47 protein-coding genes, 1 tRNA gene and 1 pseudogene are annotated in these 46,169 nt (G+C 64.8%); 19 read left to right on the top strand and 30 right to left on the bottom strand.

The annotated features are described in order from the left end of the window. The first annotated feature begins 568 nt into the window (after positions 1-568). Entirely contained in the window at positions 569-1,510 is a 942-nt protein-coding gene (locus tag AAC014_RS17665; protein ID WP_339711246.1) for an NAD(P)/FAD-dependent oxidoreductase, read from the top strand. Between the two features lie 134 nt (positions 1,511-1,644). Here AAC014_RS17665 and AAC014_RS17660 read toward each other — a convergent pair whose 3' ends face one another. Next, complete coding sequence (locus AAC014_RS17660; RefSeq protein ID WP_339711243.1) at positions 1,645-2,424, bottom strand: transglutaminase family protein; 780 nt, start codon at positions 2,422-2,424, stop codon at positions 1,645-1,647. Between the two features lie 182 nt (positions 2,425-2,606). Here AAC014_RS17660 and AAC014_RS17655 point away from each other — a divergent pair, with 182 nt between their 5' ends. Beyond that, positions 2,607-3,278 carry a DUF4197 domain-containing protein gene (locus tag AAC014_RS17655; protein WP_339711240.1) on the top strand — a complete coding sequence of 224 codons (672 nt, stop codon included), beginning with the start codon at positions 2,607-2,609 and terminating at the stop codon, positions 3,276-3,278. 3 nt (positions 3,279-3,281) lie between these two features. Here AAC014_RS17655 and AAC014_RS17650 read toward each other — a convergent pair whose 3' ends face one another. The 3 genes from AAC014_RS17650 to AAC014_RS17640 are packed head-to-tail and all read right to left on the bottom strand — an operon-like array spanning position 3,282 to position 5,656. Then, positions 3,282-4,667, bottom strand: coding sequence for a HAMP domain-containing sensor histidine kinase (locus AAC014_RS17650; RefSeq protein WP_339711237.1), 1,386 nt, complete (start codon positions 4,665-4,667; stop codon positions 3,282-3,284). Position 4,668: 1 nt separating this feature from the next. Then, the gene (locus AAC014_RS17645; protein ID WP_339711234.1) at positions 4,669-5,337 is read right to left on the bottom strand and encodes a response regulator transcription factor; all 669 of its coding nucleotides are present in this window, start codon (positions 5,335-5,337) and stop codon (positions 4,669-4,671) included. 10 nt (positions 5,338-5,347) lie between these two features. Further along, positions 5,348-5,656 (bottom strand): hypothetical protein, encoded by a 309-nt coding sequence (locus tag AAC014_RS17640; RefSeq protein ID WP_339711231.1) that lies wholly within the window; start codon positions 5,654-5,656, stop codon positions 5,348-5,350. A 128-nt stretch (positions 5,657-5,784) separates the two neighbouring features. On the opposite strand from AAC014_RS17640, the gene AAC014_RS17635 reads away from it, so the two are divergent. The 4 genes from AAC014_RS17635 to AAC014_RS17620 all read left to right on the top strand — a co-directional run bounded on the left by AAC014_RS17635 (position 5,785) and on the right by AAC014_RS17620 (position 11,631). Then, entirely contained in the window at positions 5,785-7,557 is a 1,773-nt protein-coding gene (locus AAC014_RS17635; protein ID WP_339711228.1) for an ATP-binding cassette domain-containing protein, read from the top strand. Positions 7,558-7,644: 87 nt separating this feature from the next. Continuing rightward, entirely contained in the window at positions 7,645-10,005 is a 2,361-nt protein-coding gene (locus tag AAC014_RS17630; protein ID WP_339711225.1) for a TonB-dependent siderophore receptor, read from the top strand. A gap of 100 nt (positions 10,006-10,105) precedes the next feature. Then, positions 10,106-10,789, top strand: coding sequence for a Fe2+-dependent dioxygenase (locus AAC014_RS17625; RefSeq protein ID WP_339711222.1), 684 nt, complete (start codon positions 10,106-10,108; stop codon positions 10,787-10,789). Positions 10,790-10,881: 92 nt separating this feature from the next. Then, the gene (locus AAC014_RS17620; protein WP_339711219.1) at positions 10,882-11,631 is read left to right on the top strand and encodes an energy transducer TonB; all 750 of its coding nucleotides are present in this window, start codon (positions 10,882-10,884) and stop codon (positions 11,629-11,631) included. On the opposite strand, the gene AAC014_RS17615 is transcribed toward AAC014_RS17620, so the two are convergent. The 9 genes from AAC014_RS17615 to AAC014_RS17575 all read right to left on the bottom strand — a co-directional run bounded on the left by AAC014_RS17615 (position 11,632) and on the right by AAC014_RS17575 (position 19,814). Further along, entirely contained in the window at positions 11,632-12,528 is an 897-nt protein-coding gene (locus AAC014_RS17615; protein ID WP_339711216.1) for an FAD:protein FMN transferase, read from the bottom strand. It abuts the gene before it with no gap. Positions 12,529-12,626: 98 nt separating this feature from the next. After that, positions 12,627-13,445, bottom strand: coding sequence for a DUF4198 domain-containing protein (locus AAC014_RS17610; protein WP_339711213.1), 819 nt, complete (start codon positions 13,443-13,445; stop codon positions 12,627-12,629). Positions 13,446-13,458: 13 nt separating this feature from the next. Beyond that, positions 13,459-13,977, bottom strand: coding sequence for a DUF2271 domain-containing protein (locus AAC014_RS17605; RefSeq protein WP_339711210.1), 519 nt, complete (start codon positions 13,975-13,977; stop codon positions 13,459-13,461). Positions 13,978-13,988: 11 nt separating this feature from the next. After that, positions 13,989-14,630, bottom strand: a complete 642-nt coding sequence (locus AAC014_RS17600) for a PepSY-associated TM helix domain-containing protein (RefSeq protein ID WP_339711207.1) — start codon at positions 14,628-14,630, stop codon at positions 13,989-13,991. Between the two features lie 89 nt (positions 14,631-14,719). Continuing rightward, positions 14,720-16,501: an ABC transporter transmembrane domain-containing protein gene (locus AAC014_RS17595; RefSeq protein ID WP_339711204.1), complete on the bottom strand. Its 1,782-nt coding sequence runs from the start codon at positions 16,499-16,501 to the stop codon at positions 14,720-14,722. Positions 16,502-16,542: 41 nt separating this feature from the next. Continuing rightward, positions 16,543-16,875, bottom strand: a complete 333-nt coding sequence (locus AAC014_RS17590; protein WP_339711201.1) for a hypothetical protein — start codon at positions 16,873-16,875, stop codon at positions 16,543-16,545. 118 nt (positions 16,876-16,993) lie between these two features. Continuing rightward, entirely contained in the window at positions 16,994-17,992 is a 999-nt protein-coding gene (locus AAC014_RS17585) for a TerC family protein (protein ID WP_339711199.1), read from the bottom strand. A gap of 275 nt (positions 17,993-18,267) precedes the next feature. Then, a complete protein-coding gene (locus AAC014_RS17580; protein ID WP_339711196.1) occupies positions 18,268-19,023 on the bottom strand; it encodes an SDR family oxidoreductase in 756 nt (251 codons plus the stop codon). After that, complete coding sequence (locus AAC014_RS17575) at positions 19,020-19,814, bottom strand: 3-hydroxybutyrate dehydrogenase (RefSeq protein WP_339711194.1); 795 nt, start codon at positions 19,812-19,814, stop codon at positions 19,020-19,022. Before AAC014_RS17575 ends, AAC014_RS17580 begins: the two co-directional genes overlap by 4 nt. A gap of 166 nt (positions 19,815-19,980) precedes the next feature. Here AAC014_RS17575 and phaZ point away from each other — a divergent pair, with 166 nt between their 5' ends. Continuing rightward, complete coding sequence (gene phaZ / locus AAC014_RS17570; RefSeq protein ID WP_339711193.1) at positions 19,981-21,201, top strand: polyhydroxyalkanoate depolymerase; 1,221 nt, start codon at positions 19,981-19,983, stop codon at positions 21,199-21,201. 78 nt (positions 21,202-21,279) lie between these two features. Here the strand turns inward: phaZ and AAC014_RS17565 are convergent, their stop codons facing one another. From AAC014_RS17565 to AAC014_RS17550, 4 genes are all read right to left on the bottom strand, one after another. Further along, entirely contained in the window at positions 21,280-21,699 is a 420-nt protein-coding gene (locus tag AAC014_RS17565) for a biopolymer transporter ExbD (protein WP_339711258.1), read from the bottom strand. 19 nt (positions 21,700-21,718) lie between these two features. Continuing rightward, positions 21,719-22,186, bottom strand: coding sequence for a biopolymer transporter ExbD (locus AAC014_RS17560; protein WP_339711192.1), 468 nt, complete (start codon positions 22,184-22,186; stop codon positions 21,719-21,721). A gap of 77 nt (positions 22,187-22,263) precedes the next feature. Beyond that, the gene (locus AAC014_RS17555) at positions 22,264-23,001 is read right to left on the bottom strand and encodes a MotA/TolQ/ExbB proton channel family protein (protein ID WP_339711255.1); all 738 of its coding nucleotides are present in this window, start codon (positions 22,999-23,001) and stop codon (positions 22,264-22,266) included. Positions 23,002-23,146: 145 nt separating this feature from the next. Further along, a complete protein-coding gene (locus AAC014_RS17550) occupies positions 23,147-23,797 on the bottom strand; it encodes a TonB family protein (protein WP_339711188.1) in 651 nt (216 codons plus the stop codon). Between the two features lie 404 nt (positions 23,798-24,201). Between AAC014_RS17550 and AAC014_RS17545 the strand changes: the two genes are divergently transcribed. Continuing rightward, positions 24,202-24,930, top strand: a complete 729-nt coding sequence (locus AAC014_RS17545) for a hypothetical protein (RefSeq protein ID WP_339711186.1) — start codon at positions 24,202-24,204, stop codon at positions 24,928-24,930. Here AAC014_RS17545 and AAC014_RS17540 read toward each other — a convergent pair. Both AAC014_RS17540 and AAC014_RS17535 read right to left on the bottom strand, forming a co-directional pair. Then, on the bottom strand, positions 24,918-25,331 hold the full coding sequence (locus tag AAC014_RS17540; RefSeq protein WP_339711183.1) for a dihydroneopterin aldolase: 414 nt from the start codon (positions 25,329-25,331) through the stop codon (positions 24,918-24,920). The two genes, AAC014_RS17545 and AAC014_RS17540, sit on opposite strands and share 13 nt — an antisense overlap. Then, on the bottom strand, positions 25,328-26,143 hold the full coding sequence (locus AAC014_RS17535; protein WP_339711180.1) for an SDR family NAD(P)-dependent oxidoreductase: 816 nt from the start codon (positions 26,141-26,143) through the stop codon (positions 25,328-25,330). The genes AAC014_RS17540 and AAC014_RS17535 overlap by 4 nt, the downstream gene beginning before the upstream one ends. Positions 26,144-26,290: 147 nt before the next feature. On the opposite strand from AAC014_RS17535, the gene uvrC reads away from it, so the two are divergent. The 3 genes from uvrC to AAC014_RS17520 are packed head-to-tail and all read left to right on the top strand — an operon-like array spanning position 26,291 to position 29,375. Beyond that, on the top strand, positions 26,291-28,210 hold the full coding sequence (uvrC, locus tag AAC014_RS17530; protein ID WP_339711177.1) for an excinuclease ABC subunit UvrC: 1,920 nt from the start codon (positions 26,291-26,293) through the stop codon (positions 28,208-28,210). Positions 28,211-28,261: 51 nt separating this feature from the next. Next, entirely contained in the window at positions 28,262-28,954 is a 693-nt protein-coding gene (locus AAC014_RS17525) for a glutathione S-transferase N-terminal domain-containing protein (protein WP_339711174.1), read from the top strand. Between the two features lie 25 nt (positions 28,955-28,979). Next, on the top strand, positions 28,980-29,375 hold the full coding sequence (locus tag AAC014_RS17520; protein ID WP_339711172.1) for an MAPEG family protein: 396 nt from the start codon (positions 28,980-28,982) through the stop codon (positions 29,373-29,375). Here AAC014_RS17520 and AAC014_RS17515 read toward each other — a convergent pair. Further along, a complete protein-coding gene (locus AAC014_RS17515) occupies positions 29,372-30,031 on the bottom strand; it encodes a winged helix-turn-helix transcriptional regulator (RefSeq protein WP_339711170.1) in 660 nt (219 codons plus the stop codon). The two genes, AAC014_RS17520 and AAC014_RS17515, sit on opposite strands and share 4 nt — an antisense overlap. An 89-nt stretch (positions 30,032-30,120) precedes the next feature. On the opposite strand from AAC014_RS17515, the gene AAC014_RS17510 reads away from it, so the two are divergent. The 3 genes and pseudogenes from AAC014_RS17510 (at position 30,121) to AAC014_RS17500 (ending at position 31,513) form a co-directional block, all read left to right on the top strand. Next, positions 30,121-30,780 (top strand): glutathione S-transferase family protein, encoded by a 660-nt coding sequence (locus AAC014_RS17510; protein WP_339711168.1) that lies wholly within the window; start codon positions 30,121-30,123, stop codon positions 30,778-30,780. Further along, a pseudogene (locus tag AAC014_RS17505) lies at positions 30,662-31,090 on the top strand (DUF1428 domain-containing protein); the annotation flags it as partial. The gene AAC014_RS17510 and the pseudogene AAC014_RS17505, both read left to right, overlap by 119 nt. Before the next feature lie 18 nt (positions 31,091-31,108). Further along, positions 31,109-31,513, top strand: coding sequence for a DUF1428 domain-containing protein (locus AAC014_RS17500; RefSeq protein ID WP_339711252.1), 405 nt, complete (start codon positions 31,109-31,111; stop codon positions 31,511-31,513). Positions 31,514-31,526: 13 nt separating this feature from the next. Here the strand turns inward: AAC014_RS17500 and AAC014_RS17495 are convergent, their stop codons facing one another. Beyond that, a complete protein-coding gene (locus tag AAC014_RS17495; RefSeq protein ID WP_339711166.1) occupies positions 31,527-32,006 on the bottom strand; it encodes a hypothetical protein in 480 nt (159 codons plus the stop codon). After that, a complete protein-coding gene (locus AAC014_RS17490) occupies positions 32,003-32,707 on the bottom strand; it encodes a nitroreductase (protein WP_339711164.1) in 705 nt (234 codons plus the stop codon). The genes AAC014_RS17495 and AAC014_RS17490 overlap by 4 nt, the downstream gene beginning before the upstream one ends. A 24-nt stretch (positions 32,708-32,731) precedes the next feature. Between AAC014_RS17490 and pgsA the strand changes: the two genes are divergently transcribed. Genes pgsA through AAC014_RS17475 form a run of 3 tightly spaced genes read left to right on the top strand, consistent with a single transcriptional unit; the run spans position 32,732 to position 33,982 of the window. After that, positions 32,732-33,289 (top strand): CDP-diacylglycerol--glycerol-3-phosphate 3-phosphatidyltransferase, encoded by a 558-nt coding sequence (gene pgsA, locus AAC014_RS17485; RefSeq protein WP_339711249.1) that lies wholly within the window; start codon positions 32,732-32,734, stop codon positions 33,287-33,289. Between the two features lie 4 nt (positions 33,290-33,293). Continuing rightward, positions 33,294-33,545 carry a molybdopterin converting factor subunit 1 gene (moaD, locus tag AAC014_RS17480; RefSeq protein WP_339711162.1) on the top strand — a complete coding sequence of 84 codons (252 nt, stop codon included), beginning with the start codon at positions 33,294-33,296 and terminating at the stop codon, positions 33,543-33,545. Further along, a complete protein-coding gene (locus AAC014_RS17475) occupies positions 33,542-33,982 on the top strand; it encodes a molybdenum cofactor biosynthesis protein MoaE (protein WP_339711159.1) in 441 nt (146 codons plus the stop codon). Before moaD ends, AAC014_RS17475 begins: the two co-directional genes overlap by 4 nt. Here AAC014_RS17475 and AAC014_RS17470 read toward each other — a convergent pair. From AAC014_RS17470 to AAC014_RS17445, 6 genes are all read right to left on the bottom strand, one after another. Beyond that, positions 33,979-36,096 (bottom strand): PBP1A family penicillin-binding protein, encoded by a 2,118-nt coding sequence (locus AAC014_RS17470; protein WP_339711157.1) that lies wholly within the window; start codon positions 36,094-36,096, stop codon positions 33,979-33,981. The two genes, AAC014_RS17475 and AAC014_RS17470, sit on opposite strands and share 4 nt — an antisense overlap. Before the next feature lie 84 nt (positions 36,097-36,180). Next, positions 36,181-36,256, bottom strand: a tRNA-Ile gene (locus AAC014_RS17465). 39 nt (positions 36,257-36,295) lie between these two features. Beyond that, positions 36,296-37,327, bottom strand: coding sequence for a polysaccharide deacetylase family protein (locus tag AAC014_RS17460; protein WP_339711154.1), 1,032 nt, complete (start codon positions 37,325-37,327; stop codon positions 36,296-36,298). 242 nt (positions 37,328-37,569) lie between these two features. After that, the gene (locus AAC014_RS17455) at positions 37,570-38,490 is read right to left on the bottom strand and encodes a LysR family transcriptional regulator (RefSeq protein WP_339711152.1); all 921 of its coding nucleotides are present in this window, start codon (positions 38,488-38,490) and stop codon (positions 37,570-37,572) included. 2 nt (positions 38,491-38,492) lie between these two features. Further along, positions 38,493-39,458, bottom strand: coding sequence for a thioredoxin-disulfide reductase (trxB, locus tag AAC014_RS17450; protein ID WP_339711150.1), 966 nt, complete (start codon positions 39,456-39,458; stop codon positions 38,493-38,495). Between the two features lie 59 nt (positions 39,459-39,517). Beyond that, positions 39,518-41,254: a HAMP domain-containing sensor histidine kinase gene (locus AAC014_RS17445; RefSeq protein WP_339711148.1), complete on the bottom strand. Its 1,737-nt coding sequence runs from the start codon at positions 41,252-41,254 to the stop codon at positions 39,518-39,520. A gap of 157 nt (positions 41,255-41,411) precedes the next feature. On the opposite strand from AAC014_RS17445, the gene AAC014_RS17440 reads away from it, so the two are divergent. Then, positions 41,412-41,894, top strand: a complete 483-nt coding sequence (locus tag AAC014_RS17440; protein WP_293781529.1) for an Lrp/AsnC family transcriptional regulator — start codon at positions 41,412-41,414, stop codon at positions 41,892-41,894. A gap of 3 nt (positions 41,895-41,897) precedes the next feature. Here AAC014_RS17440 and AAC014_RS17435 read toward each other — a convergent pair whose 3' ends face one another. Then, positions 41,898-42,674, bottom strand: a complete 777-nt coding sequence (locus AAC014_RS17435) for an SDR family NAD(P)-dependent oxidoreductase (protein ID WP_339711143.1) — start codon at positions 42,672-42,674, stop codon at positions 41,898-41,900. A 69-nt stretch (positions 42,675-42,743) separates the two neighbouring features. Next, entirely contained in the window at positions 42,744-43,961 is a 1,218-nt protein-coding gene (locus AAC014_RS17430) for a multidrug effflux MFS transporter (protein WP_339711140.1), read from the bottom strand. An 89-nt stretch (positions 43,962-44,050) separates the two neighbouring features. On the opposite strand from AAC014_RS17430, the gene AAC014_RS17425 reads away from it, so the two are divergent. Then, complete coding sequence (locus tag AAC014_RS17425; protein ID WP_339711137.1) at positions 44,051-46,117, top strand: 3-hydroxyacyl-CoA dehydrogenase NAD-binding domain-containing protein; 2,067 nt, start codon at positions 44,051-44,053, stop codon at positions 46,115-46,117. Positions 46,118-46,169 lie beyond the last annotated feature (52 nt).

Below are 46,169 nucleotides of genomic sequence, written 5' to 3'. Positions count from 1 at the left end.
CCTCAACCTCGCCGCCGTCCGCCTATGGCTGAAGTCTTTTGTCAACGCGGCCTAGTAGTGTCGCATGTACTTTCGAGATGTCGGTGTCCCCATCCACATCCTCGTCATAAACGACGTTGGCCAGCGCTGGTGACAAGCCAAGTAACATCGACGCAACAATTGCACTCGTAATTTTCATGATGATCCCCTGCATTTAACTGCAAAGGCTGAAGCAAAGTTCGCGCCACACGAGGAAATCCGCCGCTTTTTCCAAGAAACAGTTTGACTGTGTAAGGTCAGCCTTACATTCTTTTAAAGAGCGATCCGATCGAGGTCGTGAAGCTCACCACCCAGCTGCACATTACAGCACATCATCGAAGGGGTTCCTGCGCGGAGCGGCATCTGCCAAATTCCCGGTCATGATCACCATGGTTCCCGGTCCGCACCATCACCCGGTCTAGATCGGTTCCAGCCGACGAGCAGCGGCCAAACGCCCGGCTATAGTGATCCCCGACCGTCACCGTCTTATAACGCGGAACCTAGCACGACCTCGGCGCGTAATGGTACTCCGGCTGGCAAAGGCGCTCCGATGAACAATCCTAATGATCACCAGGACGTCATCGTGATCGGTGCAGGCCCAGCGGGACTGACCGCAGCGGTCTACCTCGCCCGTTATCGTCGCAACGTTCTCGTCGTTCACGATGGTAACAGCCGCGCACTGCGGATTCCGAAAACACATAACGCCCCGGGTTTCCCTGACGGCATCGAAGGCCCAGACCTCATCGATCGTATGACCCGGCACGCAAAAGAGTTCGGCACCCGGATCGAGGAGGCCGAAGTTATCAGCATCGAGAGGATCACCAATGGCTTCCGCCTAACCTCGAAAGCAGGAAAGCATTGGTCGGGACGAGCGGTCATACTCGCGAGCGGCGTACGCCTAAATCAGGTCAATCTTCCGCACGACGTCCATGAGGCCACCATTGGCGCGGGAGTACTGCGATATTGTCCTATCTGCGATGGATATGAACACATAGACCGAAAGATCGGCGTGATCGGCTGCGATAGCGATGGAGCGGCCGAAGCGTTGTTCCTGCGACAATATTCATCCGACATCACGCTGATGCCTCTCAGCCATCCGGAGCTGTCCCAGAAGCAGGCGGCCGAAATGGCTAATGCCGGTATCGTCGTGAAAACTGGCGCGCTCACAGCGCTGGAGCCCCACCGGGATCGCATGGACGTCCGCTTGATAGACCAAGAAGCGCCACTGTCTTTCGACGTGATCTATCCCGCGCTCGGGCGCCAACCACGCGCGGAACTCGCGCAGCAGATCGGTGTGGAATTGGAAGAAGCCGGCTGTGTTCCGGCCCACGCCGCCAAGGGAAGTAGCGTACCCGGATTCTTCGCCGCCGGCGACGTTGTGGACGGCCTGGATCAGATCAGCGTTGCCATGGGCCATGGGGCGGTTGCAGCGACCAGTGCGCACAACTGGCTCCGTGAACAGGACCGGCACACTCTTCAGACGGATGATTAGAAGTTCATCGACTGCCCAACTTCCCCATGCCGTGCACTATCCGCAGTGGCCGAGCCCGTCGTCGCCCAGCCGCAGCAATAAAACGATCAGCGGGTGGCGGATGCCTCACGGGGCCGTCGCCACCCCCCACCCCTTCACCCGATCTTCCGCACATCCACGCGCTGTGCGATCAGCTGCGCCTCGCCGAATATCGTCAGGAAGCTGATGTCCGTGGCGTCGCGTCCAACGCCGATCCGCACGATGCCTTCGCAGGGCGCAAGGTTCGTCGCGTCGACCAGATGCCAGCGGCCTTCCAGCCACACCTCCACCACGGCATGGAAGTCCTGCGGCTCCAGCTGCCATGCGTAGGCGGCGACCATGCGGGCGGGCGTACCCGCGGCGCGTGTCATGGCGATCATCAGGTGCGCGAAGTCCCGGCATACGCCCCGCCGGGCGATGAACGTATCCGCCGCGGTGGTCGTGGCGTTGCTGGCGCCGGGCACGTAATCGACATGGGCGCGGATCCACGCCGCGATCGCGCGGACCTGATCCCCGCCGGAAAGCTCGCCGAACTCGCGCTCAACCAGCGAGACGAACCGGTCGGCCTCGCAGTACCGGCTCGGGAATAGATAGGGCACCACGAGCGCGGGCAAATGTCGCTTCTCGTCGGCTTTCAGCCCGCCGAGCGAAGGCGTGGGCCGATCGACATCCACCTCGGCCCGGTAATGCACCGTCACCCGGCCTTCGGCGTGCGTCCACGTGCGCCGGCCCAGTGCCTCCTCCGCCGCCACCGGTGTCAGCACCTCAACGCCCTGCACGGTCAGCTGGTCGTCGACGAGAATTTGGTCGGGCATCTGCGCAACCTCGACCGCCAGCAGCAGATCGGCAGGCGCGGTCAGCTGGTAATCAAGCGTCGTTTCGATGGAGAGGCGCATGGAATTCCGTTCAGGGGGCAAAGCGTGCAGTGGGCATTCAACCCATAGCGCATCCTCATCGTTCCGGCACACGGACGCCGAAAAAGCATCGGAGGCGCCACGCCCCGGAATTGATGGCCGCCTGATTTCCCGACCGGCGGCGCTGTGGTAAGCTCCCCGCACATCTGATGGGGAGAAAACACATGGTCGGCAGCTCTTTTGTTCGCGGGCTTCTGGCTGCAACGTTGATCGTCGGTACGCTATCCGCCGCTTCGCCCGCCACGGCGCAGGGTTTCGGCGCGCCGGTGAAGTCCATCCTCGGCGATGCGTCAGACAGCGCGCTCGACAAGCTCGCTGAGCCCGGTGCCTTCTATGCCGACAAGGCGATCCGCATCCTGCTTCCGGGGCCGCTCAAGAAAGCCTCCAAGCTGCTGAAATACACGGATCAGGCCGGCCTCACCGGCAATCTCACGAAAAGCCTGAATGATGCGGCAGGCCTCGCCGCGAAGGAAGCCAAGCCCATCTTCCGAACCGCGATCAACGATATGACGCTTGAAGACGGTATCGGCGTGGTTTCGAAAAACGACGGCGCTACCCGCTATCTTCAGGAAAGCGCGGGCGACGACCTGCAAGCCAAGGTCCGCCCGCTCGTCGCCGCCGCGCTCGGCAACGTCGGCGCCTTCGATCAGCTGGACAAGCTCGGCGGCGCCTCTTCGCTCCTCTCGGGCGCGGGCATCAGCCGCGACGGCCTCACGGACAGCGTCACCGATCAGGCGCTGAAGGGCATCTTCAAATATATCGGCACCGAAGAAGCAAAGCTGCGCGCCAATCCGCTCGACGCCGGAAAGAAGCTCCTGGACAGTCTCAAGAAGTAAACGTCACCCCGCCGACGGCAGGCGGAGCGTCGCGGCGAGACCGCCTAGGTCCTCGCTGCTGCCGAGCGTGATGCCGCCGCCGTAGATTTCGGCGACATCCTTCACGATAGAGAGGCCGAGGCCTGTTCCGGGCTTTTCCGTGTCGAGCCGTGCGCCGCGGCCAAAGATGCGGCCGCGCTCGGTTTTCGCGATGCCGGGACCGTCATCCTCCACGAGGATTTCCACGAAACGCTCCGGCCCGCCCGACAGTGATACCGAAACGAACACCCGCCCGGCCCCGTACTTCGCCGCGTTCTCGATCAGGTTCCCGGCCATTTCCTCCAGATCCTGACGCTCGCCATGGAATATCGCGGTGCGGTCGCCGTCGAGGTCGATCGTCACATCGGGATAGATGCGGCTGATCGCGCGCCGCAGCCCTTCAAGCGCGGGCCAGACGTCGGCGCGCGCGTTCACCGCCGATCGGCGGCCGAGCGCGCGGGCGCGGGCGAGGTGATGATCGATGTGGCGCCGCATGATGGCGAGTTGACCGCGCACGGTATCGGCGAGCGGGGTTTTCTGCCCCTCCGCCTCGTTCATCACGATCGCGAGCGGGGTTTTCAGCGCGTGCGCGAGGTTCCCCGCGTGCATACGCGCGGCCTCCGCCTGTGCTTCGGTATGGTCCAGAAGCTCGTTCAATTCGGCGACCATCGGCGAGACCTCCGCCGGGAAGTCGGAAGACACGCGCTTCACGCTGCCGCTGCGAACCGCCGCGATCTGCGCGCTGATGCGGCGCAGCGGCCACAGTCCGTAGCCCGTCTGCAGCGCCGCCATGCCGATCAGCCCGATTCCGAGCACGCCGAGCGACCACAGCACGGTCGAACGCACGCGCGCGAGCTGGCGATCGAGTTCGGCGCGGCTCTGCGCCGCCTGCACGTGGAGCATGATCGGGCTGTCGGGCAGCACGATGTCGCGTTCCACGATGCGCAGCCCCTCCCCCGCGAAGACATTGCTGTCATAGGCGACCGGCTCCTTGCTTGCGTCGAACGTGCTCGGCGTCAGCGCGCGATCCCAGAGCGAGCGCGAGCGTAGCGGCTCCTGCCCCGCCATGCTGATCTGCCAGTAAAGGCCGGAATAAGGCTCCTGAAAACGCTGGTCGCCGAGCGATCGGTTCAGTCGGATTTCTCCCTCGGGACCCAGCTCCACCGTCGCGATCAGTGCGGTGAGCACGCTGCGCAGGCGCTCGTCGAAGCCGTCGACGATGATGCGCCCGACCGTGCGTTCGAGCGCGTAGCCGCCCATGAGCAGCAGCGTGATGATCCACAACGCCGATACCGCCAGCATACGGCGGCTGAGCGAGCCGCGCCGGAACAGCTGGCCGAAACGGGATTCGCGTGGCGCGCTTGCGGCCACCTTAGGCAGCTTGCGGATCGTCCAGGCTGTAGCCGAGACCGCGGATGGTCTGGATGAGGTCTGCGCCCAGCTTCTTGCGGATGCGCGTGATGAACACCTCGATGGTGTTCGAATCGCGGTCGAAGTCCTGATCGTAGATGTGTTCGATAAGCTCGGTGCGCGAGACGACCTTGCCCTTGTGGTGCATCAGATACGCGAGCAATTTGTATTCCTGCGCCGTCAGCCGCACCGGCGTCCCGCTGAGCGTGACGCGGCCGGAGCGCATGTCGAGCCGCACGTCGCCCGCTTCCAGTTCGGAAGAAGCATTGCCAGTCGAGCGGCGGATGAGCGCGCGCAGCCGTGCGATCAGCTCCTCCATCTGGAACGGCTTGGCGAGATAGTCGTCGGCGCCCGCATCGAGCCCCGCCACCTTGTCGGACCAGGTGTCGCGCGCCGTCAGCACCAGCACGGGAATGCCGATGTCGGCCTTGCGCCACTTGTCGAGCACGGTGAGCCCGTCCATCTCGGGAAGCCCGAGATCGAGCACGATCGCGTCATAACTTTCGGAGGTGCCGAGGAAGTGCCCCTCCTCGCCGTCGTTCGCGACATCGACCGCATAGCCTGCGCCTTCCAGCGTCTCGCGAAGCTGGCGTGCAAGCGTGGGTTCGTCCTCGACGATCAGCAGGCGCATGGGGAACCCTTCAGTTTCCGTCTATATCGATGATATGGCCGGTCTTGGCGTCAACGTCCACCTCGACGACCGAGCCTTCTCGCAGGTAACGCAGACGGTAGCGTTTCCGATCCATATCGAGTTTGCTGCCCACGAGTTCGCCGCCCACGCGGTTGCCGACGCGGCTCTTGATCTCGCCGAGCGAGCGAATCTCGCCGCTTTTCGTCGCCGCGCGCGCCGCATCGTGATCCTTCATTTTCGGATCGAGCGCCTGCGCGGGCGCCGCAGTGGCTGCGGAGACGCACAGGGCTAGCCAGACAAAGGCGAAACGAAACTTCACACGCGGACTCATTCCTTGGAAACGCCTGTTCCGATTACCCCCCGCGCGGTGAATAGCCCATGAATATTGCGCAGACGCCGCAATCACCCTAACTCCCCCCTCGTTCCTCTCGCCTGGAAGTCTAACGCGTGTCCGCCCCCATTGTCTCGCTTGAATCCATTGGCCTCGTGCAAGGCACGGGCTGGCTGCTGCGCGGCCTCGATCTTTTCATCGGGGAGCGCGACCGGCTGGCGCTCATCGGGCGCAACGGCGCGGGCAAGACGACGCTGTTCCGCCTCATCGCCGGGCTCGTCGATTTCGACGAAGGCCAGCGCAAGGCCCGCCCCGGCACGCACATCGTGCTCTTGGAGCAAGACCCCAAGGTCACCGGCTTCGCCACCTTGCGCGATTTCGCCATGCGCGGCCCCCGCGCGCCGGAGGCGCATGAGGTGGACGCGATCGCCGACCAGATCGGCCTCGATCTCGACCGCGCCGCCGAAACCGCGAGCGGCGGCGAACGGCGCCGCGCCGCGCTCGCCCGCGCGCTTGCAGAAAACCCGGACCTGATCCTGCTCGACGAGCCGACCAACCACCTCGACCTCGCCGCCATCGAATGGCTCGAAGGCTGGCTCGGCCGCTACACGGGCGCGTTCGTCGCGATCAGCCACGATCGCACCTTCCTCACCCGCCTCACCCGCTCCTCGCTCTGGCTCGATCGCGGTCAGATCCGCCGCGCCGAGATCGGTTTCGGCGGTTTCGAGGCGTGGACCGAGCAGGTCTATGCCGAAGAGGCGCGCGCCGCCGAGAAGCTCGATTCGAAGCTCCGCGACGAACTCCACTGGCTGCAGCGCGGCGTCACCGCGCGCCGCCGCCGCAACCAGGGCCGTCTCGCCAAGCTGCACGAGATGCGCGCGCAGCGGGCAAGCATGATCGGTCAGGCCGGCAAGGCGAAGCTCGGCCTGCAAACCGACGACGCCAAGGCCAAGATCGTCATCGATGCCGAAGGCGTCAGCAAAAGCTACGACGGCCGCACGATCATCAAGGATCTGACGCTCCGCATCCAGCGCGGCGACCGCATCGGCATCGTCGGCCCCAACGGCGCGGGAAAGACGACCCTGCTGAGGCTCCTCACCGGCGAGATCGCGCCCGATACGGGGACGGTGAAGAGAGCGAAAACGCTCGCGGGCATCACCATCGATCAGCAGCGCAAGCTCCTCGAACCTGGCAAGCGTGTGCGCGACATCCTGGCCGACGGCGGCGACTGGATCGACGTGCGCGGCGAGAAGAAGCACGTCATCGGCTACCTCAAGGAGTTCCTGTTCGATCCCTCTTATGCCGACGCGCCCGTCGACGCGCTCTCCGGCGGCGAACGTTCCCGGCTACTCCTGTCGCGCGAGTTCGCCCGCGCCTCCAACCTCCTCGTCCTCGACGAGCCGACCAACGACCTCGATCTCGAAACACTCGACCTCCTCCAGGAGGTGATCGCCGACTACGAAGGCACCGTGCTCATCGTCAGCCACGACCGCGACTTCCTCGATCGCACCGTCACGATGGTCGTCGGCCTCGACGGCAGCGGCCGCGCCGATGTCGTCGCGGGCGGCTTTGCAGACTGGGAGAAGAAGCGCACGCAGCGCACCGCCGCGAAGCCGAGCAGCGCCCCCGCCGCGGAGGCCCCGCGCACCGCCCGGACCAAGCTCAGCTACAAGGACCAGCGCGAACTCGACATGCTCCCCGGCGAGATTGATGCTCTGCACGCGGAGATTGCCCGACACGAGGAAAGTCTCGCCAACCCGGCGCTCTATACGCGCGACCCGGACGGCTTCATGAAAATTTCCGCCGCGCTCGACGCCGCCCGCAGCCGTCTCGCCATCTGCGAAGACCGCTGGCTTGAACTTGCGGAGCAATCCGAGGCGCTCGGTTAATTATTGCGAGTGACTCGTAATAGCGTTGACTCTGCAAATCACTCTCAATAACACGCCCAAACCTTGTAACTGTTTGGGGGTGTTCCAATGTCTGCAGAACCAGCCGCCCGCGCGTCCGTCGCCGGTCCCGCCTTCCTCGCGCTTTCCTGTGTCGGCTTCGTCGCCAGCGCGCTTCCCGCGCACGCACAGGACCAGCAGCAGAAGCTCGGCGGCGTCACCGTCACCGGCACTGCGATTGAAGAAGAGATCAAGGTCGAGAGGGCCGAGTCTCCCAAATATGTGCGCCCTCTCCTCGATACGCCGCAGAGCATCACCGTCATCGGCAACACCACGATCCGCCAGCAGAACCTGCTGACGCTGCGCGAGGCGCTGACGACCATTCCAGGCATCACTTTCGGTGCAGGTGAAGGTGGCGGAGGTTACGGTGACAAGATCAACCTGCGCGGCCAGAGCGCCGACACCGATCTCCAGATCGACGGCGTCCGCGACAGCGCGCAGTATAGCCGCTCGGACACATTCAATCTCGAACAGATCGAGATCGTGAACGGCGCGAACTCGGTTTACAGCGGCGCGGGCTCGATTTCGGGCACGATCAACCTCGTCACCAAGCGCCCGAAAGGCGAAGACCTCACCGTCGTTCAGGCCGGCATCGGCACGGACAATTATTACCGCGCCACCATCGACAGTAACCTGCGCCTGTCGGACCTCATCGCCGTGCGTCTCAACGCCATGTACCACGAGAACGACGTCCCGGCGCGGGACTTCGACAGCTACGAGCGCTGGGGTATCGCGCCGTCCATCACCATCGGCATCGATGGCCCGACCAGCCTGACCCTGCTCTACGTCCATCAGAAAGACGACAACACGCCCATTTACGGCGTGCCCTACTCTGCCTCGGTGGGCGGCCTGTTTCCCGGCGCCGATTACGGCGGTTACTACGGCTACAAGGACGTCGACTACCAGAAGCAGACCGTCGATCAGGCAACCGCGATCTTCGCTCATGAATTCAGCGACCGCGTTTCGCTCCGCAATCTCGCGCGCTGGCAGCGCGTCGAGCAGAACCTCGTCGTCAACCCGCCGCAGGGCGCCTACTGCCTCGACAGCGGCACGCTCTACACGGGCGCACCCTGCGCTGACGGTCAGGTCCCCGGCACCTATTACCCCTCCGGCCCGCGCGGCGTTTCGCGCTTCTCCGAAAACCAGATGCTCTACAACCAGCTCGATCTGAAAGCCGTGTTCGATACTGGCGGCATCGAGCACACAGTCACGCTCGGTGCCTCCTTCGCGCAGGAAGACTATGATCTGTCGAACGGCAACTCGATGCGCAATCCGGGCGGTGCGACACCGAACCCCGCGTTGCCGCCGATCGACATTTCAGACCCCGATCCCATTTACGGCGGTCCGATCAACTACATCCCGACACGCTTCTCGCAGGGCGACACGCGCAACATCGCCTTCTATTTGTTCGATGCCATCAAGCTCTCCGATCAGTTCGAAATCAACGGCGGCATCCGCTGGGAAAACAACAAGTCGGACTTCCGCGTCGACGAGATCGTCGGCACGCCGGGGGCGACCTTCGGCGAAGTAACGCGCGGGACCGTGCAGCGGTCGGATGACAATCTGTTCAGCTACCGCGTCGGCCTCGTCTACAAGCCGGTGCCCAACGCCAGCCTTTACGCGGCCTACGGCAACAGCCGCACGCCGGCCGGGTCTTCCGTCCGCAGCGGCTGCGGATCGCCGACGGCGCAGAACCTCAACCTCGATCCCTGCACTGTCGCGCCGCAGGAAGCCGTCAACTACGAGATCGGCGGCAAGATCGACCTCGTGGGCGGCCGGCTCCAGCTCACCGCCGCGCTGTTCCGCAACGAGCGGACCAACTATCCGGTGGCGAGCAACGACCCGACGCTCGGCACGCTTCAGGTGCTCGATGGTCAGAGCCGCGTGAACGGCCTCGCGCTCGGCGCCTCGGGCAACATCACCGATGCCTGGGCCGTGTTCGCGAACTACACCTACCTCGACAGCAAGGTGAAGCAGAGCGTTTCGAACTACTGCCTCGCCAATCCCGGCGCAACGTTCACGCCCCCGGGCGGCACGGAGATCACCTGCCCGCTCACCGATGCGCAGGCCGGCAATCCCCTCACCAACACGCCGAAGCACTCGGGCAGCCTGTTCACCACCTACACGCTCCCGTTCGGCCTGCAGGTCGGCTACGGCTTCACCTATCAGGGCAGCTTTGTGCTTTCGAACACGGTGACGCCGCTCACGAAGGCGAAGGACTGGATGACGCACCGTGCGTTCCTCGCCTATCCGTTCGGCAACGGCCTGACCGCGCAGCTCAACGTCCAGAATTTCACGGACGAGAAGTATTACACCGGCATCCGCAACAACGGCTGGGCGACGCCCGGCGAAGGGCGCTCGGCCGTGCTCAGCCTGTTCTACAGCTTCTGAGCATGGGCATGGGCAAGAGCGGTTCAGGGGATCGCTCTTGCCCACCAGCACCTTGCGATGCTGATATCTCAGTAGGTTCAACGAAGATCGGTTTCCTGCCATGATGATCGCGATTCCCGACGTGCTCGATGCAGAGGCGCTCGCCCGTGTCCGCGCGATCATTGATGCCGCCGAGTGGGTCGATGGCAACGTCACCTCCGGCTACCAGTCGGCGCTCGCCAAGCGCAACATGCAGCTTCCCGAAGACGGCGCCGCGGCGCGGGAGGCAGGCACGATCATCCTCGATGCGCTCGGCAAGGCGCCCTTGTTCATCGCTGCCGCGCTGCCGCTCAAGGTCTATCCTCCACTGTTCAACAGCTACGAGGGTGGCCAGACCTTCGGCGTTCACATCGACAACGCCATCCGCATCCAGCGCGGCACGGAGTTCCGCATCCGCAGTGACCTCTCGGCAACGCTGTTCCTCGAAGACCCCGATGCCTACGACGGCGGCGAACTCACCATAGAGGACCAGTTCGGCGTCCAGCAGGTGAAGCTGCCCGCCGGGCACATGGTACTCTATCCGGCTTCCAGCCTGCACCGTGTCGAGCCCGTCACGCGCGGCAAGCGCACTGCGAGCTTTTTCTGGATTCAATCGATGGTCCGCGACGGGGAGGCCCGTCGCTCGCTGTTCGAACTCGATACGGCGATCCAGACAATTGCGCAGGACCGCGGGCACGATGATGCCGCGATCATCCAGCTCACCGGCGTCTATCACAATCTCCTCCGCCGCTGGGCGACGACCTGACGCACGTGCGCAATCAATAATGCGATTGATTTGCATTAGTTGAGGCCCTATAGACCACGCGTGGCTTGAAAGCACGGTAACGGGGCGTTCGGATGCATACGGTTCACGCACGCAGCACAGAGGACAGTTTCGACGATATCGTGTTTCACGAGCGCGTATCGGCGACCTCGGCGCCCGTACGGATCGGCCTTCCAGAGCGGCTGCCGACAGCAGGCGCGGAGGGCTACCAGCCGGGCCGTCTCGATTGGCGTGCCCTGCTCGTCGTCGCCGGTCTTCATGTCGCGCTTGGCGCGGTGCTCATCCGCACGCAGGTGATCCCGCCTCGCACTGTGCAGACGGCGATGGACCTGCTCGATCTCTCGGCGCCCCCGCCCGCACCCGAGGCGCCACCGCCGCCCGAGCTTGCCGAGCCTGAAATCTACGTGCCGCCGCCTGCCGTCGAGTTCGCGCGTGAAACGCCGCCGATCGTCGCGGCGGCCGATCAGCCGCAGGCCGTGCCGCCGGCGCCCGTGGCGATCAAGGCGCCGCCCGCGCCGCGCCCGGCGGCGCCGCCGACGCTGGTTGCCGACGATCTCGGCGCCACCATGATCTCGGCAAAGCCGCCCGCCTATCCGATCGAATCGCGCCGCAAGCGTGAACAGGGCATCGTCGTTCTGGCGCTGACACTCGGCACGGACGGAAACGTCGCCGATATCCGCCTGGCAAGGAGCAGCGGCTACGACCGGCTCGACCGCGCCGCGCTCGGCGCCGTCCGCCACTGGCGCTGGTCCCCCACGATCCGCGACGGCGTCGCGGTCGCCGTGCGGGGCACCGTGGAAATTCCCTTCGTCCTGCAGGGATGATCAGTCGAGCATCGCCGTAAAGGCAAGGCTCATTGCTTCGTCCCCGTCGCGGGAGACGATATGCGCGGCGAGGCCGAGGCGGTTGGCAAACTGCAGGCCGTCTTCCGCCCCCAGCACCGTAATCGCCGTCGCATAAGCATCAGCGCACATGCACTCGGGATGGAGCACCGTCACCGAGGCAATCCCGTTCGCAGGCCTGCCGCTGCGCGGGTCGATCGTGTGCCCGAAGCGCTCACCGTTTACCTCGAACCAGCGCCGATAGTCACCTGATGTCGCCGCGGAGAGGCCGTGCAGCGCGAGCCGCAGCGGCGGCAGCGCCGCGTCCGGCGGCATCTCGATATCCACCCACCACGGCTGCCCGTCCGGCTTCACACCCGTCCCCACGAGTTCGCCGCCGACCTCGACAAGAAAGTGCCGGAACCCTTGGCTCTTCAGCCACGCCGCCGCGCGGTCCGCCCCGAACCCCTTGGCGATCCCCGAAAAGTCGAGCGCAAGCGTATCGGTCCGCCGCGCCCGCTGCAGCAGCGTATCACACGCTACCCGCCGCCACCCCGCCGCAAGACGCAGCGTCTCGGTCGCCTCATGATCCGGCGCCGAACCAACAGGTCCCGCCGCGCCAAACCCCCACGCGTCCACGATCGCTCCGATCGTCGGGTCAAACGCCCCCCCGCTTTCCTCCGCGATGCGGAGCGCGGCAGAAAGCACAGTCAAAAAATCCGGCGGCATCACCTGCCATGCGCCGATCGCCGCGCGGTTGAAGCGGCTGATGTCCGACGCCGCCTCCCAAGTGCTCATCTGCGCAACGACACCGTCGAGTACGCCCTGCACACCCGCGCTGATGTGCGCGACAAGGCCCGGCGCGGGGACGACGAGTCGCACCGACCAGCGCGTCCCCATCGTCTTGCCGGAAAGTGTCGCAATCCGTCCCGAAGGCTCCCTCAGCGCAAAGGCGGCCGCCGAGATGGCTTTGGGAATAAGGACTCGGGCGTCGTCCGTCAGGGTGCCAGCACCTCCAGCGTCGAGACGTAGCCGAGACGCCGCTGCTCGGCGCCCTTCACGCTGACGTTCGTGTCTTTCGCCTCGGCACTCATCCAGTAGAGGCCGGGGGCGGGCCAGGTGATCGTCACCTTGCCCTCGGCGTCGGTCTTCATGTCTATCTGCCCGAGCTGATCGCGGTAGCGGATGCCGCCTGGCACGACCTCGATCTCGATCCCGGCGGCGGGCTTACCGTCGATCACGAACTGGAACGTCGCCGCTTCACCTGAAACGAGGTCGTTCGGATGCGTCACCGGCACCAGCTCAAGCCCCTTGCCGCTCGGCTTCAGCACCGTCTCCGTCGGCGCGCCCAGCGTCACGAAGATCTCGTTGCGGCTGAGGCTTTCGGAGAACTTCACGTCTGTCGCGCCTGCCGGAATCAGCGTCTCGATGTCAGCCGCCGAAGCGCCGCGCGGCAGCCGCTTCTCGACCCCGCCCTCCTTGTAGCTCCCGAAGATGCCGCCGCCGGCGTTCGCGATCTTGTACGTGCCCTGCTGCTTCAGCTCGACGTCGAAGGTGCTGCGGTATCGGCCTGTCGACGCGTTCTGCAGCGCCACCTCGCTGCCGTCCGGCGCCCACGCCTTCACGTTGCCGAGCCGCAGCGGCTGGTGCTCGAAGTAGAACAGGTCGTTGGAGACGGCGGCGTCGACCGTCACCCAGCTCGACTGCCCCGAGAGCACGGTCGAGGACGGCAGCATCCACTGGCGATGCGCCTCCGCCGCCGTTGCGCTGAAAAGCGCTGTCGAAATGGCGAGCGCGCGCAGGAGTCCGGTTTTCATGAAGAGTGTCCTTTCAGCGTTTGAAGGTGGCGCTGACCGCGCCGAGTTCCGTGCTGCCCGCCGCGCTCGCGGTCTGACCCGGCTTCGGCGGCCAGCGGAACGGCAGCTTCACGAGTTCGCGGCCGCCCACCTCGCGCGCGGCCTCCACGAGCAGCGTGTAGTCGCCGGGCGTCATCGCACCCCCGAGTGCATCCGCGCCGAAGCTCACCTTGTGCGTGCCCGGTGCTTTGGTAGCGCCGGTGATGCCATCCGCCGGAAAGCTCAGTCCCCGGCCCGAGGCGCGCCACCACTGGCGCACGTCGCGGAGCCACTTGGTGCCCTCATTGTCCCGCATGTCGTGGTCGTACCAGACAGCGAGCGTCTTCGCGGGCGCGCCAGTCTTCTCCAGCCAGATCGCCACATAAGGCCGGTGATACTCCGCAACGCTGAGGCGCGGGATGGTGACGGTGAGGTCGATGCTCTGCGCGGCGGCAGGCCCCGCCAGCGCGGCGAAAGCGGCGCCGGTCATCACGATACGCGTGGAAAGCTGCATTCTGACACCCTTCAGTGAATGAAAATCAAGGCGATGAGGACGGGGATGAGCAGCCCCACCCCCACGATCGGCCACGTGCTCGGGCGCTTCGCGGCGTGAAGCTGCAGCAGGAACAGGCCGGTGAATGCGAACACGAGGCAGGCGCCCGCGAAAATGTCGATGAACCACTTCCACGCCGTGCCCGAATTGCGCCCTTTGTGGAGGTCGTTGAGGTAGGAGATCCAGCCGCGGTCGGTGCTTTCGGCGGTGGCCTCGCCCGTCGCCCGGTCGATCGCCACCCAGCCGTCGCCGCCGGGACGCGGCAGCGCCAGATACACCTCGTCTGGCGACCACTCCGCCTCACCGATCGTCTTCACCGAAAACGTTTCGGCAACCCACGCGGCGACAGGCGCAGGCAGCGGCGCCCGCTCCGCCTCGCCGTCCTTCGGCGCGATGCCGCCCAGCAGGTCCGCCGGAAGCTGCGCCGTGCGCTCCTCGATCACGGGCTCTGCCTCGATCTCGGCGGCGTGGTTGAGCGTGATGCCCGTGATCGTGAACAGCAGCAGCCCGACAAGGCTGATGGCGGAGCTCATCCAGTGCCACGTGTGCAGCTGTTTCAGCCAGAACGCCTTGCGGCTTTTCTTCGCCACCCTGTTAGGCGTCACGCTGTGCATCGGCGCTAAATCAATCCCGTACCTGACCGGGAACGGCGATAACGCGAACGATTATCAATTACAATATAATTCCGGCACGTGCCGCCCAATCAGGCCGCGTCCTCGAATTGCAGGCGCGCGAGCCGTGCATAAAGCCCGCCGTCCGTCATCAGTTCGTCATGGCGCCCCTGCCCCACGATCCTGCCTTCGTTCATCACCACGATGCGGTCCGCGCCGCGCACCGTCGCCAGGCGGTGCGCAATCACCAGCGTCGTGCGCCCCTGCATCAGCCGCTCGAGCGCTTCCTGCACCAGCCGCTCGCTTTCAGCGTCGAGCGCGGATGTCGCCTCGTCGAGCAGCAGGATCGGCGCATCGCGCAGCACGGCGCGCGCGATCGAAAGCCGCTGGCGCTGACCGCCCGAAAGCCGCGTCCCCGCCTCGCCCATGAATGTGTGGATGCCATCGGGCAGCGCGCGGAGGAATTCGGAAGCGTTCGCAGCGTCCGCCGCCGCCCAAACCTCCGCCTCGGTCGCGTCGGGGCGTCCGTAGAGGATGTTATTGTATGCGCTCTCGGCGAAAACCACGCTTTCCTGCGGCACCATCGCGATGCGCCCGCGCACGGCGGCAGGGTCCGCCTCGCGCAGCGACACGCCGTCCACGCGCACGGTGCCGCTCTCGGGGTCGTAGAAGCGCTGGATCAGCTGGAACAGCGTCGATTTCCCCGCGCCCGAAGGCCCGACGACCGCCACAGTCTCGCCCGGCGCGATGTCGAGCGAGAAATCGCTGAGCGCAGCCGTGTCCTTCCGCGTCGGATAGCGGAAGGTGACGTTGTCGAAGGTCACGCGACCCACGGGCGGCTGCGGAAGCGCCACGGGGTTTGCGGGCGCCGTGATCTGCGGCACCGCGTTCAACAGCTCCATCATGCGGCCCGCCGCGCCTGTCGCGCGCATCACGTCGCCGTAAACCTCGGTGAGCGCACCGAACGCGCCCGCCACGATCGCTGCGGTGAGCACGAACGCGGTGATTTCGCCGCCCGTCATCACCCCGTCGATCACGTCGGTTGCGCCTTCCCACAGCACCATCGTGATGCCGCCGAAGATGATCGTGATGACGATCGCGGTCAGCAGCGCGCGCATCCGGATGCGCCGCCGCGCCGCCAGGAACGTCGATTCCACCGCCCGCGTGAAGCGCGCGACTTCGTTCCGTTCCTGCGTGAACGCCTGCACGATGCGGATCGCGCCGAGCACCTCGCTGATGATGGTGCCGACACTCGCGACACTGTCCTGCGAACTGCGCGACAGCGCCTGCACGCGGCGGCCCATCAGCGCCATGGGCAACACCGCAAGCGGGATGCCGAGCAGCAACATGCCGGTCAGCTTCGGGCTGATCGTGAACAGGTAGATGACGCCGCCGATGCCGAGGATCGTGTTACGCAGTGCCATCGAAAGGCTGGTGCCCACCACCTGCTCGATGATCGACGTGTCGGCGGTCAGACGCGAGGCGATCTCAGAGGGGCGGTTTTCCTCGAAGAAGGCCGGATCGAGCGTCAGGAGATTCGCGTGTACGCTCTGCCGGAGATCGGCGACGACCCGCTCCCCGAGCCACGACACGTAATAGAAGCGCACCGCCGTGGCGACGCCGAGCACGGCGACCACGGCGAGCATACCGTAGAAATAGGGCGCGATCGTCGCGTCCGTTTCCGCGCCGAAGCCGTTGTCGACGATCCGCTGGAAGCTGCGCGGAATCGCGAGCGTCGCGAGCGCCGCGATGAACAGCGAGACGAAAAACGCCGTCACCTGCAGGGGGTAACGTCGCGCAAAGCTCCAGAGCAATTGCAGGTTGCTGAGGGAACGCTTTTCCTTGGGCTCTTTGCCGGACTCGCTGGTGCTCATAGCGGCGGATTAGCAGTGCCCGCGCCCGCGCTCAATGGCGCTCAGCCCTTTGGCGGCCAGCGCACCTCGATCTCAAGGCTCGCCGGGCGCCGTGCAGGGGGCGGCGGCAGCTGGCCGACCTTGAAGAACAGGTCGTCGGTGGAGCGCGTGAGGATCGGCTCCGCACACGGTTTCACGATGTCGTAGCGCGTGATGAGGCCGTTGCCGTCCACGGCAACCCGCACCCGCGCCACGCAGGTCGCACGCCGCACCACCGCTGAACGCGGCATCGCCTGCGCCGCCCGCACCGCCCCGGAGGCCGCCTCGGGCCACGTTGTCGCAGCCGCCGCCGGCGCCGCGCCCGTCAGAATCAGAAACACCATGAACAGACGCACGTACACCGCTCCTGCGAGATGGATCACACCCTCGCATTGCCGCGCAATGGTTTCCGGTTTCGGAAAAGGCCCCGTGAATTTTTCGTGACAGAACCACAACGATCATGGTGTGCATGTCTCACGTCGTGTCGGCGGGCCAGTCCGATTCCGGTTGCCCTCTGGTCTTCCAGAGCGAATAGGCGATCCCGGCTGCGATCAGCGCGAAGGTGACGCCGAGGCTGAGCACAGGCGGAAACTTGTCGCCACCCAGGATGAAGTCGGCAACGAAGATTTTCGCCCCGATGAAGACGAGGACCGCCGCCAGTGCGTATTTCAGATAGTGAAAGCGGTGCACCATCGCGGCAAGCGCGAAGTAGAGTGCCCGCAGGCCGAGAACGGCCATGATGTTCGACGTGTAAACGATGAAGGTGTCGGTCGTGATCGCGAAGATCGCAGGCACGCTGTCGACCGCGAAAACAAGGTCGGCAAGATTGATGACGACGAGTGCCAGAAACAGGGGCGTCGCCGCCGTCACCACCTTTCCGGTTCGGGCGTCGGGCACTTTCACGAAGAAATGCTGATCGTGCAGCTCCGGCGTCACGCGCATATGCTTGGAAATGAACTTAACACCCGGGTTGTTCGCGACATCCATGGGCTCGTCACCGGCGAAGAACATCTTGATGCCGGTGAAGATCAGGAAGGCCGCGAACAGGTAGAGCACCCAATAGGCCTCGTTCACCAGCGCCGCGCCGCCCGCGATCATCAGGCCGCGCAGCACGATCACGGCGATGATGCCCCACAGGAGCGCCCGGTACTGATATTTGGGCGGGATCGCGAAATAGGTGAAGATCAGGCTGATGACGAAGACGTTGTCGATCGACAGCGCCTTTTCGATGAAGAAGCCCGTGTAATATTGCATCCCGGGCTCGGGCCCGCGCGCGTACCAGACCCACGCTCCGAACAGCAGCGCGATGCCGATGTAGAACGCGGAAAGCTTCAGACTCTCGCCGATGCCCATCTCGCGGTCTTCTTTATGAAGCACGCCCAGGTCGAACGCCGTCAGCGCGATCACGAGGAACAGGAACGACAGCCAGAACCAGGCCGGAGTTCCCAGCCAATCAGCAAACAGAAATTCCATCAGCGCACCCCTGCGAAATCGGGGGCGGATCGCCGGAAGCGGGATCGGGTGTGCGGCATTCGTCTGTCTCCTCTTGTGGACCGCATCGGTCGCCGGAGGATCCGCGCTTTAAGGGGAACAGACGTAAGCCGCCGGGCCGCAAGCATCGGATCTTCCGATGCGGTCCGACATCACGAGAAGCATCTCGCCAGAGGGGCCCGGGCCGCGCCCCTGTTAATGGGAATGCCCGGTGCGGCTGTCAATGGGTGGCTGGAAAGGTCACTGCGAAGTCAGGTTCACAGCGAATATCCCCCGTCGCTCGGTAGCAGCGCGCCGGTGATCGTGGCGGCTGCATCCGACAGCAGGAACGCAATTTGCCCGGCGATCTCGTCCGCGGTTGCGAACCGTCCGAGCGGGGTTGCGGTGGAGGCCATCGCCTGCAGGGCCGCCTCGCGGCTGCCGAGGTCGCGGACCATGTCGTCGAAGAACGCCATGCCGTTCCAGATCGGCGTATCGACACCGCCCGGCAGGATCGCGTTTACACGCAGGCCGCGCGCCGCGCCTTCCTTGGCGGCGACCTTTGCGAGGTGGGCAGCAGCGGCCTTGGAAGCGCCGTAGGCGGCGACGCCGGGCTCTGCCTTGATCCCCGAGATCGAGGAGACGACCACGATGGCCCCCGCCCCCGTTATCAGCCGCATCGCCGCGCGCAGCGTCAGGAAGGCGCCGTCGAGGTTGACCGAAAGCACACGGCGCCATTCGTCGAACGACAGATCGACGATCGGGCCGGCGCCCGAGACGCCGGCGTTGACAACGGCGAAGTCGAGACGACCGAAACGCTGTGTGATGGCGCGCTCGGTCTGCTCCCACTTGGATGGGTCGGCCACATCGCCGGTAAGTTGCAGGACGTCGGCATCGGGAAGCGTCGGTGCGGCGCTGCTTAAATCCATCAGCGCGAAACGCCGGACGCCTTCGGCGTAAAGGCGCTCGGCCGTCGCCTTGCCGATGCCGGAGGCGGCGCCGGTGATGAGGACGGCGCCTGCGGGGAAGCTCACCGCGCCGTCCAGCCGCCATCGATCGAGAGGATGTCGCCGGTGAACGAGCGCCCGGTCTCGCCCGCCAGAAACACCGCGAAATCGGCGACTTCCTCGGGCTCGATGAAGCGCTTGTTGGGCTGCGCGGCGAGGATCACGTTCCGCACGACCTCCTCCTCCGACATGTTATGCACCTTCGCCTGGTCGGCCACCTGCCCCGCGACAAGCGGCGTCCGCACATAGCCCGGGCAGATCGCGTTCACCGTGATGCCGGTTTCGGCGAGTTCGAGCGCCGCCGTCTTGGTGAGGCCAACGATGCCGTGCTTCGCCGACACATACGCTGCCTTGAACGGCGAGGCGACGAGGCCGTGCGCCGAGGCGATGTTGATGATGCGGCCCCAGTTCTTCGCCTTCATCGCCGGCAGCGCCGCTTGCGTCGTGTAGAAAGCCGCGGAAAGGTTGATCGCGATGATCGCTTCCCACTTCGCCGGCGGAAACTCGTCCACGGGCGCGACGTACTGGATACCGGCGTTGTTGACGAGGATGTCGACCCCGCCGAGCGCCGCCGCGCAGTCGGACACGAGCTTCGTGGCTTCCGCGCCCTTGGAAAGGTCGGCGGGCAGGAAGGCGCAGCGCACGCCGAAGTCCGCCGCGATCGCGGAGCGTTCACGCTCGATCGCCTCGGGGTCGCCGAAGCCGTTGATGCCGATGTCGGCACCCGCGGCGGCCATGCCGCGTGCAACCGAGAGCCCGATCCCGCTCGTGGAGCCGGTAACAAGAGCCACGCGGCCCTCAAGCGTTCTGGCGGTCATCGCGTTCTCCTTTGCAGCATTTGCGAACAGCTTGCAGTCCCGTCGTTAACGGCCCGCTCATTGTGCAATGCAATAATCGATGGACTCGCGATTTGCACGGGTTAAGCTGATCGGGAAACGACCTGCATTCGATGCAAATGTCGGCGTTGCGAGCGGGGTATTGTGAATGATTTATCATAGCTACGAGCTGCATCGTTCCATGATGGCCGGGGCCAGCGCCTTCGCCAGCATGGGCGCCAACTGGCTCGCACATCCATCGAATCCGCTGGCCTATATCGGTATGAGCCCGGCCATCGCCTCGGCGCTCGACGTGTTCGCCCATGCCTCCGCACCCCGCGGCAAGCCCGAATTCGGTATCCCCAGCGTGAAAGTCGGCGACGCCGATGTCGCGGTGCGTGAAGAGATCAGTTTCCGCCTGCCGTTCGGGCAGCTCAAGCATTTCGTGAAGCAGGGTGGCGTTCCGGCAGGCCCGAAGCTGCTCATCGTGGCGCCGATGTCCGGCCACTATGCGACGCTGCTGCGCGGCACGGTGCAGCGCATGATCCCCGGCCATGATGTCTACATCACCGACTGGCGCGACGCGAAGCTCGTCTCCCTCGACGAAGGCCGCTTCGACCTCGACGACTACATCGACTACATCGTCGCCTTCCTCGAACACATCGGCCCCGGCGCGCACGTGATCGCCGTGTGCCAGCCCTCCGTGCCCGCCTATGCCGCCGCGGCCCTGATGTCCGCGAAGAAGCACAAGGCCCGCCCGCGCTCCCTCACCATGATGGGCGGCCCAATCGACACGCGCGAGGCCCCGACAGAGGTCAACACGCTCGCCACCGGACGTCAGCACAGCTGGTTCGAACACAACGCCATCGCCACCGTGCCGCCGATCTACCCGGGCGCCGGACGTCGCGTGTATCCGGGCTTCCTGCAGCTTGCCGGCTTCATGTCGATGAACCTCGGCAACCACATGGTGAGCCACTGGGAGATGTTCCGGCATCTCGTCGAAGGCGATGGCGAAAGCGCCGACTCGACCAAGGCGTTCTACGACGAGTACCGCGCCGTCTGCGACATGACCGCCGAATTCTACCTGCAAACCGTGGACAGCGTGTTTCAGCGCCATCTGCTCCCCAAGGGCGAGTTCATGCACCGCGGCGCGCGGATCGACCCGGGCGCCATCACGGATGTCGCGCTACTGGCCGTGGAAGGCGAACGCGACGACATTTCGGGCGTGGGCCAGACCAAGGCGGCACTCACGCTCGCGACCGCGCTTCCCGCCGCGAAGAAGACGTATCTTCTGGCCAAGGAGGTTGGCCACTACGGCATCTTCAACGGCCGCCGCTGGCGCGAGAAGATCGCACCCGTGGTCGAGGACTTCATCGCGAAGCACGACTGACCGGCGCTTCATACGACAAGACAAAAAAGGGGCGGGCCCGAAGGTCCGCCCCTTTCCTTTTGGATCGAAGGCCTCGCCCTAGTTGGCGTAGGCCTCGTTACCGACGAAACCGATCTTCGTGACACCGGACATCTGCGCCTGCGCCATGACATCGTTCACAACGTCGTAGCGCGACAGGGCGTCGGGCTTCAGATGGATTTCGGGCTGAGGCTCCATGCGGGCCGCGTCGTTGAAGTACGAGCGCAGCGTTGCACGGTCCACTTCCTGATCGTTCCAGTAGATCGTGTTCAGGAAGTCGATGCTCACGCGGTTGATCACGGGATCCACCTGAGAGTTCTGCGGCTGGTTCTGGTTCGACGGAAGGTCGAGCTTCACCGCGTGCGTCTGGATCGGAATCGTGATGATGAACATGATGAGGAGCACCAGCATCACGTCGATCAGCGGCGTGGTGTTGATGTCCACCATTTCGCCGCCTTCGGCTCCGCCTCCTACGTTCATTGCCATAGTTTTGGTTTCCTTAGCGGCTGACAGAACCGGCGGGCGGTTCCGAAATGAAGCCCACCTTCACGAAACCGGCGCGCTGCATCGTGAAGATGACGCCGCCGATGTTGCTGAACTCCGTACCCGCGTCGCCGCGGATATGGACTTCAGGCAGTTCGATCGGTGTGCCTGCGGCTTCCTGACGCTCGATTTCCTTCTTCAAGTGCGTAACCGCCTTGTCGAAGAGCTCCTGCTTGCTGTCGAGACGCTGGACACCCCAGAAGATGTCGCCGGAATTGTTGACAGCAATGAGGACGTTTTCCGGCTTCGTCGTCGTCGGCATACTGCTCACTTTGGGAAGTTCGAGCGGTACGGTCTGAATGACCACGGGAACGGTGATGAGGAAGATGATCAGCATAACCAGCATGACGTCCACGAGGGGCGTCGTGTTGATGTCCGCCATCGGCGCGTCATCGTCGTCCGAGGGTCCTACTTGCATCGCCATGTCTAGCGATCCTTCCTGATATCAAACAAAACGGGAGGGGGCGCTCCGGACCAGCCGGAGACGCCCCCTTCGTGCGATCAGGCCTTCGGCGCCGCCGCCGGAGTCACGCCCGTGCGTGACACGCGCGCACCCGACATCATGTAGCCATGCACGTCGGCCGAAAAGTTGTTCAGGCGGTCCTGAACGTCCTTGTTGCGACGAATCAGCCAGTTGTAGCCGAGCACGGCCGGAACGGCCACGGCAAGACCGAGCGCGGTCATGATGAGCGCCTCACCGACCGGACCCGCGACCTTGTCGATCGAGGCCTGACCGGCAACGCCGATGTTGATGAGCGCGCGGTAAATACCGACAACGGTACCGAACAGACCGACGAACGGCGAGGTCGAACCCACCGACGCGAGCCAGGCAAGACCGCTCTGCAGACGGCCGTTGATCGCGTGCGTCGAACGCGCCATCGACATCGTAACCCACTCGTTCTTGTCGATGCTGTCCGTCAGACGGCCTTCATGATGATCGGCGGCGCGCAGGCCGTCGTCGACGATCTGGCGGAAAGCCGAGTTCTTGTCGAGCTTGGCTGCGCCGTCCTTCAGGCTCGGCGCCGACCAGAACTTCTTGTCCAGTTCTTTGGCTTCGATGAGCAGCTTCCGCTGATCCCACCACTTCGTGAAGATGACGTACCACGACGTCAGCGACATCAGCACGAGAATGGCGAACGTGCCCTGGGCGATCGGACCACCCTGCTCGAGAGCGGCGCGGAGGCCATACGGGTTTTCGGTCGCGATCTCTTCCGCCGCGAACGCCGGAGCCGAAATCATCAGCGTGCCGAGCGCAACACTCGCCGTGAGGCCGGCGCGCGAAACAAAGTTCTTCATGTATAGTCCCCTAGACTGAATAGAGAATGTTGGTTTGAAAACGGAAAAGCCGCAGACCGGTCTTGCCCGGTCCACGGCGACATCCTGCTTATTTCGGAATCTGCCAGCGGAACGCCTGGCTGCGCGTTTCCTGAACCGGCTGGCCGTTCTGCTGCGCCGGCTTGAACCGGAAACGCCGCTCGATCAGGCTGCAGGTCTGTGTGTCGAGACGACTGGAACCGCTCGATGTCTGAATCGAGCAGCTGCCCTTCACGACTTTTCCATCCGTGTCGATGGTGTAGCGCGCAACCACCGAGCCCTCTTCCTCAGCACGGATCGAGGCTTGCGGATAGTCGTCAGCCGTGATGGTGGCGCCGAGACGCCCCCTCGGCTCTGCACGCGTGGTCGGACCGGCAGGCGGCGGCGCGGGAGGCGCCGGCGGCGCAACGCGAACCGGCTCAGGTCGCGGGGCCTCCGTCTGGATGGTGATCGCGGGAGGCGGCGGTGCAGCCGTCTCAACGATCACTTCGGGCGGTGGAACATAAGGCGGAATCTCTTCGAGTTCCGGTGGTGGAGGCGGCGGCTCCTCGTCGACCGTTGGCTCCTCGACCTCGAACGTCTCCATCGGACCCGTCACGACCTTGACCACACGCAGCGCAAGGCCGCTTATGAATGCGTAGCCGAGAAAGGCGTGGAGTAGCGCAACGAGCGCCAAGGAGACCATGCGCTTCGAGCTTACGCCTTGATCTGCATATGCCATGGACGCGGGTTACTCCCTCTTAGCTGACCCTTAACCATCGATCCCATAGGAATCGATCAAAAACCAGTTGCGGCTTAGACCGCAATCTTATCCCTTTTTGCAACGCTCATGAAGCGGTTGAAAACCGGCTCAAACCGTCCCTGAGCGACCTACTAGCTTGGGCGCCCTGCACCCGCAACTGCTTTGTGGCAGGGTTGTGGCGGGATTGGTCGCTTGCCCAATTCATGCCACGGTCATGTCAAACATGGCTCAAATGCGTTAAGCTGCCAGCAAATATGGATTTTGTTCGATTTCATAGCAAAAGGGACAGCCTGATGCGCCTATGGGCTTTTTTTGTGCTTCTTCTCTGCGGGGGACTGATTCCGCTTACCAGCGCTTCAGCAAACCCGGGACGCGCGGACCTCGTGGCATTGACGACCGAGGCGCCGATTATCGTCCGCGCGACGGTGACGAAGGCCTCAAGGCTCAGCGAAAAACTATCTCCCGGCCTGGCGCCCGGCTTTCGCCGTTTCCTGATCAGCGCAGAAATCAGCAACGTGCTGATCGCCCCGGGATTCGTGTCGAAAAATATCGAGTACCTCGTCGATATCGGTGCTGATCCGCGTGGCAGGACGCCGAAACTCAAGGGGCTTCCCGTTCTGCTGTTTCTCGCGCCGGGAAACCGCGAAGCGCAGTACCAGCTCGTCCGCCCCTGGGCGCAGGTGGACTGGACCGCCGAGCGCGATGCCTATGTGCGCGCCGTCGCGGCCGAGGCCGTCGCCTCCCCGGATATCCGCGACATGGAGATTTCAGGGCTCGGACAGGCTTTCCACGTGCCCGGCAGCCTTCCCGGCGAATCCGAAAGCCAGATCTTCATCCAGACGAAGGCGGGCGAGCCGATGTCGCTGGTCGTACTGTCACGCCCCGGCCAGCCGAAAATGTTCAGCGTGGCCACAGGCGATATCATCGACGATGCCGCCGCCGGCGTGAAGGACGGCAGCCTACTCTGGTATCAGCTCGCCTGCGGCCTGCCGCGCAGCCTGCCCGTCGCGAGCACATCGACGCTTGATTCGGAAACCGCCGCCGCCGCGAAGGTGGACTATCGTTTCGTGCTCGATTCGCTCGGTCCGTGCGACCGGGCCTATTCGGAGTAGGCCATCGGCAGCGACGACAGCTCGACGCCCACGAATTCGCAGTCGGGATAGATATCAGGCTTCGCGGTTGCGACGCGCAGCGCCAGTACGCCCTTCCTTGCCGCGATGATGTCGTAGACCGCGCGGCAGAAGGTTTCCTGCAGGTTGAAACGGCGTGCGGCGGCCAGCGTCTTCACGGTTTCGCGTAGGAAATCGTAGTTCCAGGCGCTTTTCACCTGATCGTCGGTGGGGAACGACGCCTCGTCCACCCAGAGGTCGACATCGACGCGTAGTCGCTGCGGCGCGCCGACCTCGAAGCTGTGGAAGCCGATATCGACGAGCAGTTCATAGCCGTGCAGCCGAATCCGTCGCGCCTTGGGCGCCAGCGCTTCGGGAACGAGGCCGCGCGGTGCGGGGCTCATGCGCCCTCTCCCACCATGAAGGCGACGTCGCGCGGCATACCGAGCATACGCTGCCCCGCATCGAGCACGATCACCTGCCCTGTGATCGTCGGAAGGGCGATCAAATATTGCATTGTCATGACAACATGCTCCACCAGCACACCGCGCCGCAGCGGGTTATACACATGCGCGCGATCGAAATTTTCCCGCGTCTGCGGGCCGCTGACCAGCGTTACCGAGGGCGCGATACCGTTCACGCGGATATTGGGCGCAAGCGCCCTCGCCTGCAGTTCGGTGAGCCCGGCAAGCCCGAGCTTGCTCACCGTGTAGCTGTAGAAATCGGGATTCGGGGCAGCAATCTTCGCATCGAGCAGATTTATGACGAGGCCGTTCCGCCCCGCGCACTGTGCCGCGAACTGTTGCGTGAGCAGCGCCGGCGCGCGCAGATTCACGTCGATCTGCTCGTCCCACTGCGCTGCACTGAAGTCCGTCTGCGTGTCGTAACGGAAGAGCGAGGCATTGTTGATCAGCAAGGAAACCGGCGGTTTTCCGGGCTCCAGTCGATCGAACAGCGTGCGGCACGCCTCCGCGTCGGCAAGGTCCGCACGCACGAGCGAGGCACTGCCGCCGGACGACCTGATTTCGGCGACGAGCGCCTCCGCGGCGGCCACCGATTCGTTGCAGTGGACGTGAACGTGCCAGCCGCCCGCCGCGAGCGCACGCGACAGCGCGCCGCCGATGCGTTTCGCGCCGCCGGTGACGAGTACGCTCGCGGGATTGCCGAACTCCGGTGTCATCGGCGAGCGCTTACCCGTCGGCGTACCAAGGGGCAAGCCGCTGCCCTTTTTTTCGGCAGTCCGAGCAGGTCAGTGCCAGCGCCGGTGAGCGCGACATCTCCAGAGACTTATCCACAGGCTCCGGGGACAAGTCATTTCCGTGACAGTTGAGAGGACCGCCTCCCTCGCCTACATCTGAAGGTGATGGCTGAACCCCCGCAGATTGATCGCTTTTCCGAGGAGCAGGCGACCTACGCCGTGCGCGGTCGCGACACGCCCGATCTCGATGCGGGCGTGGCGGCGATCCGCAATGTGCTGAAGACGCTGCCGGTGCGGCCAGGCGTTTACCGGATGCTCGATTCGAGCGGGGACGTGCTCTACGTCGGCAAGGCGCGCAGCCTGAAGAACCGCGTGACCAGCTACACGCAGGTCGCGCGGCTGCCGAAGCGCCTGCAGCGCATGGTTTCGCTGACGCGTGCGATGACGATCGTCACCACCGCGAGCGAGGCGGAGGCGCTGCTGCTCGAAGCGCAGCTCATCAAGCGTTTCCGGCCGGCGTTCAACGTGCTGCTCCGCGACGACAAGAGCTTCCCCTTCATCTTCCTCAACGAGGACCATGCGTTCGCCCGCATTTCCAAGCATCGGGGTGCGCGGAAGGGAAAGGGTGTCTATTTCGGCCCGTTCGCCAGTGCGGGCGCGGTGAACCGCACGCTGAACGCGCTTCAAAAGGTGTTCCTGCTGCGAAGCTGCTCGGACAGTTTCATGGCGAATCGCACGCGGCCCTGCCTGCTTCATCAAATTCGCCGCTGCTCGGCGCCCTGCGTCGATCGCATCGACGCAGCGGGCTACGCTGAACTCGTCGCAGATGCGAAAGACTTCCTCGCCGGCAAGAGTCAGTCGGTGCAGCGCAAGCTCGGCGAATCGATGCAGGCCGCGGCCGAGAAGCAGGATTACGAACTCGCCGCCGTCTACCGCGACCGCCTGCGCGCGCTCACCTACATCCAGGGCCAGACGGGCACGGCCGAGGGCGTGAAAGACGTCGATGTCATCGCGCTCGCCGAAAAAGCCGGGCAGTTCTCGATCCAGGCGTTCTTCATCCGTGGGGGCCAGAACTGGGGTCACCGCGCGTTCTTCCCGAAGAACACCGCGGGCAGCACCCCGGAAGAGGTGATGGCGAGCTTCATCGTGCAGTTTTACGAGGATATGCCGCTGCCGCCGGAAATCCTCGTCGACCGCCTGCCCGCCGAGCACGAGTTGATCGCCGAGGCACTTTCCAGCCGCAGCACACGCAAGATCGCAATCCGTCAGCCGCAGCGCGGCGCACTGAAGCGCCTTGTCGATCAGGCGGCGCGCAACGCGGTCGAGGCGCTCGACCGCAACCTCGCCGAGGGCGCCACGCAAACCAGGCTGCTCGCCGAGCTTGCCGACATTTTCGAGCTACCCGAGCCGCCGCGCCGCATCGAGGTTTACGACAACAGCCACATTCAGGGCACCAACGCGGGCGGCGGCATGATCGTGGCGGGGCCGGAGGGCTTCCTCAAGAACAGCTACCGCAAGTTCAACATCAAGGACGCATCGATCACGCCCGGCGACGATTTCGGCATGATGCGCCACGTCCTCGGCCGCCGCTTCGCGCGGCTCGGCAAGGAAGACCCCGATCGCAAGGGCAGCGACTGGCCCGACCTCGTCCTCATCGACGGCGGCAAGGGGCAACTGTCGGCCGCGATGGACATTCTCGCGGAGCAGGGCATCGACGACGTGACGCTCGTCGGTGTCGCCAAGGGGCCGGACAGGAACGCCGGCCGCGAGGTCTTCCACCTGATGGACGGCCGCGAACTCACCCTGCCCCTCAATTCGCCCGTGCTGTTCTACCTCCAGCGCCTGCGCGACGAGGCGCACCGCTTCGCCATCGGCGCGCACCGCGCCAAGCGCAGCAAGGCGATCTCCGCCAATCCGCTCGATGACGTGCCCGGTATCGGACCGACCCGGAAGCGCGCGCTTCTGATGCACTTCGGCACCGCGAAGGCTGTCCGCTCGGCCGCGCTCGAATCGCTGATGGCCGCGCCCGGCATCTCGAAGGCAATGGCCGAGGTGATCTACGACCACTTCCATCCGCGCGGATAAGCGCTAACGTCGAGCGCGACTCGAATCGGGCCTTTTGGGGAGGCATTCCGCATGATGAAGCTCTACACAGCCGCGACGCCGAACGGCTACAAGGCCTCGGTCGCGCTTGAGGAAATGGGCTTCGACTACGAATTCGAAAAGATCGACCTCACCGGCGGGGCGCAGAAGCAGGACTGGTTCCTGGAGATCAACCCGAACGGCCGCATCCCCGCGCTCGTCCACGATGATTTCCCGATCTTCGAATCGGGTGCGATCATGCTCTATCTCGCCCGGCTTTCCGGCAAATTCTACGGGACGGACGCGAAGTCGCAGAGCCGTGTCGAACAATGGCTGATGTTCCAGATGGGCGGCATCGGCCCGATGATGGGGCAGGCAAACGTCTTCTACCGCTACTTCCCGGAAAAGATTCAGCCCGCGATCGACCGTTATCAAAGCGAAGGCCGCCGCCTGTTCGAAGTGCTGGAGCGCCAGCTTTCGCGCACCGAATATCTCGCGGGCGACTATTCGATCGCCGACATGGCCAACTGGTGCTGGGTGCGCACGCACAAGTGGTCCGGCATTTCCATCGATGGCCTGCCGAACCTCCAGCGCTGGCTTGAGGCGATCATGGCGCGCCCGGGCGTGCAAAAGGGCATTTCCGTGCCCGAGGACATGCGCGCGCGGATCCGCGATGACGACGAAGATTCGGCCAAGAAATTTGCCGAACAGGCACGCAAGATCGTGGTGACGGGCAAACCCGCCTGATCGCCTTCAAGGAGGGGCAAAACCAATGATGACGTATCCGCTGACGCTGCTCGGCACGCTCGCCGCGCTGGCCGTTTACGTATGGGCGTCGATCCCGGTTGGGCAGGCGCGCGGCAAGTTCGGCGTGAAGGCACCCGCCGTCACCGGCCATCCAGAGTTCGAGCGCGCCTTCCGCGCCCACCAGAACACAATGGAACAACTCGTTCTATTCCTGCCGCTCGTCTGGATCGTGGCGACCGTGTTCGACGACCTCTGGGGCGGCATTTATTCGGCGGCCTGGGTGGTCGGCCGAATCGCTTACGTGATCGGCTACATCAAGGACGCTGAAAAGCGCGGCGCGGGTTTCCTCATCTCCGGCCTCGCCAGCCTCGCAGCGCTGGTGGGCGCAATCGTCGCGGTGGTGATCGACCTCGTGCGCTAGGGTCGATCGACATTCACCTTCGATGGCAACGCGAAGAGATCGATGAACCGGCCTGCGATTTTCGGATCGCCTGCAACCGTCAAATCCTCTTCAGCGATGGGCCTCTTGCCGTAGAAGACACGGACGAGCGCAGTCGTTCCGCCTGAAAAGGTGACGTCGGCTTGCTCGGTTTCGCCGCGGCGAATGGAAAGCTCGCCGTCCGACAGGTCGGCAACGAACGCATCGTCCGGGAACCGGAATGCGATTCGCGCGCGCATCGCGGCTGCGCGCTTCGTGTCTAGCATCGTGCGCAGCGAAAGCATCGTCGATGCGGGCGACAGCGGCCTGGAGGGATCATGCGCGGGCGAGCGCGCCGCCCAGCGGCCCGTCGTCTGCAGGATCGGCTCGGCCTCGTAGCCCCACGGCGTCAATTCATAAACCGGCACGGAGGCAGGCGGCGGCAGCGTCGTCCGTCGCAACACACCGTGCGCTTCCAACCCTTCCAGCCGCTGCGTCAGCACGTTCGCGCTCACGCCCGGCAGATGCGCGCGAATCTGGCCGAAACGGCGCGGCCCGAACATCAATTCCCGGATCACCAGCAACGCCCAGCGTTCCCCGACCAGCTCAAGAGCCAGCGCGGCGCCGCACGCATCGTCGTACCAGCGCGGTCCGCCCATCGCTTTTTTAGTTATTTTTTGTAATTTCATAGTTGCTTTTTATAACTCATGTGCCAGCCTGTGCCAACAACCATAGAGGGAGACATCATGTGACGCAGCATCCCGTCATCACCACATTCGGATGGGTTCCTGAATTCGCGCGCGGCTTCGTCCGCGATCTGCGTCCGCGCTGGGCGTTTGAAGAGGTCGGGCAACCCTATGACGTCAACTACATCGCTATCGAATTCGCGAAGACGCCGCCGCACCGCGCCTATCAACCTTTCGGACAGGTGCCGACGTACAAGGACGAAACCGTCGAGATATTCGAATCCGGCGCGATGGTTTTGCACATTGCCGAGCGCGCGGGAAAACTCATTCCCGCCGACCCGGCCGGGCGGGCCAAAATGATTCAGTGGCTGATCGCTGCACTCAACACGATCGAACCGCGTGTCATGGCGCTCGTCATCAACGACGTGTTCGAGGCGGATCGGGCGTGGGCGAAGGATCGGCGCCCCGTCGTGCTGGAAACGCTCGAGAGCGGCCTCGCCGACCTTGCCGGGGCGCTGGGCGACAAGACATGGCTCGATGGCGACATGTTCACTGCGGGGGACCTGATGATGGTATCCGTGCTCGGCGGGCTTCGCGGGACCAATGTCCTTGATCGCCATCCCCGTGTCGCTGCCTATGTCGAACGGGGTGAGGCCCGCCCAGCCCACCGGAAGGCGATGGCCGATCATCTGGCGGTGTTCGCCGACGCGGCGGCAGCCTGAGAGAAAGGGGAAAACCATGACCTATGTTGAAGGATTCGTCATCCCCGTTCCCACCGCCAACAAGGACGTCTTCCGCGATCACGCCGCGGCGGCCGCGCCGATGTTCAGGGAATTCGGCGCCACCCGTGTCGTGGAATGCTGGGGCGATGATGTTCCGGCGGGCAAGATCAACGACTTTGCAGGTGCGGTGCAGGCAAAGTCCGATGAAACCGTCGTGTTCTCGTGGCTAGAATATCCCGACAAGGCCGCCCGCGATGCCGCGAAAGAACGCATGATGGCGGACGAGCGAATGGAGGCGATGGGCGAGATGCCGTTCGACGGCATGCGCATGATCTTCGCGGGTTTCCGCCCGCATGTCGAAGTCGGCGCTGGCGGCGACACGGGCTATGTCGATGGCTTCGTGCTGCCGGTGCCGGACGGTAACAAGGATGCCTATTTCCAGATGGCGCGCGAGGCATCCGCCGTGTTTCTCGATCACGGCGCGACGCGTTTCGTCGAGTGCTGGGGCGACGACGTGCCGAACGGCAAAGTCACCGACTATCGCCGGGCGGCGCATGCGAAGGACGGCGAGACCGTGGTCTTTTCGTGGATCGAATGGCCGTCGAAAGCCGCGCGTGACAGCGGCATGAAGGCGACGATGGAAGACCCGCGCATAAAGATGGCGCCCGAAACCATGCCATTCGACGGCGCCCGCATGATCTTCGGCGGCTTCGAACCTGTCGTCGACAGCTGAGCCGCGTCGAGGCTCAAGCCCCGCAGCGCTTCAGGAAATCCTCGATCAGCCGCTTGTCGGGCCGGGCCAGCAGCGTCATCGCCGTCCCCTGCCCGGCCAGCGTCACGCGCTTGCCGGCCCAGTCGCGCACGAACGTCGGCGGCAGGCCGACGCGTGCGACGACCATCATTTCACCAGAAGGATGATACTGGACCGACGCCATGAGCGGCGTGACCTTGTCCGGCGGACCAACCAGAAGCTGAGTGCGCGTCCCTTCGGCAACGGACATACGCGAATCGGCCGTGAAGAACGCAAGTTCGAAAACCTTCGCGTCCCGGTCGCAAACCGCGAACAGATCGATGTCGTCGCTGTTCGGGGCACCGTAAACGAGCTTCGCCGCATTGCCTTCGGACGCATCGGCATCGAAGATCGCCCAGCTGCGATTGTAGGTCGGGGGCCGCGTCGCACAGGCTGCGATGAGCAGCAGCACCGAAATAATGCCGAGGCGCTTCATATGCCGCGAAACTCCGCGAATTCGGCGAGCGGGACGCGCTTCGCGTGGAGCTTGTTGGCGGGATCGTCGGGGTCTTTCCAGCCGATCGCCATGCCGGTGAACAGCATCCATGCGTCGGGCACGCCGAGGAACGTGCCGATCGTTTTGGGATACATCGCCCAGCATTCCTGCGGGCAGGAATCGAGGCCCGCCTCGCGCAGCAGCAGCATCACGTTTTCAAGATACATGCCGAGATCGGACCACTGCGGCGGTCCCATCGTGCGACTGACATAGCAGAACAGCGCAACCGGCGCGCCAAAGAACATGAAATTGCGGGCGAACCAGCGCCGCCGCGCGTCCCGGTCCTCGCGCGGAATGCCGATGTGGCCGTACATGTCCTCGCCGACCTGAAAGCGGCGCGAGGCGTAGGGCTCCCCGAGCGCCTTCGGGTAGATGTCGTACTCCATCTCCTCGCCGCGCGGTGCTTCGACGATGCGCGCCGCCATGATCTCCTTCAGCCGTGTCAGTTCGTCGCCGCCGACAGCGTAGATGTGCCACGGCTGCAGGTTGCCGCCCGACGGCGCACGCGCCGCCTTTTCGATGATCTCGCGCAGCAATGCGGGATCGACAGGCCGGTCGAGGAAGCCGCGTACCGAGCGGCGGGTTGCAATCGCTTCACTGACGTTCACTTCGATTCCCAAAGCCATGTTGAGCAGGCGCATACGATAGCCTAACGTCCGCCCATGCTGTCCAGCCTCCCCAATCTGCTCACGCTCTCACGCATCCTTGCGGTGCCGCTTCTGGTCGCCCTGATGTGGAACGCAAACTGGTTCGGCTATCTTGTCGCCTTCGTTGTTTTCTGCATCGCCGGAGCGACTGATTATCTGGACGGTTATCTCGCCCGCGCGCAGGGGACGGTTTCGAAGCTCGGCGTGTTTCTCGATCCGATCGCGGACAAGATCATGGTGGCGGGTGCGATCATCATGCTCGTGGAGAACGATATCGTCCGTGGCTGGACGGTGATTGCCGCAATCATCATCCTGATCCGCGAGATTACGGTTTCCGGCCTGCGCGAGTATCTGGCCGGGATTCAGGTCTCCATCCCGGTCAGCCAGCTCGCCAAGTGGAAGACCGCGTTTCAGATGATATCGATCGGCGCACTCATCCTTGCGGGCGCCGCAGAGATCAGATTCACTTGGCTGCCCGCCTACGAGGTCGGCATTGTTTCGCTGTGGGCGGCTGCGATCCTCACGCTCATTACAGGGTACGACTATCTGAGGGTCGGCCTCAAGCACATGGCCTGAACCCGTGAGGCTCAATCTCGTCTATTTCGCATGGGTGCGCGAACGCATCGGCCTTGACGGCGAGACGCGTGACCTTGCGGCGCACACGGTCGGCGAAGCGCTCACGGCGCTATCCGCGCTCGGGGACGGCTATGCATCCGCGTTCGCCGAACCGCACCGCCTGCGCTTCGCGCTCGATCAGGATTTCGTCGACGCGGACGCGGCGCTTCGCGAGGGCGCGGAGCTTGCCATCTTCCCACCCGTGACCGGCGGATGATCACCGTCCGCGTCCAGACCGAAGCATTCGATCTGGCGGCGGAAACGCGCGCGCTTTCGGAAGGCCGCACCGATATCGGCGCCATCGCCAGCTTCGTCGGCCTCGTGCGCGGCGGCGAGATCGAGGCGATGACGCTGGAGCATTATCCGGCAATGACCACAAAGGCGCTCGAAGCGATCGCCGCGCAGGCCGCAGCGCGCTGGCGGCTGCTCGGCGGCATGGTCATTCACCGGCACGGCCGCCTGCTACCGGGCGACCCCATCGTGCTCGTCGCCATCGCCGCCGCGCACCGCGGTGACGCCTTCGACGCCTGCGCGTTCATCATGGACTATCTGAAGACGGGCGCGCCATTCTGGAAGAAGGAAGAAACCGGCGGCGAAAGCCGCTGGGTCGAAGCCAAGACCGAAGACGACGACGCGCGCAACCGTTGGAATTAGGGCGTCGGCGGCGGTTCAGATTCTTCCGTAACCGCCTTGTTGATCCGGTCCGAAAGCGCACGCGCGGCTTCGCGAATGCCTTCCGCGTCCTCGGGCGTGTTGGCGATGACATTGCCCAGCTGACCGAGCAGCGCCGCCGCCCGCGCGACATCAATCCGCTCGCCGCGCAGCACCGCCTCCGCATCCGGCCCGAGCAGGACCGAGAGATCGACCTGCGCAGCGGCGTCCGCCTCTTCGCGCGCGCGTCGCTCCTCGGCCTGGCGCTCGGAGATCTGGCGGATTTCCGGCAGCGCCTCCATCATGAACTCGTGCCACATCACCGCGGGCATCGTGGAGCCGAGCACGCCGTTCATCGGCGAATTGTCGTCGTTGCCGACCCAGACGCCGACGACGAGATCGCCCGCGAAGCCCACGAAGATCGCGTCGCGCGAATCCTGCGTCGTGCCGGTCTTGCCGAAAGCTGCGATCGGCAGCTTCGCGCGCGTGCCCGTTCCGTAGTCGATCGTCGCGCGCATCATCTCGCGCAGCGCCGCGCGCTCGGGGAGGCTGTCCCCTCCAAGCGCACGCAAGCGTGACACCACACCTTCATCGCGCGGCGGAGCCGAAACCGCGTAGGGCACAACCGGCGGCGTGCCGCCCGCGACCGACGCATACGCCGAGGTCAGATCGAGGAGCGACATCGTCGAGGTGCCGAGCGCGATGGTGAGGTCGTCGCTGATCTCGTCCTTGATGCCGAGATCGCGCGCAGCCTTGCGGATCGCCCCTGCCCCCACCTCGTTCGCCAGCCGAGCCGCCGCGACGTTGGAGGAGAGCGCGAAGGCCCGCTTCAGCGTGATCGGGCCGCGATACTTGCCGTCGTTATTCTTGGGACTCCAGTCGCCGATGGTGACGGGCTCGTCCTCGATCTCGCTGTCGACGCTCATGCCGCTGCGCAGCGCGGCGAGATAGACGAACAGCTTGAACGCTGAGCCCGGCTGCCGCTTCGCCTGCACCGCGCGGTTGAATTCGCTCTTCTGGTAGTCCCTGCCGCCCACCATGGCGACGACGCGGCCATCCGGGTGCATGGCAACGATCGCCGCCTCGCCGACATCGTGCCAGCCCGCGCGATCGAGGTTGCGCTTCACAACGCGCTCGGCAAGCTTCTGGAGGCGGCTGTCGAGCGTCGTTGCGACCTTCACCTCGCCGAACACGTCAGGCGTGCTGTTCGCGGCCTCCGCCCACGCCCAGTCTGCGAAGTAGCTCCCCGTCGGCAGGCCCTTCCGGCCGGGACGCAGCGCCGCGCGCCGCGCACCGCGCCATTCCGCGTCGGTGATGAGGCCCTGTTCCTTCATCGCGGCGATGACAAGCTTTCCGCGTTCGCGCGCCGCGTCGTAATCGTTGGTCGGCGCTAGCCGGGACGGCGCCTTGACGAGACCCGCGAGCATCGCCGCCTCGCCGATCGTCATCTGCTCGGGCTCCTTGCTGAAATACTGCTCCGACGCTGCGCGCAGGCCATAGGCACCGTCGCCGAAATAGACACTTGAAAGGTAGCGCGAGAGGATCTCGTCCTTTGTCAGCCAGGCTTCCAGCCAGAAGGCGATGATCACCTCCTGCGCCTTGCGCGTCAGGCTTCGATCAAGGCTGAGGAAGCTTGTCTTGGCGAGCTGCTGCGTGATCGTGGAACCGCCCTGAACGACGCGGCCCGCCGCCGCGTTCGCCTGCGCGGCGCGCAGAATGCCGCGAATGTCGATGCCGATGTGGTCATAGAAACGCCGGTCCTCGATCGCGACGAAGGCCTCCCCGACGTGCTCGGGCAGTTTCGTCACATCGACCGGCTCCGCCTTGAAGCTGCCCCGGCGCGCGATCGGCGTACCGTCGGCGGCGGTGAGGACCAGCGCAGGCGTTTCCAGCGGTTCGAGCGCCTTGCCGAGCGGCGCCGTGATCGCCAACCACGCAACGATGCCGAAGAACACGAGCAGCAAGCCTGCCGCGATTTTGGGGAGCCAGCGCAGCCAGCGTCGGCGCGGCTTGGCCGCCTCCTCGGGAGGGGGAACGTTCTCTCCGCCAAACTCGGCGGACCATGCGCGGTATTCATCGGGATCGAGCGACTCGACGCGTGGGCGGCGGAAGATCATTGCGGAGTCGCCATTCTCATACTGTCATACTTACGCAAAACAGTGGCCCGTTCAATCGTCGTGGGCGGCTGATGGGGCGATGCGTGGTGGGCCCGGAGGGACTCGAACCCCCAACCTAGCCGTTATGAGCGGCCAGCTCTAACCATTGAGCTACAGGCCCGTCGCCCCGCTTTCCCCCCGCGCCGGACGACCGCAGCGCTTAGACGCTCGCGGCCTGCTCCGCAAGAGTAGCGGGCTTCCCGTCGCGCTGGGCATGGGCCGCCGCGACGACCTCCTCAACGCTGGCGGGCTTCACCCCCGCGCGCGTCAGCGTCGTCAGCACGCCGTCCCACCAGGCATAGAAATCGGCAAGGTCGCGCGCGTCGCGCACGTAGGGTGTGTGGCCCGGTTCCACGGACGGGGAGTGGAAGGAGATGGAGAAGATCTGCGTTCCCGCCTCGACGAGCAGTTCGATCGCCTGGATCGCCTCATCAAGCGGTATGCCTTCGGGCGTCAGCGCCACGCGGCCGAGCAGCGAGGTGCGCGAAAGGAGACCGTTCAGTCGCGGCACGCGCGTGGCAATCTCGAAAGCCCGCTCACCGAACACGCGCAATCCGCCCGTGAAGGTGGAGGTCAGCGGCAGTTCGAGAAGTCGCCGTTCCGGCCCTGTCCAATAGAGCTGCGGTCGGATGTTGCGGAAACTGGGGCCGCCTTCGTCGCTGTAATCGAAATAAGGCCGAACCGACACATCCATCCGGTAGCCGAGTTCGTCGAGCAGCGCCTCCGTGTTCGGCCCGACGCCATAGCGTCCTGCCCTGTAGACGATCGGCGCCGCGCCGAAATTCTCGTCGATGGCCTCGGTCAGCGCCTTGATCTTGGCGCGCTCCACCTCGCGCGGCAGGTTGCCGGGAAAGCTGTTGGGGCCGCCGACGCGTTCAAGGAACGGCGGGTTCACCCAGGGATGCAGCTGCGTGCCGATCGTGGCGCCGTCATTTTCGGAAAGCGCGCGCAACACCTCGACACTCTCGGGCGTCGTCGCCACCGGATAATCGACCATGTAGGCGGGCTTGATATCGAAGCCGCGCATCAGGCTGTGCACCTTGGGCAGCGACTTCACCGTTTTCACCGACGTCGAATCGCGACTCTTGGGCTGCGTCCAGTCGAACTCCTCTTCGGTGTCGACAAAAACGAGCACGCGCTGGCCGAATTCCGGGCCGAACGAGATGTATTGATTGTCCGAGGGGGCCAGCATGTCGCGACAATAAGCGTTCGGACGTTTCCGGCAAGTAAAGCTGCAAAAAAGGGAGGCTTCGGAACGGGTTAGGCCCCCGGCTTCTTGGGAGGGAGGGAGGTGAAGCCGGGGACCCGTCTACCGAGGCCCGCGGGGAGGGAGGGGAGCGGGCCTTCGATTTCCGTTGCAGCGGTGTGTTGCTGCGATGAAATTGGTGTACGGAAAGACGGCCCTATTGTGCACTGCCGCAAATCACAATGCAGCTATGCACCCAACGCATAACTCTCGTCGACGTCGAGTGTCGCCGGGGTCATTTTCTCAATGAGAAAATCCCTCAAAATCTTGATTCGTATGGCATTTCTAAGCTCGGGGACGTAGACGAAGTACGTGCGGAACACTGGCCCCTGCACGTCCGGCAAAATCACCTTCACACGCCCGGACGCACGGATCAGATAGCTCGGCAATGCTGCGATGCCCACACCGGCTTCCACGGCCTGCAGGATACCGAAAACGCTGTTGACCATAAGCGCCGGACGGCGCGGCGGACCTTGATGGCCCACGTCCTGTATCCAGTTGACGCCACGAATCGTCGAAGGCGCGGTTTCGCCGAAGGCGATGATACGGTGGTGATCAAGATCCGCGATCGTTTGCGGCACCCCGTAGCGTGCGAAATAGTCGGGTGAACCGCACAGGCGGTAGCGGATCGCGGCAAGCTGCCGCTGCACGAGATCGTTCTGTGTGGAGGGATGAAAGCGGATAGCGACGTCCGCCTCGCGCTTCTGAAGGTCGAGATCGTCGTCCGCCAGCACCATGTTGATCTGGATGTCCGGGTAACGCTCCAGAAATTCGGGAAGCATGGTCGGCAGCCAGGTCGAGCCGAACGACATAGTGGTCGTCAGCCTGATCTCGCCGGTCGGCCGGTCTTTCGACAGCTCGATCGCTTGCCGCGTCCGCTCGACGCGCTCGAACATCTCGGTTGTGGTTGCCGCAAGCTGCTCGCCCTCGTGCGTCATCGCAAGGCCGCGCGCATGGCGGTGGAACAGCTTGGCGCCCAGCATGTCTTCCAGCGAAGCGATCTGCCGCGAGAGCGCCGGCTGGCTCATGCCCAGCCGGCGCGAGGCCTCGGTAAAGCTGCCCGCTTCCGATACCGTATGAAAAAGCCTGAGCTTTTCCCAGTCGAGCACGGCTACTCGGCCGCTTCCGCGAGCCCGGCTTCGTGGTGCGCGAGGAAGCGCTCGGCCTCGAGCGCTGCCATGCAGCCCATGCCGGCCGCGGTCACGGCTTGGCGGAACACCTTGTCCTTCACGTCGCCCGCCGCGAACACGCCGGGCACGGAGGTCGCCGTGCTGTCGGGCGCAGTGAGGATATAGCCCTCCCCGTCCATGTTCAGCTTGCCCTTGAACAGCGCCGTCGCCGGATCGTGGCCGATCGCGATGAACAGGCCGTCGACATCGAGCGCACGGTCGGCCGCGCCGTTCGTGCCGCGCAGCTTGATCCCGGTAACGCCCAGCGGATCGCTGGCGCCGATCACCTCGGCAACCTCTGCGTTCCACACCGCCTCGACCTTCGGATTGGCGAGCAGGCGGGCCTGGTTCGTCTTGTCCGCGCGCAGTTCGTCGCGACGGTGGATGAGATAGACCTTCTGCGCGAAGTTGGTGAGGAACAGCGCTTCTTCCACGGCGGTGTTGCCGCCGCCGACCACCGCGACGGTCTTGCCGCGATAGAAGAAGCCATCGCAGGTCGCGCAGGCCGAAACGCCGAAGCCGCGAAAGCGCCCCTCGCTCTCAAGCCCGAGCCAGCGCGCCTGTGCGCCGGTCGCGATCACGACCGTGTCGGCAAGATAGATGGTCCCCGAATCGAGCGTCAGGCGGAACGGCCGGCGCGAAAAATCCACGTCGGTAACGATATCATCGACGATCTCCGCGCCCACATGCTTCGCCTGCGCCGCCATTTTCTCCATGAGGTCGGGGCCCATGATCACCGATTCGCCCGGCCAGTTCTCGACATCGGTGGTGATGGTAAGCTGTCCGCCCGGCTGCAGGCCCCGGATGATGACGGGATTGAGCGCCGCGCGCGCCGCATAAACGCCGGCCGTATATCCGGCCGGACCCGAACCGATCACCGCAACGCGAACCTGCTTCGTTTCACCCATCACACCTCATCCCTGCTAGCCGAAAGTCGGACAGGAGATGTAATCTCTGGATGCGCGAATTACGAGGCCTCGCTTGCGTCGTCCTCCTGACGCTGCGGCGGCTGCCCGAGCGGGATGGAAAGCTCGAAAACGTACGGCGCGAGCCGGAACGTGCCGCCCACTGTCGCGGCAAGGCTGCCGACAAGCTTGAGCCCGAAGCCGATGCCCAGAACCGGCGCTGCGTCCTCGCCGCCGGGGATGCCCGCAGGATCGAACAGCTCGTCCTCGCTCTTGCCGAGCGTGGCACGCGGCCGGGTCACCGCGACGCGCAGTGCGCTGCCTTCGGCCTGCACGATCACCAGCACCGATTCGTCGGTCGCCGCAGAGGCCACCGCTGCGGTGAGCAGCCGCGCCAACGCGCGCTCGAAGACAGACGAGTCGGAGGCGACGGCGGGGATATTGTCGGCCACGAAAGGCACCAGCGCCACGCCGCGATCCCCGGCGAGCCCTTCGTAGCGCGCAACCACCTCGCGGGCCTTCGCGCCCGCGTCGAACGTGCCGAGTCCGGGTCGATAACGCCCCTGCTCGATGCGCGCGGCATCCGAGAGGTCATCGAACGCGCTCAGCAGCTTTTCGGCCTGCTTCAGGATATTGCCCGCCTGCGATCGGTATTCGACCCCCGCTTCGCCGAGGATTTCACCTTCGATCAGCTGCGCGAAGCCGATGATGGCGTTGAGCGGCGTGCGCACCTCGTGCGCCATCGTCGCGAACGCCTCGCTCGACGCGCCGGTGCCGAAGAGGCCCGCCGCCTGCGACGCCGCGGCGGCAATACGTTCCGGCGGATCAAGCGCGATCGCGCTTCCCCAATAACCCGTGAAGCGCCCGGTCTTGCGGTCGAACTGCGGTAGGCCGGACATACGCCAGCGCCCCGGAAGCCCAAGCTCCGGCTGGCAGGTAACGATCACATCGCGGAAGGGCACGCGGCGCTCCGCCGCGCGGCGCACCTGCCCGCTCCCGTCCGGCGTATCGAACTCGACAAGCCAGTGGCCGACAAGCTGCGGCGGGGTTGCGGGGCTTTCGATGAGAATGCCCTGCTCGTCGCAGCGCCATGTCCAGCGGCGTTCCAGTTCCTCGACCGGGCTTTCGCGCGGTTCAGCGGTGTCTTCCGCAGCCTCGCCCTGTTCAGGCTCGTGACCGCGCGAACGGAACGCCGAAATTCGGTCGAGCAATTCCTTGATCTGGCTACGCCCCGATTCGAGCGCCGGGGCGGCCGGTTCATCGAGCACTGCGGGCTGCATCGCGGGCGCGAAGCGGGCCTTGTCGACCACGGCGGCAGGCGTCGCGGCAATCGCGGCATCGGGGACGAACAGCCGTTCAGCCCCGCCTCCGGCAGCAGCGCCCGGGCGCCCCGAGAGCAGCTCACGCACCGGCCCCGGCAGATCGCGGCGCGAAAGCATCCCGGCATGAAGGTGTTTGGGCGCACGCCTTGCCAGGCGCCACCATTCAGGCTCGTCGAGGTGCGCGACCTGCAGCATCCGGTCGTAGTGGTGCGAAACATGCCCCCTGAACAGGCGCAGATGCAGGCTCCGCGCGCCCGCGCGCGCCGCCTTGTCGATCATCGCGTTCCTCAGAGATTCGGGCACGTCCCGGCTCAACCGCGACAGCGCACGCAGCGCACGCCGCCGCAGCCGCGCATCCGCGCAGTCCCGGCGCTGGAGCGACAGGTCGATGAGCTGACGAAAGGCAGCCGCACGGGCGTCGGGAGAATCCCTCTCCGCCAGCGCAACGGCCGTTCTTATTGTATCGTCGTGGCGCATCGCGGAGTCGCGGGGTCCTTTCGGGAACGTAATGTGTCCCGTTTCGCGCGAGTTTTGAAGTGTTCCGGTTAAATCCGCCTTTACGACGTGTTCGAATTGCGCTTCTCCGCAATTATATTATAACCATTTGCAACAAATCATTGAAAGGTTGCGGCGAATGCCGTCGAATCGACATATTATCGACGAAACTGACCGGATCGTTTTGAAAAGCCTTCAGGATGAGGGCCGGCTCACCAACGTCGATCTCGCCGCGCGCGCCGGGCTTACTGCTCCGCCGACGCTTCGCCGCGTCCGCGCGCTCGAAACCGCCGGGATCATCCGTGGCTACCATGCGGACCTCAATCCAGAGGCGCTCGGCTACAGCATCATGGTTTTCGCGATGGTCAGCCTGAAGAGCCAGGCCGAGAACGACCTCCGTGCCTTCGAGGAGCATGTCGCCCAGCTCCCGCCGGTTCGCGAATGTCACATGCTGAACGGCGAGATCGATTTCATCCTGAAAATCGTGGCGCACGACCTTCAGGAGTTCCAGCGCTTCCTCACCGCGCACCTCACCTCGGCGCCCAATGTCGAGCACGTGAAAACGTCGCTCACCATCCGCACCTCGAAGAACCAGCCGGGCATTCCCGTCGACGACGCCTGAGCGCTACCAGATCTTGCCGGGCACGACCGGATGCGAGGCGGATAACCCGCCGTCGACCGCGACCGCCTGCCCGTTCACGTAGGACGCATCGTCCGAGACAAGGAACGCCGCCAGCCGCGCGACCTCGATCGGCTGCGCGGCGCGCTTCAGCGGGTTCAGTTGGCCGATCTTGCCTTCGGTGCCGCGCTCGCGCGCCATGTCGAACATCGGCTGCGTCATCCCGGTTTCGATGACGCCGGGGCAGATCGCGTTGATGCGGATGCCTGTACCCGAAAGCTGGTAGGCGCTCGTCTGCACGAAGTTGATCACGCCGGCCTTCGAGGCGCTGTAAGGCGATCCGCCCGCGCCCGAGCGGATACCCGCGACCGAGGCCGTGCAGAGGATTGCCCCCTTCCCCGCCTTCACCATCTCCCGCGCGGCGGCCTGTACGAGCAGGAACACGCCGATCAGGTTCACGCGCAGCACCTGCTCCCACTCGCTGACCTCAAGGTCGAGAAGGCGGTGCATACCGCCCGAAATGCCCGCATTGGCAAAGGCGATGTCGAGCGGACCGTCCGCCGTCGCCGCCGCCACGAGGCCGTCGACGAAGCTCTTGTCACCGACATCTCCGGTGAAGGCTGTGGCAGCGTCTCCGATCCCGGCTGCGACGTCATGAACCGCTTCGCTGCGGTCGGCGATGAAGACGCGCGCGCCTTCCTCTGCAAAGAGGATCGCGCTCGCGCGGCCGATGCCGCTCGCCGCGCCCGTGATGATCGCCGTCTTGCCTGCGAGCTTGCCCATATCGCACCTCCATCTGGTCTGGAGGCCATTTGTGACGTTACATCACGGCCGCGTCAGCTATGAAAACGGTCATCCACGCGAAGGGCTGCCCTCGCGCGTCAGCCCGAAAAAGGCCACTGCAGCGATCACGAGCGACAGGCACATGACTGCGGCCATGGGAATCGCGGTCCCGTCCGCGAACAGGCTGGTAATCGTCATCGCGAGGCCGCCCACGGTGAAACCGGTGGCCCCCATCAGCGCACTGACCGAGCCCGACCGGGCCGGGTCGACACTAAGCGCGCCCGCGCTCGCGTTGCCCATGATGAAACCGAAGCTGGAAAGGATGCCGAACAGCATCACCATGACCGCCGCAAGCCCGCCGACATTGAGTAGCGAAAGCGCGAGAAGTGCGAACCCGAACAGCGCGGCAACGATACTCGCAACCGCAAGGACGCTGTCGGCCCGGAAGCGTGCAAGGGCGACGCGGTTCAGCTGGCTCGCAACGATAAGGCCAAGCGCGTTGACCCCGAAGAGCCAGCCGAAGCCGGTGGGCGAAATGCCATAGGTGCCCATGATGAGCGCCGGTGACGCCGAAATATAGGTAAACAGGCACGCGCTGTTGCAGGCGCTCGCGAGCAGGTAACCGAGCAGCTTGCGGTTGGTCGCCAGCAGCGCCAGCGCGGCGATCGGATGCTCGCCTCGTGCTGTCGCTTCAGTCGCGTCGGAGCGCGTCTCGCCGAGGCGAAACACGATGGCGTAGAGCATCATGAGCCCGAACAGCATCATGAAGATGAAAATCGCCCGCCAATTCGTCACCACCATCAGGTAGCTGCCGAGCAGCGGTGCAAGCACCGGCGCCAGCCCGAACACGAGCATGATCATCGAGAATACCCGCGCCGATTCCTGATGATCGAACACGTCGCGGACGATGGCACGCGAGATCACCATCCCGGCGCAGGCCCCCAGCCCCTGACCGAAGCGAAGCGCGGCAAGCATGTTGGGCGACGCCGCAAACGCACACAGCACGGATGCCAGCACGTAGATGGCGATGCCCGCGATCAGCGGCGGCCGCCGCCCGATCCGGTCCGAAAGCGGCCCGTAGAACAGTTGGCCGAGCGCAAGGCCCGCAAGGAAGGTCGCCAGCGAGCGTTCGACAACACCGTCGGACGCCCCGAAATCGGCCGCGATCACGGGAAGCGCGGGTAGGTACATATCGATCGAGAGCGCACCGAACGCCGTCAGGCCGCCCAGAAGGACGACCATGCCCAGCGGCGATTTCGACGCATTTTCTCGCGAAGTTCCGTGCACGCTTCCTGTTCCTCTAGGCGGGTGACTCTCCGCACAGGTGCCACTATGCGTGATCGCCGATTCGGGCCATCGGATGGAGAAATGCCGCTATGACTGCCATCAACGACGTTGTCGACCTCTCCCGCGACGGGGAAATCGCCGTAATCACGGTGAATTCGCCGCCTGTGAATGCGCTCTCGGCGCCGGTCCGCGACGGCATCGCGGAAGGCGTGACGTCGGCGGTCGCCGATCCCGAGGTGAAGGCGATCGTGCTCATCTGCGCGGGCCGCACGTTCATCGCGGGCGCCGACATCACCGAGTTCGGCAAGCCGCCGCGCGGCACCAGCCTGCACCAGATGATCGACGTCATCGAGAGCGCGACGAAGCCCGTGATCGCCGCGATCCACGGCACCGCGCTCGGCGGCGGCCTCGAAACCGCGCTCGGCGCGCACTATCGCGTGGCCGTGCCGTCCGCGAAGCTCGGCCTTCCCGAAGTGAAGCTCGGTCTCCTGCCGGGTGCAGGCGGCACCCAGCGCCTGCCGCGTGTCGTCGGCGCCGAGGCCGCGCTCAAGATGGTCACGTCGGGGAATCCGATCGGCGCGAAGGCCGCGCTCGATTCGGGTCTTGTCGATGAACTGGTCGATGAAGCCGACCTTCGCGGCGGCGCCATCGCCTTTGCGCAGAAGGTGGTCGCCGAAAATCGTCCGCTCAAGAAGATCCGTGACCGCAGCGTCACTGCCGATCCTGCGCTCTTCGCCGAATTCCGCGCCGCGAATGCCCGCAAGTTCCGGGGCTTCGACGCGCCGGAGGCGAACATCAAGTGTATCGAGGCCGCCGTCACCCTGCCCTTCGAAGAGGGCATGAAGCGCGAACGCGAACTGTTCATGGGGCTGATGACGGGCACCCAGTCCGCCGCACAGCGCCACATCTTCTTCGCCGAGCGTCAGGCTGCGCGCATCAAGGATCTGCCCGAAGGCACCACGCCGCGCCCAATAAAGTCGGTCGGCGTGATCGGCGCGGGCACGATGGGCGGCGGCATTTCCATGAACTTCCTGTCGGCGGGCATCCCGGTGACGATCGTGGAAACCAGCCCGGAAGCGCTCGATCGCGGCGTTGGCATCATGCGCAAGAACTACGCCGCAAGCGCCGCCAAAGGCGCACTGAAGCCCGAAGCGGTCGAGGCCAACATGGGCCGCCTTACCCCCGTGCTCGATCTCGAAGCGCTGAAAGACTGCGACCTCATCATCGAGGCGGTGTTCGAGGACATGGCCATCAAGAAAGAGATTTTCGCGAAGCTCGACCGCATCGCGAAGCCCGGCGCGATCCTTGCCAGCAACACCTCCTACCTCGACGTCGATGAGATCGCCTCCGCGACCTCACGCCCGCAGGATGTCGTCGGCCTTCACTTCTTCTCGCCTGCGAACGTGATGAAGCTGCTGGAGGTCGTGCGCGGCGCGAAGACCGCGCCCGACGTGCTCGCCACGGCGATGGGCCTCGCGAAGACGATCGGCAAGGTGGCGGTCGTCGCGGGCGTGTGCTTCGGCTTCATCGGCAACCGTATGCTCCGCGCCCGTCAGGACCAGGCGCAGGCGCTGATCCTGGAAGGCGCCATGCCGTGGGATGTCGACCGCGTCCTCTACGACTTCGGCTTCCCGATGGGACCGTTCCAGATGGCCGATCTCGCCGGGCTCGACATCGGCTGGAATGCTGCGACCTCCAAAGGCGAAACCGTGCGCGACCGGCTCTGCGAGGCGGGCAAGCGCGGACAGAAGACGGGCAGCGGCTTCTACGACTACGACGAGAAGCGCAACCGCACGCCCTCGAAGGTCGCCGAAGACATCATTCTCGCCAAGTCTGCTGAACTCGGCATTGAGCGCCGAGAGATTTCGGATGCGGAAATCCTCGAACGCTGCCTCTATCCGATGATCAACGAAGGCGCGAAGATTCTGGAAGAAGGCATTGCGCAGCGTCCGTCCGACATCGATGTCGCGTGGATCTACGGCTACGGCTTCCCGGTCTATCGCGGCGGCCCGATGTTCTACGGCGATACCGTGGGTCTCAAAGCCCTGCTCGACGGCCTCGAAAAATACGAGAAAGTCCACGGCGCGGCCTTCAAGCCTGCCGCGCTTCTCAGCAAACTCGCGGCCGAAGGGAAGTCCTTCCGCGACCTAAACTAGGTTTCGTGGACAAAGCTTGACTGGAGACTCGGAGGTTGATTCAAGGCTGTCT

It is taken from the genome of uncultured Sphingosinicella sp. (assembly GCF_963974575.1).
Lineage (GTDB): Bacteria > Pseudomonadota > Alphaproteobacteria > Sphingomonadales > Sphingomonadaceae > Sphingosinicella.
This window is presented reverse-complemented; position numbering and strand designations above follow the sequence as displayed.

Coding starts and splice junctions, on each gene's coding strand:
- AAC014_RS17620 (WP_339711219.1), top strand. CDS start 10,882: ATGCATACGGTTCACGCACGCAGCACAGAGGACAGTTTCGACGATATC.
- AAC014_RS17440 (WP_293781529.1), top strand. CDS start 41,412: ATGCCGTCGAATCGACATATTATCGACGAAACTGACCGGATCGTTTTG.
- AAC014_RS17470 (WP_339711157.1), bottom strand. CDS start 36,096: ATGATCTTCCGCCGCCCACGCGTCGAGTCGCTCGATCCCGATGAATAC.
- AAC014_RS17655 (WP_339711240.1), top strand. CDS start 2,607: ATGGTCGGCAGCTCTTTTGTTCGCGGGCTTCTGGCTGCAACGTTGATC.
- AAC014_RS17555 (WP_339711255.1), bottom strand. CDS start 23,001: ATGATTTCGGCTCCGGCGTTCGCGGCGGAAGAGATCGCGACCGAAAAC.
- AAC014_RS17540 (WP_339711183.1), bottom strand. CDS start 25,331: ATGAGCCCCGCACCGCGCGGCCTCGTTCCCGAAGCGCTGGCGCCCAAG.
- AAC014_RS17445 (WP_339711148.1), bottom strand. CDS start 41,254: ATGCGCCACGACGATACAATAAGAACGGCCGTTGCGCTGGCGGAGAGG.
- AAC014_RS17425 (WP_339711137.1), top strand. CDS start 44,051: ATGACTGCCATCAACGACGTTGTCGACCTCTCCCGCGACGGGGAAATC.
- AAC014_RS17560 (WP_339711192.1), bottom strand. CDS start 22,186: ATGGCGATGCAAGTAGGACCCTCGGACGACGATGACGCGCCGATGGCG.
- AAC014_RS17515 (WP_339711170.1), bottom strand. CDS start 30,031: ATGGGCGGACCGCGCTGGTACGACGATGCGTGCGGCGCCGCGCTGGCT.
- AAC014_RS17550 (WP_339711188.1), bottom strand. CDS start 23,797: ATGGCATATGCAGATCAAGGCGTAAGCTCGAAGCGCATGGTCTCCTTG.
- AAC014_RS17495 (WP_339711166.1), bottom strand. CDS start 32,006: ATGAAGCGCCTCGGCATTATTTCGGTGCTGCTGCTCATCGCAGCCTGT.
- AAC014_RS17500 (WP_339711252.1), top strand. CDS start 31,109: ATGATCTTCGCGGGTTTCCGCCCGCATGTCGAAGTCGGCGCTGGCGGC.
- AAC014_RS17600 (WP_339711207.1), bottom strand. CDS start 14,630: ATGCACAGCGTGACGCCTAACAGGGTGGCGAAGAAAAGCCGCAAGGCG.
- trxB (WP_339711150.1), bottom strand. CDS start 39,458: ATGGGTGAAACGAAGCAGGTTCGCGTTGCGGTGATCGGTTCGGGTCCG.
- AAC014_RS17525 (WP_339711174.1), top strand. CDS start 28,262: ATGATGAAGCTCTACACAGCCGCGACGCCGAACGGCTACAAGGCCTCG.
- AAC014_RS17605 (WP_339711210.1), bottom strand. CDS start 13,977: ATGCAGCTTTCCACGCGTATCGTGATGACCGGCGCCGCTTTCGCCGCG.
- AAC014_RS17565 (WP_339711258.1), bottom strand. CDS start 21,699: ATGAACGTAGGAGGCGGAGCCGAAGGCGGCGAAATGGTGGACATCAAC.
- AAC014_RS17625 (WP_339711222.1), top strand. CDS start 10,106: ATGATGATCGCGATTCCCGACGTGCTCGATGCAGAGGCGCTCGCCCGT.
- AAC014_RS17490 (WP_339711164.1), bottom strand. CDS start 32,707: ATGCGCCTGCTCAACATGGCTTTGGGAATCGAAGTGAACGTCAGTGAA.
- AAC014_RS17575 (WP_339711194.1), bottom strand. CDS start 19,814: ATGACCGCCAGAACGCTTGAGGGCCGCGTGGCTCTTGTTACCGGCTCC.
- AAC014_RS17595 (WP_339711204.1), bottom strand. CDS start 16,501: ATGAGCACCAGCGAGTCCGGCAAAGAGCCCAAGGAAAAGCGTTCCCTC.
- AAC014_RS17435 (WP_339711143.1), bottom strand. CDS start 42,674: ATGGGCAAGCTCGCAGGCAAGACGGCGATCATCACGGGCGCGGCGAGC.
- AAC014_RS17630 (WP_339711225.1), top strand. CDS start 7,645: ATGTCTGCAGAACCAGCCGCCCGCGCGTCCGTCGCCGGTCCCGCCTTC.
- AAC014_RS17610 (WP_339711213.1), bottom strand. CDS start 13,445: ATGAAAACCGGACTCCTGCGCGCGCTCGCCATTTCGACAGCGCTTTTC.
- AAC014_RS17665 (WP_339711246.1), top strand. CDS start 569: ATGAACAATCCTAATGATCACCAGGACGTCATCGTGATCGGTGCAGGC.
- AAC014_RS17645 (WP_339711234.1), bottom strand. CDS start 5,337: ATGCGCCTGCTGATCGTCGAGGACGAACCCACGCTTGCACGCCAGCTT.
- AAC014_RS17585 (WP_339711199.1), bottom strand. CDS start 17,992: ATGGAATTTCTGTTTGCTGATTGGCTGGGAACTCCGGCCTGGTTCTGG.
- AAC014_RS17660 (WP_339711243.1), bottom strand. CDS start 2,424: ATGCGCCTCTCCATCGAAACGACGCTTGATTACCAGCTGACCGCGCCT.
- phaZ (WP_339711193.1), top strand. CDS start 19,981: ATGATTTATCATAGCTACGAGCTGCATCGTTCCATGATGGCCGGGGCC.
- AAC014_RS17475 (WP_339711159.1), top strand. CDS start 33,542: ATGATCACCGTCCGCGTCCAGACCGAAGCATTCGATCTGGCGGCGGAA.
- AAC014_RS17460 (WP_339711154.1), bottom strand. CDS start 37,327: ATGCTGGCCCCCTCGGACAATCAATACATCTCGTTCGGCCCGGAATTC.
- AAC014_RS17615 (WP_339711216.1), bottom strand. CDS start 12,528: ATGGGGACGCGCTGGTCGGTGCGACTCGTCGTCCCCGCGCCGGGCCTT.
- AAC014_RS17520 (WP_339711172.1), top strand. CDS start 28,980: ATGATGACGTATCCGCTGACGCTGCTCGGCACGCTCGCCGCGCTGGCC.
- uvrC (WP_339711177.1), top strand. CDS start 26,291: ATGGCTGAACCCCCGCAGATTGATCGCTTTTCCGAGGAGCAGGCGACC.